This window comes from Pseudanabaena sp. lw0831 (assembly GCF_016584665.1).
Lineage (GTDB): Bacteria > Cyanobacteriota > Cyanobacteriia > Pseudanabaenales > Pseudanabaenaceae > Pseudanabaena.
In genome coordinates this window covers 1-57,671 of the sequence record NZ_BBJB01000085.1, presented here as the reverse complement: position 1 = coordinate 57,671, position 57,671 = coordinate 1, and the positions used below count along the sequence as shown (strand labels likewise).

The 57,671-nt window shown below is 41.6% G+C and carries 55 protein-coding genes, 1 tRNA gene and 1 pseudogene (1 of these 57 running past the window's edge); 30 read left to right on the top strand and 27 right to left on the bottom strand.

From position 1 onward, the window contains the following. From APA_RS18250 to hisC, 10 genes are all read left to right on the top strand, one after another. On the top strand, nt 1-2,174 hold the 3' portion of the coding sequence (locus tag APA_RS18250) for a hybrid sensor histidine kinase/response regulator (RefSeq protein WP_201323681.1). 1,420 nt of this gene lie to the left of the window's left edge; 2,174 of the gene's 3,594 nt are visible here — the last part of the coding sequence; the start codon falls outside the window, past its left edge; its stop codon occupies nt 2,172-2,174. A 57-nt stretch (nt 2,175-2,231) separates the two neighbouring features. Then, entirely contained in the window at nt 2,232-2,687 is a 456-nt protein-coding gene (locus APA_RS18245) for a chemotaxis protein CheW (RefSeq protein WP_268962060.1), read from the top strand. A gap of 85 nt (nt 2,688-2,772) precedes the next feature. Continuing rightward, nucleotides 2,773-2,898 (top strand): YpsA SLOG family protein, encoded by a 126-nt coding sequence (locus APA_RS25845; protein ID WP_374101373.1) that lies wholly within the window; start codon nt 2,773-2,775, stop codon nt 2,896-2,898. Beyond that, nucleotides 2,867-3,667: a YpsA SLOG family protein gene (locus APA_RS18240; protein ID WP_374101372.1), complete on the top strand. Its 801-nt coding sequence runs from the start codon at nt 2,867-2,869 to the stop codon at nt 3,665-3,667. Before APA_RS25845 ends, APA_RS18240 begins: the two co-directional genes overlap by 32 nt. Before the next feature lie 2 nt (nt 3,668-3,669). Next, nucleotides 3,670-3,825, top strand: coding sequence for a hypothetical protein (locus APA_RS18235; RefSeq protein ID WP_201323678.1), 156 nt, complete (start codon nt 3,670-3,672; stop codon nt 3,823-3,825). A gap of 539 nt (nt 3,826-4,364) precedes the next feature. Then, nucleotides 4,365-5,645: a histidinol dehydrogenase gene (gene hisD / locus APA_RS18230; RefSeq protein WP_236579829.1), complete on the top strand. Its 1,281-nt coding sequence runs from the start codon at nt 4,365-4,367 to the stop codon at nt 5,643-5,645. Nucleotides 5,646-5,664: 19 nt separating this feature from the next. Continuing rightward, nucleotides 5,665-6,153 (top strand): hypothetical protein, encoded by a 489-nt coding sequence (locus APA_RS18225; RefSeq protein ID WP_201323676.1) that lies wholly within the window; start codon nt 5,665-5,667, stop codon nt 6,151-6,153. Between the two features lie 62 nt (nt 6,154-6,215). After that, a complete protein-coding gene (locus APA_RS18220; RefSeq protein ID WP_201323675.1) occupies nt 6,216-7,460 on the top strand; it encodes a hypothetical protein in 1,245 nt (414 codons plus the stop codon). A gap of 5 nt (nt 7,461-7,465) precedes the next feature. Then, nucleotides 7,466-8,596 (top strand): HAD family hydrolase, encoded by a 1,131-nt coding sequence (locus APA_RS18215; protein ID WP_201323674.1) that lies wholly within the window; start codon nt 7,466-7,468, stop codon nt 8,594-8,596. Nucleotides 8,597-8,600: 4 nt separating this feature from the next. Then, complete coding sequence (gene hisC, locus APA_RS18210) at nt 8,601-9,689, top strand: histidinol-phosphate transaminase (RefSeq protein WP_201323673.1); 1,089 nt, start codon at nt 8,601-8,603, stop codon at nt 9,687-9,689. An 18-nt stretch (nt 9,690-9,707) separates the two neighbouring features. On the opposite strand, the gene APA_RS18205 is transcribed toward hisC, so the two are convergent. The 3 genes from APA_RS18205 to APA_RS18195 all read right to left on the bottom strand — a co-directional run bounded on the left by APA_RS18205 (nt 9,708) and on the right by APA_RS18195 (nt 14,207). Next, the gene (locus APA_RS18205; protein ID WP_201323672.1) at nt 9,708-12,800 is read right to left on the bottom strand and encodes a tetratricopeptide repeat protein; all 3,093 of its coding nucleotides are present in this window, start codon (nt 12,798-12,800) and stop codon (nt 9,708-9,710) included. Between the two features lie 50 nt (nt 12,801-12,850). After that, complete coding sequence (locus tag APA_RS18200; protein ID WP_236579827.1) at nt 12,851-13,324, bottom strand: CU044_2847 family protein; 474 nt, start codon at nt 13,322-13,324, stop codon at nt 12,851-12,853. A gap of 241 nt (nt 13,325-13,565) precedes the next feature. Beyond that, nucleotides 13,566-14,207, bottom strand: a complete 642-nt coding sequence (locus tag APA_RS18195; protein WP_201323671.1) for a restriction endonuclease subunit R — start codon at nt 14,205-14,207, stop codon at nt 13,566-13,568. A 128-nt stretch (nt 14,208-14,335) separates the two neighbouring features. On the opposite strand from APA_RS18195, the gene APA_RS18190 reads away from it, so the two are divergent. Next, the gene (locus APA_RS18190; protein ID WP_201323670.1) at nt 14,336-14,566 is read left to right on the top strand and encodes a DUF433 domain-containing protein; all 231 of its coding nucleotides are present in this window, start codon (nt 14,336-14,338) and stop codon (nt 14,564-14,566) included. Continuing rightward, nucleotides 14,563-14,649: pseudogene (locus APA_RS18185) on the top strand (DUF5615 family PIN-like protein); the annotation flags it as partial. The gene APA_RS18190 and the pseudogene APA_RS18185, both read left to right, overlap by 4 nt. Before the next feature lie 8 nt (nt 14,650-14,657). Here APA_RS18185 and APA_RS18180 read toward each other — a convergent pair. Further along, nucleotides 14,658-15,758 (bottom strand): hypothetical protein, encoded by a 1,101-nt coding sequence (locus APA_RS18180; protein ID WP_201323669.1) that lies wholly within the window; start codon nt 15,756-15,758, stop codon nt 14,658-14,660. Nucleotides 15,759-15,847: 89 nt separating this feature from the next. Between APA_RS18180 and APA_RS18175 the strand changes: the two genes are divergently transcribed. From APA_RS18175 to APA_RS18160, 4 genes are all read left to right on the top strand, one after another. Further along, a complete protein-coding gene (locus APA_RS18175; protein WP_201323668.1) occupies nt 15,848-16,513 on the top strand; it encodes a DUF4178 domain-containing protein in 666 nt (221 codons plus the stop codon). 3 nt (nt 16,514-16,516) lie between these two features. Beyond that, nucleotides 16,517-18,043, top strand: a complete 1,527-nt coding sequence (locus tag APA_RS18170; RefSeq protein ID WP_201323667.1) for a hypothetical protein — start codon at nt 16,517-16,519, stop codon at nt 18,041-18,043. 3 nt (nt 18,044-18,046) lie between these two features. Next, on the top strand, nt 18,047-19,090 hold the full coding sequence (locus tag APA_RS18165; protein ID WP_201323666.1) for a peptidoglycan bridge formation glycyltransferase FemA/FemB family protein: 1,044 nt from the start codon (nt 18,047-18,049) through the stop codon (nt 19,088-19,090). A gap of 146 nt (nt 19,091-19,236) precedes the next feature. After that, nucleotides 19,237-20,100, top strand: coding sequence for a DUF350 domain-containing protein (locus tag APA_RS18160; RefSeq protein ID WP_201323665.1), 864 nt, complete (start codon nt 19,237-19,239; stop codon nt 20,098-20,100). A 192-nt stretch (nt 20,101-20,292) separates the two neighbouring features. Here APA_RS18160 and APA_RS18155 read toward each other — a convergent pair whose 3' ends face one another. From APA_RS18155 to APA_RS18090, 14 genes are all read right to left on the bottom strand, one after another. Then, nucleotides 20,293-20,652, bottom strand: coding sequence for a DUF1622 domain-containing protein (locus APA_RS18155; protein WP_201323664.1), 360 nt, complete (start codon nt 20,650-20,652; stop codon nt 20,293-20,295). A 50-nt stretch (nt 20,653-20,702) separates the two neighbouring features. Then, the gene (locus tag APA_RS18150; protein ID WP_201323663.1) at nt 20,703-22,280 is read right to left on the bottom strand and encodes an IS5 family transposase; all 1,578 of its coding nucleotides are present in this window, start codon (nt 22,278-22,280) and stop codon (nt 20,703-20,705) included. A 222-nt stretch (nt 22,281-22,502) separates the two neighbouring features. Next, nucleotides 22,503-25,154 (bottom strand): glucosidase, encoded by a 2,652-nt coding sequence (locus tag APA_RS18145; protein WP_201323756.1) that lies wholly within the window; start codon nt 25,152-25,154, stop codon nt 22,503-22,505. Between the two features lie 242 nt (nt 25,155-25,396). Then, the gene (locus APA_RS18140; protein WP_201323662.1) at nt 25,397-25,750 is read right to left on the bottom strand and encodes a hypothetical protein; all 354 of its coding nucleotides are present in this window, start codon (nt 25,748-25,750) and stop codon (nt 25,397-25,399) included. 330 nt (nt 25,751-26,080) lie between these two features. Further along, a complete protein-coding gene (locus APA_RS18135; protein ID WP_201323661.1) occupies nt 26,081-27,625 on the bottom strand; it encodes a GMC oxidoreductase in 1,545 nt (514 codons plus the stop codon). Nucleotides 27,626-27,655: 30 nt separating this feature from the next. Continuing rightward, nucleotides 27,656-28,645: an adenylate/guanylate cyclase domain-containing protein gene (locus APA_RS18130; RefSeq protein ID WP_201323660.1), complete on the bottom strand. Its 990-nt coding sequence runs from the start codon at nt 28,643-28,645 to the stop codon at nt 27,656-27,658. Nucleotides 28,646-28,664: 19 nt separating this feature from the next. Further along, a complete protein-coding gene (locus tag APA_RS18125; protein ID WP_201323659.1) occupies nt 28,665-29,495 on the bottom strand; it encodes a hypothetical protein in 831 nt (276 codons plus the stop codon). A 49-nt stretch (nt 29,496-29,544) separates the two neighbouring features. Further along, the gene (locus tag APA_RS18120; RefSeq protein ID WP_201323658.1) at nt 29,545-30,615 is read right to left on the bottom strand and encodes a VOC family protein; all 1,071 of its coding nucleotides are present in this window, start codon (nt 30,613-30,615) and stop codon (nt 29,545-29,547) included. Nucleotide 30,616: 1 nt separating this feature from the next. Beyond that, the gene (locus APA_RS18115) at nt 30,617-32,212 is read right to left on the bottom strand and encodes a GMC family oxidoreductase (RefSeq protein WP_201323657.1); all 1,596 of its coding nucleotides are present in this window, start codon (nt 32,210-32,212) and stop codon (nt 30,617-30,619) included. Nucleotides 32,213-32,222: 10 nt separating this feature from the next. Next, complete coding sequence (locus APA_RS18110) at nt 32,223-33,029, bottom strand: glucose 1-dehydrogenase (RefSeq protein WP_201323656.1); 807 nt, start codon at nt 33,027-33,029, stop codon at nt 32,223-32,225. A 254-nt stretch (nt 33,030-33,283) separates the two neighbouring features. Then, the gene (locus APA_RS18105; protein WP_201323655.1) at nt 33,284-33,655 is read right to left on the bottom strand and encodes a clan AA aspartic protease; all 372 of its coding nucleotides are present in this window, start codon (nt 33,653-33,655) and stop codon (nt 33,284-33,286) included. Further along, a complete protein-coding gene (locus tag APA_RS18100; RefSeq protein ID WP_201323654.1) occupies nt 33,652-33,927 on the bottom strand; it encodes a hypothetical protein in 276 nt (91 codons plus the stop codon). The genes APA_RS18105 and APA_RS18100 overlap by 4 nt, the downstream gene beginning before the upstream one ends. A 138-nt stretch (nt 33,928-34,065) precedes the next feature. After that, complete coding sequence (locus APA_RS18095) at nt 34,066-34,458, bottom strand: hypothetical protein (protein ID WP_201323653.1); 393 nt, start codon at nt 34,456-34,458, stop codon at nt 34,066-34,068. A gap of 29 nt (nt 34,459-34,487) precedes the next feature. Beyond that, the gene (locus APA_RS18090) at nt 34,488-34,952 is read right to left on the bottom strand and encodes a ribonuclease III domain-containing protein (protein ID WP_201323652.1); all 465 of its coding nucleotides are present in this window, start codon (nt 34,950-34,952) and stop codon (nt 34,488-34,490) included. Nucleotides 34,953-35,292: 340 nt separating this feature from the next. On the opposite strand from APA_RS18090, the gene APA_RS18085 reads away from it, so the two are divergent. Further along, on the top strand, nt 35,293-35,508 hold the full coding sequence (locus tag APA_RS18085) for a hypothetical protein (RefSeq protein ID WP_201323651.1): 216 nt from the start codon (nt 35,293-35,295) through the stop codon (nt 35,506-35,508). Here the strand turns inward: APA_RS18085 and APA_RS18080 are convergent. From APA_RS18080 to APA_RS18055, 6 genes are all read right to left on the bottom strand, one after another. Next, nucleotides 35,490-36,275, bottom strand: coding sequence for an MIP/aquaporin family protein (locus APA_RS18080; protein ID WP_201323650.1), 786 nt, complete (start codon nt 36,273-36,275; stop codon nt 35,490-35,492). The genes APA_RS18085 and APA_RS18080 overlap by 19 nt on opposite strands. A gap of 100 nt (nt 36,276-36,375) precedes the next feature. Further along, the gene (locus APA_RS18075; RefSeq protein WP_201323649.1) at nt 36,376-37,719 is read right to left on the bottom strand and encodes a 2Fe-2S iron-sulfur cluster-binding protein; all 1,344 of its coding nucleotides are present in this window, start codon (nt 37,717-37,719) and stop codon (nt 36,376-36,378) included. 127 nt (nt 37,720-37,846) lie between these two features. Beyond that, nucleotides 37,847-38,554 (bottom strand): DUF4079 domain-containing protein, encoded by a 708-nt coding sequence (locus tag APA_RS18070; protein WP_201323648.1) that lies wholly within the window; start codon nt 38,552-38,554, stop codon nt 37,847-37,849. A 109-nt stretch (nt 38,555-38,663) separates the two neighbouring features. After that, entirely contained in the window at nt 38,664-39,077 is a 414-nt protein-coding gene (locus tag APA_RS18065) for a hypothetical protein (protein ID WP_201323647.1), read from the bottom strand. Between the two features lie 386 nt (nt 39,078-39,463). Further along, entirely contained in the window at nt 39,464-40,144 is a 681-nt protein-coding gene (locus tag APA_RS18060) for a response regulator transcription factor (protein WP_201323646.1), read from the bottom strand. 56 nt (nt 40,145-40,200) lie between these two features. Further along, on the bottom strand, nt 40,201-40,953 hold the full coding sequence (locus tag APA_RS18055; RefSeq protein ID WP_201323645.1) for a cell wall metabolism sensor histidine kinase WalK: 753 nt from the start codon (nt 40,951-40,953) through the stop codon (nt 40,201-40,203). 332 nt (nt 40,954-41,285) lie between these two features. Here APA_RS18055 and APA_RS18050 point away from each other — a divergent pair, with 332 nt between their 5' ends. From APA_RS18050 to APA_RS18025, 6 genes are all read left to right on the top strand, one after another. Then, nucleotides 41,286-42,995 carry an ATP-binding protein gene (locus tag APA_RS18050; RefSeq protein ID WP_201323644.1) on the top strand — a complete coding sequence of 570 codons (1,710 nt, stop codon included), beginning with the start codon at nt 41,286-41,288 and terminating at the stop codon, nt 42,993-42,995. 109 nt (nt 42,996-43,104) lie between these two features. Further along, a complete protein-coding gene (gene msrA, locus APA_RS18045; protein ID WP_201323643.1) occupies nt 43,105-43,809 on the top strand; it encodes a peptide-methionine (S)-S-oxide reductase MsrA in 705 nt (234 codons plus the stop codon). Between the two features lie 257 nt (nt 43,810-44,066). Further along, nucleotides 44,067-45,425 (top strand): 8-oxoguanine deaminase, encoded by a 1,359-nt coding sequence (locus APA_RS18040; RefSeq protein ID WP_201323642.1) that lies wholly within the window; start codon nt 44,067-44,069, stop codon nt 45,423-45,425. Nucleotides 45,426-45,583: 158 nt separating this feature from the next. Further along, nucleotides 45,584-45,656: transfer RNA gene (locus APA_RS18035), tRNA-Val, on the top strand. Between the two features lie 209 nt (nt 45,657-45,865). Beyond that, the gene (locus APA_RS18030) at nt 45,866-46,093 is read left to right on the top strand and encodes a hypothetical protein (protein WP_201323641.1); all 228 of its coding nucleotides are present in this window, start codon (nt 45,866-45,868) and stop codon (nt 46,091-46,093) included. A gap of 488 nt (nt 46,094-46,581) precedes the next feature. Continuing rightward, on the top strand, nt 46,582-49,188 hold the full coding sequence (locus APA_RS18025; protein ID WP_201323640.1) for an EAL domain-containing protein: 2,607 nt from the start codon (nt 46,582-46,584) through the stop codon (nt 49,186-49,188). 58 nt (nt 49,189-49,246) lie between these two features. On the opposite strand, the gene APA_RS18020 is transcribed toward APA_RS18025, so the two are convergent. Beyond that, nucleotides 49,247-50,203 carry an ABC transporter ATP-binding protein gene (locus APA_RS18020; RefSeq protein WP_201323639.1) on the bottom strand — a complete coding sequence of 319 codons (957 nt, stop codon included), beginning with the start codon at nt 50,201-50,203 and terminating at the stop codon, nt 49,247-49,249. A gap of 77 nt (nt 50,204-50,280) precedes the next feature. On the opposite strand from APA_RS18020, the gene APA_RS18015 reads away from it, so the two are divergent. From APA_RS18015 to APA_RS17985, 7 genes are all read left to right on the top strand, one after another. Then, the gene (locus tag APA_RS18015; protein ID WP_201323638.1) at nt 50,281-51,114 is read left to right on the top strand and encodes a pentapeptide repeat-containing protein; all 834 of its coding nucleotides are present in this window, start codon (nt 50,281-50,283) and stop codon (nt 51,112-51,114) included. Between the two features lie 312 nt (nt 51,115-51,426). Beyond that, a complete protein-coding gene (locus APA_RS18010) occupies nt 51,427-51,921 on the top strand; it encodes a hypothetical protein (RefSeq protein WP_201323637.1) in 495 nt (164 codons plus the stop codon). A gap of 110 nt (nt 51,922-52,031) precedes the next feature. Further along, nucleotides 52,032-52,427 (top strand): low molecular weight phosphatase family protein, encoded by a 396-nt coding sequence (locus APA_RS18005; protein ID WP_201323636.1) that lies wholly within the window; start codon nt 52,032-52,034, stop codon nt 52,425-52,427. A gap of 170 nt (nt 52,428-52,597) precedes the next feature. After that, complete coding sequence (gene aspS / locus APA_RS18000) at nt 52,598-54,391, top strand: aspartate--tRNA ligase (protein ID WP_201323755.1); 1,794 nt, start codon at nt 52,598-52,600, stop codon at nt 54,389-54,391. Between the two features lie 115 nt (nt 54,392-54,506). Then, entirely contained in the window at nt 54,507-54,731 is a 225-nt protein-coding gene (locus APA_RS17995; RefSeq protein ID WP_201323635.1) for an AbrB/MazE/SpoVT family DNA-binding domain-containing protein, read from the top strand. After that, nucleotides 54,728-54,883, top strand: a complete 156-nt coding sequence (locus tag APA_RS17990) for a hypothetical protein (protein WP_201323634.1) — start codon at nt 54,728-54,730, stop codon at nt 54,881-54,883. Before APA_RS17995 ends, APA_RS17990 begins: the two co-directional genes overlap by 4 nt. An 11-nt stretch (nt 54,884-54,894) precedes the next feature. Next, the gene (locus tag APA_RS17985) at nt 54,895-55,119 is read left to right on the top strand and encodes a type II toxin-antitoxin system death-on-curing family toxin (protein ID WP_236579822.1); all 225 of its coding nucleotides are present in this window, start codon (nt 54,895-54,897) and stop codon (nt 55,117-55,119) included. Between the two features lie 241 nt (nt 55,120-55,360). Here the strand turns inward: APA_RS17985 and APA_RS17980 are convergent, their stop codons facing one another. Continuing rightward, entirely contained in the window at nt 55,361-57,076 is a 1,716-nt protein-coding gene (locus APA_RS17980; RefSeq protein ID WP_201323633.1) for an ATP-dependent endonuclease, read from the bottom strand. 44 nt (nt 57,077-57,120) lie between these two features. Continuing rightward, nucleotides 57,121-57,671, bottom strand: a 551-nt coding sequence (locus tag APA_RS17975; RefSeq protein ID WP_201320743.1) for an IS630 family transposase, incomplete at its 5' end; no start/stop codon positions are given.

Genomic DNA, 57,671 nt, shown 5'->3' with positions numbered 1-57,671 from the left:
ACAATGAGCATACGGAAACAGATGCTTTTAATGGTTTTGATGAAGTATCAGATATATCTGAACTCTCTAATTTCTTTGAACCTCAAGAATCCTCATTAACTAATAAATCTTCTTCCCAATTAGCTGAAACTGTACCACAGACCCCCAAGAAAATATCAGCTAATTATGTTACCCAAGAAATTGTCAGTACCCCTAAAAATGTTATTCCTTCCATTGCCGAAACTATTCGAGTCGCTGTACCCAGATTAGAGCGATTAAATAATTATTCTAGTGAATTAGTGACACAAGAGAATGCCTCAATTCTTCAAAATCAGCAGCTTCAAGCCAAAATTGAACGCATTCAAAAGCAATTTAAAGGGTTTGATCAACTCTCTAAAAATCTGCAAACATGGCTCGATAAAGCCCAGCGATCGCAAGTTAGAACTCAAGAACTAACTGTAGATTCTTCTCCTCTCGATGCCAACAAGGCAAATGATATTTCCAGCAGCTTTTCTACTTCTACGAATCTACTAGCAGATTTCGACCCATTGTTAATGGATTCTTACAGCCATCTGCATAGTTTTATCCAAGAAGCACTCGAAGATATTGCGCAAATGGATGAAGGGATGCGCGATATGACGGTTTTAATGCAACAGACGCAGCAAACTCAACGGCGCAAGCAGCAAATTCTCAAACAAGTACGTTATGACTTACTGTGGTCGAGGATGTTGCCACTAGGAGATATTCTCAGCAGTTTGCCGCGCATGGTGCGGGAGATGTCAAACAAATATAACAAACAGGTCAATCTAAAATTATTTGGCACAGGGACATTAGTTGATAAATCTATATTGGAAAAGCTTTACGATCCCTTTGTGCATTTAGTCCGTAATGCTTTCGATCATGGTACTGAGTCGGCTCAAAAGCGTCTCGATCGCGGGAAGCCTTTGATCGCAAGCATTGAGATTCGTGCTTATTATCGCGGCAATCAAACCTATATCGAAATCAAAGATGATGGTCAAGGGATTAACCCTGATAATGTTAAAGCAAAGGCGATCGCATCTGGTTTATTATCGCCTGAACAAGCCAATCAGATTACCGATGATGAAGTTTATCAGTTTTTATTTGAACCTAATTTTTCGACTGCGGATGTAGTATCCGATCTCTCTGGGCGGGGAATGGGACTATCGACTGTCCAAGAGCAAGTCCGTAGTCTTAAAGGTGCAATTGAAGTTAAGTCAGAACTAGGACAGGGTACGACTTTTACGATTAAATTACCTCTAACACTGAGCATTGCCAAGCTGATGATTTTCAGCATTCAAGAACGCTTATTAGCGATCGCGATCGATAGCTTGCTAGGAATTATCACCGTTGATAGCGATGAAATTCAAATTATCCAAGGTAATGAGTTCTATCGTTTTGAAGATCGGCTGGTTCCTCTATATCCGATATCTTTATTCGCTGATGGATATCCATTGCCCAAGCAATCTCTAGATATGTTTAACACGGAGTCATTTAACGAAGAAAATCAGACCACTTTGCTGCTGTTTTCTGATGGCGATCAAGTTGTGGCGCTCCCCATTGATCGCGTACTTAATGAGCAGGAGTTAGCGATTAAACCTTTTGGTAAAGCAATCACGCCGCCCCCCTATCTATACGGTTGTACTGTGTTGGGTAATGGAACACTTGTTCCTGTAATTGATAGTTCAGTTTTGCTTTCTATCAAACAGTCTACTAAATCCTTGCTATCAGCATCGCCATCGGCAGATACATCTTCAGGTACAGTCGCCACTCCACCGTTATTAGCCGCATCTAAGCCCAATCCACCGCAGCGGAAAACGATCCTAATTGTGGATGATTCACTCACTGCTCGCCAAGCACTTTATTTGACCTTAGAGAAATTTGGCTACCAAGTTATCCAAGCTAGCGATGGACGCGAAGCGATCGAGCAACTTGCTAGATCTTCTGAAATCCAAGCAGTATTGTGTGATGTGGAAATGCCGAATATGAATGGATTTGAATTTTTAGCCGCCTGTCATAAAGATAGCCGCTATCAAGATATTCCCGTTGTTATGCTCACTTCTCGTAGCGGTGCTAAGCATCGCGGAGTTGCTCAGATGCTTGGCGCTTCAGGATATCTCACCAAACCCTATTTAGAACAAGAATTAATCAAAACTATCCAACTACTACTCGTATAGATGGAGCGAATCTTCACCTATATCAGATTTCATTATCCGAACTTATAATTAACTACTATGCTCAGCAGCAAAAAAAAAGAAGAAACGCTTAAATTCCTAATCTTCACCATGGCAGATCTCAATTTAGCGATCGGCATTGAGAGTGTGGTGCGGATTATCCCTTTACCAAAAATTCATCGCAGTGGCGATAAATTATTGGGCATAGCTAACTATGAAGAGCAAGAGGTCTTAGTCATCGATTTGTATAAGCGAATCTATGGTCAAGAGCTAAATCTAGCTAAAGGCTTTTTGGTGATTTTTGCGGGGCAAAACAGTTTGTATGGTCTTACGATCGCGGCTTTACCAAATGTAGAAGATGTACCTGTGAATAGTTTGCAGCTTGTACCTCCTGCTTATCGCGATCGCGACACATTAGGAATTGCTAGTCACATGATGCAAGTCTCGATCAAAAAATCCGAACCACAAACTGTCTTTTTATTAGATTCAGAACTATTGCTAAAAATGGCATCCTAAGGATTGTCCATCACATTCTCCCTTCCCAGTGAATAATTAGAGGTGCGCGGCGAAGCCGCACACCTCTGTGGAGTAGTATCTATTTATGAACAAGCCCGTAACGTTAATCATTTCAGGTGGACAAACTGGTGCAGATTGGGGTGGTTTGCTGGCGGCAGCGGACTTGGGCATTGCTACGGGTGGGCTTTGCTCCGAAAGGCTACCGTACTGAGTCAGGTGAAAATTTAGAGCTTGCCAAGTTTGGCTTACAGGAATCCGATCGCGTAGATTATGAAGTTCGCACTGTCCAAAATGTCCAAGCTGCTGATGCGACGGTTATTTTTGCCGATCGCCTTCATAGCGATGGTACAAAGCTAACCATTGAGTCTTGCATCAAATATCAAAAGCCTTATCTCATCAATCCCGATGCTCTCACCTTGCATGATTGGCTAATTGAGCAGCAAGTCAAGGTGCTAAATGTGGCGGGTAATCGGGAGTCAGTTGCTGAGGGGATCGGCGATCGCACAAGGCAAGTTGTGAGGGATGCTCTGAGTTTATGTGTTGTAGACGGCAAACTGATTCAAGGGCATCGGGTTGCTTCGGGGCTTTCAGAGGACAGTCCCTATGCTGAAGGTTCAATCTCGATGCAAATTCCCTTCTTCCAAAATCTAGGGTTAGACCTATCGCCCTATTTTCGAGGCACTTTAAATATTGATATCTCACCTTACACTTACACGATCCAGAAGCCCCATTACACTTTTCGACAAGTAGATTGGACAACTAAGCATCCACCTGAAGATTTTTCCTTTGTTTCCTGCCAAGTTCTTTATAAGGGCAATCGCTATGATGGTTGGGTGTATTACCCACATCCTGAAACGAAGCTGCGCCATTTCCAAAATCCATCGGTGCTAGAGGTGATCGCTATGCCTATTGCCGATATTGTTTATGGAGAGTCTTTGCAGTTGCTCATTAATTCACAGGAAATTAGTCTGCATCTGTAAAATTGCTTTCTCTAACCTCTCTACAAAAGCCGAATTGCGATCGCTTTACTCAGATTTCAAACATTTCGCTACTGCATTTAACTCTGCGATCGCTCGAACTCAGCGATCGCGCAAAGCATCGTCAAGTTTGGGATTTTGCAAAGCTACATCTTGGATAGCGGCTAAACACTTAGCGATCGCTTAGAATTTGAGACTCACAGTAATTGCGATCGCCTTTTGGAGATAGATTGTTGATGCGATCGCATTTGACTTAAAGTAGAATCTGCGGTAATTTTTCTTTAAATATCGAAACTAAACCGCAGTTGCGTTATAAACTCTAGTTATGCCGCCTCAAGCTGTATGTGTAGATATTGATGGAGATGCCCTGAGTTTGTCTTGGCTACGTGGAAATCAGCGTCGAGATATTTTTTACTTTGTGGCAAGTCCTTATCGCTGAATAACGGAGATACAGCGGAACTTACATTAGTATTTGTCCCGGTTATTTCTGGTGATAAGTTTTTATCTTTGAAAACCTAGAATGCCTATCTGACAAGACTTTTAGCAACCACCACCTCATTTATCGAGCGGAGTCATGCACATTGAGCTTTAGTCGTGATATACTAGATAGAATGAGACAAAGCTTGTCAGCACAATTCTCAAACGTTTAATCAGGGAAACTTAAGGTGTAATGGAAACTAGAATTCTACGGCTAGCAGAAATGAGTTCGGAAGAGATGTCCTTACTCAAAAGACGGGCAGAGTTGAATATTGAGGGTGCGCTCTCCCTAGCAAGAGAAGTTATTGATCAAATTAAGCTCCGTGGGGATTCGGCTCTTATCGAGTATGTCAGGAAGTTTGATTACTCAGATGCAGAAATTGGAAGCTTGAAAGTTAGTGACCAAGAATTTGAAGAGGCAAGTATCTCAATTGAACCTGAGCTCAGGGATGCAATCCACCATGCATTTGTAAATATTCGAGAAGTTCATCAACGACAGATGCCTAATGAAATCCATCTCGCAGAGATTGAGAGTGGGGTATTTGCAGGTGAAAAGGTTTCTCCTATAGCAAGTGCGGGACTCTATGTTCCAAGAGGCAAGGGATCTTTCCCGTCGGTGATGCTGATGCTCACAATCCCAGCTAAGGTGGCTGGAGTTAGTAAAGTGATTGTGTGTACTCCTCCTGGTAAGGACGGCAAGGTTGAACCTGCATCTCTAGTGGCTGCGCAAATGGCAGGTATAAAAGACATCTATAAACTAGGTGGTATTCAAGCTATTGCAGCAATGGCTTTGGGCACAGAATCTATCCAAAAGATTGATAAGATTACTGGTCCTTGTAATGTTTATGGATCCGCAGCTAAAAGAGTTTTGTTTGGAACGGTTGATGTAGGATTACCAGCTGGACCTAGTGAGTCTATCATTCTTGCTGATGAACATACTGATCCTGAACTGGCGGCTCTTGACTTGCTAGTTGAAGCTGAACATGGCCCTGAGTCCGCCGCATTGCTTGTAACTCATGATGAGTCGGTCGCTTTGAAAGCGGCGGATTTTGTGTCTAAATACGTTCAGAAACTCCCAGAGTGGAGGCGAGAATTTTGCGAAAAGAGTTTATCGTCCTACGGGGGAATCCTGTTGACTTCGAGCTTGGAAGAATCTATCAATTTCGTTAATGAATATGCTCCAGAGCATTTAGAGATCCTAGTCAATGATCCTTTTAGTATTTTAGGAAAGATAAAAAACGCTGGCGAGATTTTATTGGGTGCTTACACACCAATTCCCGTAAGTAATTATTGTTTAGGAGTAAATGCAATTCTACCAACAGGTGGATTTGCTCGTTCTTATTCAGCCGTATCCGTTTTCGATTTCCTTAAGCGTTCAGGAATTGGATATCTTACCAAGGAGGGCTTTGAGAAACTAAAGAAAACAACTCAAATCCTAGCAAACTATGAAGGATTCCCTGCTCATGCGATGTCAATCATAGAACGAGATACTTTGTTGAAGTAACCGATATATTTTCTTTATGATGGAATTAACTGTTGAAATGACCGAATTAACCGCTGAAATTTTACTAAGAAAAGCCGACGAATTACTAGCTGACCAGGGAAATGCTGGAGATGTTATTCATCTATGTCAAGCAGCCGCTGTACTTTACCAAAGTGTTGGCCGGCTAAATCTTACTATTGCTGCCTTAATGAAAATTGGTGTAGGATTACAAGACAACGTTGATTTTTATCAGGAAGTAGTGGAAGCTTACAAAGGAGCCGCTAGCATTTATGAGCACGAAGGAAATAAGGAGGCATATAGTGCTGCTTTGATCAGCGCTGCCATTGTTGCCCAAAAAGCACAGTCCATATCCCTAGCAACCGATCTTTTTCTTAAGGCAGAAGAGGGGTATAAAAACGTGGCTGATGCATATTGGAATCAGAAGAAGTACGAACTGGCTTGGGACAACATGCAGTTAGCCTATAGATGCTTAAAAAGCATACTAATTAATACAGGCACTTTGGAGTGAGTTGCTCATATAAAAAATGCTAGAATTCTGTTAATTATCCCTTTAGTAACTTCAGTGAAAAGATGTCTGATAAAGAGTTGCAGAAAATTCAAGAGCTTCAGTTCACTAATATTCAGATTGCTAATGATCTGCTAAAAAAGTTTTTGAATGCTAACTTACCCTTTAAGGTGACTGGAATACAAATTCGTCCACTTGCTGTTTCCTTAAATTCACTTAACGGCTTTTTAAACACGGAGAGTGGGCAGCGCCTTTTCTTTAAAACACATGTTGAACCTAAAAGTATCATCAGCGAATACTATAATTCTGGGATCTTAGCCGAGTCCGGTTATCCAGTCATCCAACCCATATACAGTTCGACGGAGTGGGGAAAGCAGTTATTGATCTATGAATATATCGATGATCCTTCGTTGTTTGATATTGTTCGTAAGATGGAGCTAGGTGAGACAAATGATATCAATTCTTTAATTTCAATTCAAAAAAAGGCAGATGATGAACTTTTAAATATTTACCTAAAAACATTACGCTATTCTCCTGCAAGTGAAGACAAAGATGCACCTATTCACCAACTTTTTTCTCATCGGCTGACGGCAGGAAGATTTACTAACTTCTATACAGACAAAGAAATTTATCTGCCTGGACATAAAATTAAATTTGAGCAGTTATGCAAATTGAAGTGGGTTATTAATGGAGTGAAGTTTGATGACTCCATTAGTGACTTGGTGCAACAGGCGATCACGGTCTTAGAGCCAGGTAAGATAGATATCCCAACAATCATTGGACATGGTGATGCCCACAACGGAAATATATTTATCGATCAGGTGAATCAGTCACTCATTTACTTTGATCCAGCGTTTGCAGGTCGCCATTCACCTTTTCTAGACTTGGCCAAACCTCTTTTTCATAATGTTTTTGCTGCTTGGATGTATTACCCACAAGAGATCGTAAGTACTTTATTAATCAAGCTAGATATTCAAGAAGACAAGGTTATTTTAGATCATAATTTTACTCCTTCAGCAGTCAGAGTAGAATTTTTGCGCTCTAAACTCCAAAGAGTTCTTACTCCCTTGTTGGGTGAATTGGATGTTCGAGGTTTGTCGTTGAGTAATTGGAGAAAATATTTAAAGCTTGCATTATTTTGTTGTCCTTTCTTAACAAGAAATTTGATAGACCCAGAAATTTTTCCACCTGAAATTACGCTTTTAGGTTTAGCGATGTCTATAGAAATGGGAAGTACCAGTCCGGAAAATAATAAAAGCTTTATTGATTCTGAATTAAATTTAGCTGCTTACACTAAACAATATCTGTAATTTATATGTATGAGAATATCACAACACTAATCTTTGATATGGATGGTGTAATAACAAGTGAAAACAAGTATTGGAATACTGCCCGATTAACTGTTTGGGAAATACTGTCTAGTGACAGTTATATCGGATTGAACAACTATTTTGATGAAGGCGATAGCTTTTTAGATCAGTTAGCTCTACTGGGAAAAAACGTAATTTCTAGTGATTTTATCTATGAGTTGAAAAAGCGTGCGGTGAATTCTAATTGGGATCTTACTTTTTTTGTTTTATCCTTACACTTGATTAGTATTTTGCACAGCCTGAAGGAGAATCAACCAGAATTTTGGAGCACGTTTCTCAACACCAATTCTCTTTCCATTGAGCAACAATTGATACAGTTGAAAGGGCTTTTAAGCAACCAAGCCTATAACTTTAAGGATAGTGATGTTTTGATAGGGCGGTTTTGGCAAGAAACAGAATCTTTGACTGGGACTGCGGTAGTTGAATATCTCCACCCATTTTCCAAAGCGATTTTAAACACAGACATGCATTACCTGAAGCCTAAAGGAGAATTGTGGAAGCTATGCTATCACAACTTTCAAGAATGGTATGAAGGAAAACGGGATTATTCCTTACCTGATGACGACACTGTGGTTACCCTGTCAGGGCTTAAGCAAATGTTTAGTAAATTGTGTGAGTCGAGAAAGTATAGCTTGGGTATTGCAACTGGTAGACCTCGCTCAGAAGTGATTAATCCTATGTTAGCGTTAGGACTGTTGGACTACTTCGAGAAGTCGCGGATTGCGACATATGACGAAGTTCTGCAAGCTGAGGAATTAGCTTCACAGTTGAGCAAACATGTTCTTTTAGCCAAGCCTCATCCATTTGTATTGCTTAAAGCAATTCACCCTGATGAAGATGTCCGAGTCTTATATACCGAGGAATTTCAAAGTCTTGATCGTAGCTATGTTGCCTATATTGGAGATGCTGCAAGTGATGTGGTTGCGGCTAAACGCTCTAATTGTATATCAATAGGGGTACTGACAGGTTGTGTAGATGGAAGGGTGATCGCTAGTCAACAAAAGATGTTAGTAGATAGCGGTTGTAATGTTATTTTGAGCAGTGTGCTTGATTTACCAAATTTGTTGGGGGTTTAAGTACTTGAGTAATCCAATCGATCACCTAATCAATGAGTACATTAGAACCCTTAGTCCCAAAGAGCTTGGAGCAATTAAGGGAAATAACTCAATTCGTTTAGATAAAGGTGAACTGCCATATCCCCCTTCTGCTCATGTGACTAAGGCGATCGCTGATGCTATCAGTACTATTAACCGATATCCAGATGTGCTTGGCGGGACTCTAAGAGAATCATTGGCTCATTATACGGGAGTCAGAAAAGAGCAAATTGTTATTGGAAATGGATCTGATGATTTGATTGAGCTAATTATCAAGATTTTTGTTAAGCCTGGGGAAGAAGTTTTATTACCTGTCCCAACCTTTTTTGTTTATTGGCACGCTACTCAGATGATGGGTGGTAATCCAGTTTTTATTAGTAGAACTGCCGATTTTGGTTTAGATGTTCAAGCTTTACTACAAAAAGTTACGGTGAATACTAAAGTTTTATTTATTGCTAATCCTAATAATCCAACCGCTAATCTAATTCCACGAGATGTAATTTTGTCAGCTCTTAATCATTTAAATTGTATTGTGGTTATTGACGAGTGTTACTATGAATTTTGCAAAGAAACAGCAATAGATCTTATTGAGAAATATCCTAATCTCATTATTCTGAGAAGCCTTTCCAAGAGCTTTGGATTGGCAGGGCTTAGAGTAGGATACGCAATTACAAATGAGGAGATTTCAGACTATTTGTACAGATGTGCTCAGTTGTTTCCAGTAAACAAGTTAGCATTAGCAGGAGCGATCGCGGCGTTAGAAGATAAGTCATATGCCTACTCAAATATTGTAAAAATTTGTCAAGAGCGTACAAGTTTAGCTCATGAACTAACAACTCTTGGATTTAGTGTTTATCCATCTGCTACAAACTTCTTATTTTTGAGTACTAAACCCTTAGGAATTACCTCAGAAAGTTTAGTTTCTGCTCTTAGAAAGAGAAATATTTTTGTACAAGACTTTGGAATGAAACCTGGATTAGATGAATTCTGTCTCAGGGTATCCGTTGGTACACCTGAAGAGAATCACGAATTTATAAGAGTCCTGAGAGAAGAAATACTTGCAATTTCTATCTAAAGACAAAATTCATACTGCTCATGGGAAATTTAGAATATGTAACTCACTGCTGTCTTTTTGGTTTTTTATTCTATTGATTAGATCTTTTTCTTCAGTGTAATTATTATTGATGCAAATTTTTTCAGCTTGCTCCAAATCAAGCTGAGCTTGTTCCCAATTTAATTGGATGAGGTGGTATAGACCTCTCTCTATTAGAGCATCAACGATACAGTAGTTCATATTGCGGTTTTGATCTTGGTAAATATTAATTGCTTTCTCACATGCTTCATTGATTTCCATGCCTGAATCACTTATTATTCCCTGCAAGCTCAATAACCGCTTAGTAGCAGCAATTCCCAAGAGTGCATGGGCTTCCTCTACACATTCTTGATAACTAACTAGAGAGAATACATGTTGGTACTTTGACAGTGCATCATGGTATTTAGAAATCGCTTTTTCTGAAGCAGAAACTTCATATTTACCCTCCATCCTAGAAACTTCTGCCAATCCAAGTACAGCCCATGCCTCGCTTCGTCTGTCACCTATTTGCTGGCAAATTTCTAAGGATAGCTCGTAGTCTTTTTTGGCAGTTTCAAGATACTTTAATGCAGTCTCAAGATTTCTCTTTTCTGCTTCAATTCCTCCTAGTAGTCTATTTGTATCTCCAGTTCCCCATGCAGCATACGCCTCTCCTTCCCTATGTCCTAACTCCTTGAATTGCTGTAGTGCAGCTGAGTACATCTCATAAGATTGTTGGAGAATCCATCGCATTCGTTGTACTTCTCCTAGCCCAAACGTCGCCCAAGCTTCTTCAACAGGTAGATCAAGTTTTTCAAAGGCTACTCTGGCTTCTTCATAGCGTAAGGCAGCTTTCTCTAATTCTCCCCGCAATCGGTAGATTCGAGCAACACCATACGCCGCTCTTGCTACTCCTTTGTCAAATTTAATAACTTCAGCTAGCCCTCTTGATTCCTCATAACTGCGTATAGAATCCTCATGCTTCCCTTGCAAGCGATAGACGTGACCTTGCCCACGTAAAGCACGCACAACCATCGTTTTTTCTTGACCATCTTGTAGTATTTTAATACTCTGCTGATATTTTTCCAAAGCAAAACTATATTCTCCTTTAACTCGTAAAGCCTTGCCTTGAAACAGCCATAAAGCGGCGATTACCTCCTTAAGAGTTGAGTCAGTATTTGTGATCTTATCTGTATTAAACCGTTTTCTAATAATAGATAAGCCTTGCTCACACCATTTTTCTACAAGGGTGTAAAAGCCCTGACCATTATAGAACCTTGCTAAGCCAACGAAAAGCCAATATAATGTATCGTCGAACTGAGTATAATCTATTGACTCAGTAATTTCAGTTAGGTGAGGAATTGTTATGGTTATTGATTGAGTAATCTGACGACTGGGTGTATCGGGAATATGCCTTGCTAAGGTTGCCATTGAATTAGCAATAGATTGCTTAAAGTTGCTAGCCTGAGTAAGGTCTTCTAACTTTTCTCGAAAGAAATCCCGAATTAATTCATGTAGTTTGTAAGTTTCCTCGCCAACATGCTGCAATAGATTCCAAAGCACCAGAGTGTCTCTACTCTCTTCCGTGAGATCATCTGGATCAATTTCCCAATCAGATATTTTTACAACATCCTCCACTAGTGACCAAGGGATAGGGGCTAGGGCAAACAAGCTCAATAGACAGCCTAATTGCTGTGCCTGTTCGTCCAAGTCTTCCCAAGTCAAATCAAAAGCGACTGTCACGCCCAATTTGGCTGTCATCTGGGCTGTCATCTTTTTTGAGCTATCGAAAGCTGGGTGTTTGAGCCGCTTTTTCTCTAGGCGAGACAAAATTTTCGCTAAAGATAAAGCTGAATTTCTTAGCAAATAGCGCCCTACTAGCTCCAACCCCAAAGGTAAGTAGCCTAGCCACCTACAAAGCCTTTTGGCATCATCTAGTTGTTCTTGAATCCGTGTCTCCCCTACTAGAGAAATCAATAAATCTAGAGATGCTTCCTCTGATAGAAGTTCCAAGGCTAATAGAGCAATAGGTGGTTGCAATTGTTTTCTTGTAGTGATTAGAACTTTGAACCGCTTGTGTGAAGGTAAAAAAGGCTGAATTTGCTGATAGTCAACGACATCATCTAAAACAACCAATACTTCTCCATCTAGCCACTCTTGCCAACAGAACCGCACTTGATTAATTAGATCTATATCTTCACGAGGATTGAGCTTCAATAGCCCTTTGGCAAAGTTTACTATTTGAATCCCCACATCCTCTTCATTACGTGCCTGTAACCAGCAAACCCCACCCTGATAGGTTTGTAAATGACACCGAGCATACTGGATCGCAAGCTCAGTTTTACCTACGCCACCCATGCCTGTAATAGCAGCTTTAATTGCTACCTGATTGTGTTCCTCTAGAAGTTGATGCAGATCAAAAAGGGCTTTTTCGCGTCCAACAAACTCTACAACACCACTTTCGGGAATATTCTCAGGAATGCCTTGGTATTTCAATTCTAATAAAAAGTTTTTCCAGCGTGTATCTTTTTGGTGGAACTCTTGCTGTAATTCTACGAGATGAGTCCATTGGGCAATGGCAGCAGATATTGGTACTCCTCTCCCGCCCAGATCGGTGTTGCGATCACGGGTCTTTTTAACAACTCCACACACCATACCAGTGCGCTGATTCAGCAAAGGAGAACCACTTAGCCCAGGACGAACTTGACCTTCTTTAAATTTAAGTAGGGGAGGTTGATCTCCTGTGTTGCCCTCAAATTCAAAGGTGGCTGGATCTCCATTAGGATAATCGTCCGTGTAGCCATAGCTGTACAATGCGTCATTAAGATAAATAACTTCATCAAGATAAACGCAGGGATGGTTGAAAACCTCGGTAGTCAGTCTTAAAAGAGCTAGATCAAGTAGTTTGGTATCTTCTGGCAACCCCTCAACCGCTGTAGCTGTATAATTCTGCCCTTGCCAATAGATGCTAATTGGTTCATCTCTTCTTGTCTCAACTACATGAGCACAAGTAAGAATAGTCCCAGGTGCCACGAAGAATCCAGTTCCATCTTCTTGTGGAGTACTCAAACGAACGGTGCATTGATGTAGCAATTCCAACAACTGTTGATTCATTATACTCAGATCCTGTCAAACTCAAGAATTATATGAGCACCCATTAGTACTTAGGCTGGTGGAATTTGCTTAGGAGTTGGCATATCTCGCTTCTGCCACTCCAAGGTGACTTCCAAATTGGCTTTCCCCGATCCCTTTACGATTAGTGTTGTCAGCTGTCCGGATTCTACTGCTACTTCTAAGCCTAGTTTGACAGTGGCTTTCGTGGGCTGAACTTTTTGCAGTGAATCGGCTATTGCTAGGGCAACTCCATCAAGCACATCAGTCATATCATCAAGCAATAGTATCTTTTTAGCTGAAACATTCTCCTCACCACCAAGAAACCTAGCTTCAATTTTCACTTCCTTGCCGTTAGGGAGCTTAACTCGAACAATCTCTGTACGTTCAAACTTAGACTCCATAAATGCTGATACCAAACGACTATAAAAGCGAGTATTACACAGCCCTAAGCCATGATCGGGAATGAAATAATTCTTTACATTCCAAGGTAGGTTTGCTAAAAATAGTGAGTGCGACGGCGGCATAACAACACGTTGGAGCGGACGAACAGGAGATCTCGGTGGGGATGCAGAGGATACTAGTCGCCGCTCAACTTAGCCGTTAGACTAATTGTTTAATTCCATGGATCGTCGCTTCACTTAAAAATCAAACGAAGTTGATGCGATCGCCTAGAAGTCACAACTTATAGTAATAGCGATCGCCTTTAAGAGATAGATATATTGATGCGATCGCCTAGAAATAACAACTTACAGTAATAGCGATCGCCTAAACACTCAAATCACTAATATAAGCCCCAATTTGTTTAAGTCCCTGCAAAACTTGAACACGTTCCGTTGTGTTTTCGAGTAATCGATAAGTATGAGATCGCGTATATTGAGGGACACTTTGGTGGCGATCGCATTTCAAAAACAATACTTCTCTTCCATTCGTAACCATTCCATAGCAACTTGATTGTAAATTAGGAGCGCTCAACAAATAAGTAAGTGCTTGGGGGATTCCCGCCGTAACGTCTAGCCTTGCGGGCTTTGATTCGATTACCAAAATCCAAAAACTATCTTGGATGACCAAAATATCAATTCGACCTTGAACCGTCATAGCATTAGCTTCGTCCGCAACTTCGATATTGGTACTTACTTCTGCTTTTACCAAAAAAGGAAACTGATAGAAACCAGCCAAATCCAGCAATGGCGATACCACGACAAGCTTAACGATTTCTTCGAGGGGTGGTTCTTCTTGACTGAGATAGGTATAGTTGCGAGTGAGGCGATCTAGCCCTTGTAGTTCCGCTTCGGTTAGAGTCGGTGCATCATTTAACCATTCATCAAAAAAGCGATCGCTAGAGTTGAGTCTCAAGCCAAAGGTTTGACGGAGATTGCCAAGGGTAATGCTACTAGCATTTGTAATCACGGTTAAATCCTTTAAGTAATTACATGAAGTTTAGAAGTCATAGGCGTTGGATCTAGGCGCTAATACCTAATATACGATAAAATCAAGATCGCTGTCTCTACAATAACCAAGTATGGCTGAGATAATTTATGAACTACCGAAATTACATCACGGTTGAACCAAATAAGCGTAGTGGTAAGCCTTGTGTGCGTGGCTTGCGAATTACGGTTTATGAAGTGCTTGAATACCTAGCTTCTGACATGACAGAAGCAGAAATACTCGAAGATTTCCCCGATTTAACACGGGAAGATTTTAAAGCCTGTATCGCATATGCAGCAGACCGCGAGCGCCGTTTTATGACTGCACCAATATCAGCATGAAATTACTTTTTGACGAAAATCTGTCTCCCAAGTTATCGCTCCGCTTGAATGACATTTCCCCAAATTCGCTACATGTTCGAGATAAAGAAACCTAGAAAAACTTTACTTCTGCTGGTTTTATGCCATTAAATGAGGTATTCCAAGAAACCGAGTAACAATTGATATTTTTAAAAACAACGATATCACCTTCTTGATAGGGACTGTCCTTAACATTGGGAAGAGGAACTAGGAACTCGCCTAAGCGATCGCCTTCATTACAAGTAGCACCATAAATGCTTACGGGGACTTGGGTTGCTGAGGTAGAATCTGGGACAATCAGTTGAGGCTGTGACCACCGCAGATGACAGCTTTTGGAAAGGTCGAGAGTCACCATCCAACCACGGCGATCGCATTGTAGCGACTTCACCTTTCCATAGGCAAAACCAATATCCTCAAACAACAATTTCCCAGCCTCAAATATCAAAACAGTAGGCGATCGCACCAAGCGACGAAGTTCTATAAGTAGAGCTTCCAATTGTGAAAACCCAATCTCAGCTAATCCTCCACCTAGATCGATACTCGGAAGTGGAAGTTGAAACCGATCGGCTAAAGCGATCGCTTGACGGGCAAAAGTCAAGATCGTATCTGGGGAATTTTCGTGGATACCGTGATGAATGTGAAAACCGACAAAACGATCTGGTGCTGACAGAGCAAACTTGACTAATTCCGTCAGATCGGATATACCGAAACGACTATAGCTAGAAGATAGGCGATCGCTATCTTCTGTAGTCAAGAGTGAAGAAGAATTGAGCCTAATCCCAAAATCCACCTGTTGAGATTGCAGCTTTTGAGCTTGAGAAATAGTCTCAATATAAATTCTAAAGTTATTTTGTTTAGTAAGAAATAATTGCAGGTCGTAACCATCAAAGGCAGGATCGGTCAAGCTCACCAGTTTATTGGTTAAAGGAGTTAGCAACCCAGCATATTCATTGTAGTTAGAGATATCAAATCCCCATAGTACTTCGCCAGCGATCTGATAAATGAGAGGATGTCTAAAGGCTTTGACAGGCATTAAGAACTTGCCATTATAGCGATCGCCTAACTCTCGTAATTGCTGAAGACGTTCTTTGAGAATTGTCAGATCGAATAGAAGTGCGGGGCCGTCATAGGCATGATCGAGGTGGTGAATAAACTGAGACAGCCGATCTGACATAAAAAATATAAATTGCTAAATTTCTGAATTAGTAGCGCGATCGCCTATATTATTCTTAGTAGTTTAGCAAACCCACAGAGTTTCATTCTATGCCCAGTGTGTTTACTCAAGCCCAATTACAGCATCTTCGGGCAGGCGATCTCGTTACCTATGGAGGCGTACAGTGGGAAGTTGCGGACTACAGTTCCTACGATGACGACAACGGCTATGCTACCGAAGAATGGCTGCTGAAAACCACAAGGGCAAGATCGTACTACCTGTTGCGAGAAGTCGATCCAGAGAATCCCACAACCTTGGTTAACTGGTATTTGTCTGAAGAAATTAGTGGCTCAAGTGTCTCTGGCGAGAGCTTCAGCGATAACTTGCAATTTACAATGTGGCGAGTGATGCGTGAGGGCGAACAACCCTATCCGCATTTACGGGCTTTGGGCAAGGAGTTCTACTTTGAGTCACAAACTGATGGTAAATATAGGAGCGACAAAGGAAAGGCTTCGCGTACTACTTGGGATTATTGGGATCAAGACCATTTATGGAATTTAGCGATCGAGGCTTGGGAAGATCGCGAGATCCATTTCTATTCCACTAAAAAAGTCAACCCCGAAGATTTTTCGGAAGTAAAGACCGATACAAAAAAGGCAAGTTTCACAAGTTCTCGTAAGGGTTTAAGTAAATCAGAGCAGAAAAAAATTCAGATTGTAATGGCTTGGGCTTTAACTATCGGCGGTATTCTTCTGATGATTTTTGGGGGCTGGTAAGTGATGTCTGCTTCATTATTTATTGAACATTGTCCGAACGGTTTAGCTTTCTATATCAATGGCGAATTGCAGTTCCATACGGAAGATGAACAGATTTACCATGAATATTTAGTCGTTCCAGCGATCGCGCTGGCGGTAAAACGATTTTTAGATTTATCCGTTTCTCAAGGTAATGCACCCAATGAGGGGCTGCGGGTCTTAATTTGCGGTGGTGGTGATGGGCTTGCGGCTAGGGATGTATTGCGATTTGCAGAAGTGAGTTCTATTGACTTGGTAGACTTCAATCCTGAAGTAGTAGAACTTGGCAAAACAGTTTTTGCACCCTTTAACCACCATAGTTTGAGCGATCGCAAGGTTAATATTCACATTCAAGATGCCTTTTTGTTTTTGAGCGATCGCATTCAAAATATAGCCAACTCTGGCGATCGCTATCATGTGGTGATCTGCGATTTTACCTATCCCACATCTCCTGAAGAAACCCGCGTACATAGTCAAGAATGGTTTCAACTTGTACGCCAAGTCCTCCATCCGCAAGGGCTGATCGCCGAGAATGCCGTCTCTCCCGATCTCAATACTTCGGGCTTCTGGTGCATGTATCAGACGATTTGGAGTGCAGGGGCGATCGCCAAACCGATGCAGGTTTGCATTCCCTCGTTCCATCAGCATGGTTATGGCAATTGGGGCTTTTTGCTAGCTGCAAACGATCGGGCGATTACCAAAGCCGAACTTACCAACATCCATTTACCCGATGGGTTGCGATCGCTTGATCTCAATTCTCTACTAGCCGCTTTTAGCTTTTCTGATGCGATCGCCGAGCAGCGTTTTGCCGTCAACATCCATAGCCTGAAAGTGCCACAATTGCTTTATTATCTGCTCAATCCCCATCCAAACATGATCGAATCTGCGGATCGGAATATAGACTTTCTCGATCTCGATGACGCGCAGGAAATCAACCGCCTCAGCCAGTCTTGGATGCGATCGCTAGCGATCGATCCCCTAAGGTTAGAGTCTGTAGCCAAGCTGTGGTTAGAGCAAATGCAAAAGTCGCATCCTGACCTTCAGAAACTTTTGCCAGTTCAAAATCCTTACCATACGCCCAGAATGACTGCTTCTTGGTTAGGCTCCGTGCCGCAACTCTTAGAGCAGATTAATTTGCCACGTTTGATTGATCGCATAATTACACGGGGCAAAGATCTGCCACCTCAGGCGATCGCTGATCTCAAGCAGTTATTAACGAAGCTTCAGTCTAGAAGCCAAGAGGAACGCATTGATGAGAGTAGTGATGTAGTTCCTAACCGTATTGGTTCCGAAACATTTCAATTTTCGACTTCAACCAAGTTGTTAATTTCGCTCACAGTCACAATGTTAGTAGCAAATCTGATTGCTCCTGATTCGGTATTTGCCAAAGGCTCCTCTGGCTACGCAAGCGGTGGTGATTCTGAGCTTGGTTGGGGATTTGCGGGGCTGATCATGACGACCATCGGGTTTGTGTGGTTATCTAATTTGTATGCAGATTCGGATTCCAAATAATTTATGAATCTCCATTTAGAATTATTATCCGATCGGGATCGCTATGCTTGGGATAGCATGGTCAAAACCAATCCATATAGCTGTTTCATGCAGTCATGGACTTGGGCAGATTTCAAAGAATTACAAGGCTACAAGACTTGGCGGTATGGATTGTTGTGTGGTCAGGACTCAAATCTAGAACGTACTTCTGAAAACTTAGTTGGGGGTTGTATCTTCTATTTTTATCCACAATTGGGAGGAGCAAACATTTTATTGGCAGCAGGAGGGGCAATGCTCTCACCAGAATGTGCCGCAATGGGAATGCCATTGTTGTTAGAAACTGCCGAACAGTTGGCTTACGAGTATAGTGCTTACTTTAGTACCAGCATTATCGCCTTACGCATTGAGCCGTTATGGGAAAGCAAACCGCACTGGTTACCCGCAGATTTTGTGCGATCGCCTGCCGATCTCATGCCTACGGAAACCCTGTTGATCGATCTGCAACTGACAACCGATCAACTCCTTGCCCAGATGAAACCCAAGGGACGCTATAATCTGCGCCTCAGTTGGCGCTATGGCGTAACTACCGAATTTCGCCAAGACGATGCTGCGATCGCCTTGTTTTACGATCTGTTCTGGGAAACCTCTCAACGGCAAAACTTTTTTGGTGAACCCTTCGGCTTTTTTATTAACCTTTGCCAAACCTTATTTCGGGCAAATATGGCAGAAATTTGCCTAGCCAGATGGCAAGGTGAAGCATTAGTTGCCATTCTCGTAATTTATTGGGGTGATCGCTGTACTTATCTGTATGGCGGACGTAGTGTTAAGCATCCCCATGTGATGGCGAGTTACGCGATGCACTGGGCTGCCATGCAACAAGCCAAAGCCAGAGATTGCAAAGTATATGATTTTTATGGATTCACTAACGAGCCGAACCATGCCTATTTTCAATTTTCGCGGTTTAAGCAACAGTTTGGCGGTGCGATCGCCAAAACCATCGGCGCACATGACTATTTTTTCTACGATCGCTTAGCAGATACAATCATAGGACTACTAGAGAAACTTTAATCTGCCGACACATACGTAGGGTGAGTTAGCGATAGCGTAACGCACCAGATAACCTCAATGGTAAGTTACGCCTCGCTAACTCACCCTACAAGGGATACAATGGCAGCCTTCGGCAGACACAATAGATAAACTGGAGAAGATTGAGTATGGAAAGAATTTGGCAAGAGATAAATCGCATTCCTCTAATAGTAATGGAACTGCTCTTAGGATTTGCGCTATTTTGGCTCGGACAGCTCGCTTACCAAAAGCTATTTCGGCGCATGAATCTCAATCTCCAGCTTTTTGTGCGCGATAATCCTGCTGTGGCGATCGCCCTAGTTGGTTATTACATGGGAATTGCGATCGCGTTGGGTGGAGTGCTTATCCAAACTCGCTCTTCTTGGCAAGATACATTGCTTAACTTAACCAGTTATGGCGCATTCTCCATTTTACTAATGCTTGCTGGAGCTTGGATCTGCGACTTTACGATTTTGCGTCGGTGTGACTGTGCTAGAGAAGTCCGTGAAGAGCATAATGTTGGTGCAGGAAGCGTAGAAGCAGGTTGTCATATTGCCAATGGACTGATACTGAGTAGCGCCCTTGGTGGGGAGGGAGGCAATTTATTTGTGGGTTTAGTTTGTTGGCTATTGGGTTTAGGTGTTTTGGTGTTAGTGAGTATCGTCTATCCTCGGATCGCCGCTTACGATGTCTATGGCGAAATCGCTAAACGCAACAATCCTGCGGCTGGAGTAGCATTTGCAGGTGCGATCATTGGTGTGGCAAATGTTATTCGCAATGCCCTTGTTCCAGAATTTGAGAACTGGACAGTGAGCTTTTCTCTCTACGCGATCGCTTTAGGCGGCGGATTAATCTTATTAGCAGTGATTCGGTGGCTTGCCGATTTGATCCTCGTACCAGGTGTCAAAATATCTGATGAAATTGCTAAGCAAGAAACGCCAAACTTAGGTGTGGGCTTTATCGAAGCATTTACCTATATCGTTAGCTCTTTCTTGGTAGCATGGGCATTTTAGGTTTATTTTGCCTTCCGCTTAAGATATAGCAATGTAAGTTTTGATTTGTCCTATCTATCTCTTGGATTGCTATATTCCTATAAAACAAAATCCTTGTAGAGGCAGGTTTAGCAAATTGTCCATCTGCTTACGAAAACCTATGAAAAGAAAATTAAGGTTTCATTTATGCCCATGTACCTTAACTGATTAACGCTATCTATTTCGTAGGAGATGAATTGATTCGGGCGATTGTTCGGCGAACTCTCGATTAAGAAAGTAGTTTAAAAAGGTGCGAATCAACGCGACGATCGCTAATTTGTAAAGCGCTTCAAATGTGGGAGCGACAGTTGTTGCCAAGATGTCTGCTCCTAGCTGCAACTCTAAGGCTAATTGCAACCACATCCCGAAATATAAGCGCAAATGATTAAATGAGAAAGCATTTTTAGAGATCGCCATGCGTCCTGTTTGCAGTATCCCTAAAATCACGCAGAAAATTGAAATTGCCTCTATACCGAGCTTAGCTAGTTTAGCAATGCTGCTCAGTCCAAGTTCTAAGTGTTCGATCCATTCCATCATCTATTCTCTATTTTAGAGCGGTTAAGTAGGGCTTGCTGAAAAAGCAATTAGGTGGCAGGTACAAGGTAAGGAGAAAACGCAGACTTCCTAGCAGTCAAGATAGGAAATTGCCAAGATTGGCAAGAGATAGCAGAAAAGATAAAAGCCACCTTGTTAAATGGAAGAAAAAGGCATTGTCTGCCCAACATAAACCAAGAAAAAAATAAAAAAGCAAGCTGCTTGAGCAGCGACTCTAGATTCATTACCAAAAAGGTGATAGCGATCGCCGTTTCCGAAGTATTTGCCAACTTGGTCATAACGCGATTTAAGCTGAACCGTCGTTTAGCCTGTCCAAACTTACCTTCAATTTGATTACGAACCTTAGCATCTTCGAGAGTTTGCTTGCGAATAGCCGCCACATCATCGGTTACAGGTCTGCCCAAAGGCGGAGCCGTAATCCGAATACCCAGATTTCGACAATAGGCGCGATTGCTGCGAGTGCGGTAAATCTGGTCAAAGTAAACCGCTTCAGGGTAATGTCCAAAGCGAGATTTAAACAATTCTACTTGATGCTGTAAATCCCCCGATTCATTGAAGTTATCCCAACTGAGATGGTCGAGAAACGCATGACCATCCACACAACTAACTGAGAGTTTAGCGCCAAACTCCACAGGTGTGCCTGACTTACCTCTGACGATTGGACGCACATGAGGTTGAGTAATACTGACGATGCGGTCGTCTATGCGATGACAACCTTGCTCGTACATCAATTGTTGTTGCCGATATACTTCACTGACGACCAGTAAGTTCCGATAGAGATTCTTCTTCAATTCTGATAGCTTTGCTCCTGCGCCAATTAGGGTGTCAATATGGGCAAGATTGCGACGGACATATCCCAACTGTTGGCGTAATGCTTTGCGAATCTTTTTAGAATTGGGTTTGCGTTGTTTGGCAATTTGTAGATAAGCTGTCCTTGCTTCACGGCGATAGGTGCGTGGTTTCTTCGGTAATTGTTCTTTCACTTGTTTGTAAAGAGCATCAATCACAATTTCCGTTTGTTCTCTTGCTTCGTTCAACAGCTTGATGTCAGTGGGATAACGGATGTCAGCTGGCGCGACTGTTGCATCTAGCAGCAATTTTCCTTGGTTTGCTGGTTCTGTTTCTTTCTGTTCCTTTTCTACTTTCTTCTCTTCTTTTTCTGCCTTTTTGTCCTGCTTTTCTTCTTTCTCTTTTTGTCCCGATTCTTTGGGAGGCTTCACAATCCGTTCGTTGATTCTCCCCACGATCTCTAGGTTCAATCGTTTGCGGAAGTGTACCATCATACTTGCTTCAAATGGTGCTTTGTCGCTGTACTCTGATATGCCTAGGAAGTATTGTAAATATGGGTTCTCGCGGATCTGTTCCACTGTCTCTTCGTCGCTTGTTCCTAATTTTTCTTTGATTATCAGCGCCCCAAGTGCCATCCGAAATGACTTTGCTGGCGCTCCTTGTTCTTTGCTAAATTGTTCGGCATATTCACTCTCAAATTGTTCCCATGGTACTAGTTCCGCTAATCTTACCCATCGATTTTCTCCTGACAGTTTCCCGCCAAATGGTAAGTAGAAATTCTCGAATGATAGCTGTCCCGTGGGAGATTGTCGGCACATGAAATTTTATTTGTGCAAGGGTTTTCCTTGCTTTTCCTGCTTTTTCTTGCATTTTATCAGTTTTCGATCTCCTTGGAAACCTTTGCTTGTATGCTTTTCTTGCTTTTTCAGTAAGCCATAAGTAGCTATGCATAAGCAACCTTAAAACCTAAAAGCGCAGGTCACCTGCTACGCGGGCAACCTGCGCTTTGTTTTTTTTTGGTTTTCACTATACTAAGCTACTTAATCTGGCTGTTTGTCAGAATATTCGCTCGATTGTTGGATCAGTTTTGCCACCAGTCCTGTCCATCCTGTTTGATGACTAGCGCCAATTCCTGAACCATTATCGCCATGAAAATATTCATAGAATAATACTAAATCTTTCCAGTTAGCATCAGTATCGAATTTTGATTTTTTACCATTTTGCGAATCATTTACAGGGCGATCGCCACGATCATCCTCAACAAAGATATTGATAAGACGCTGAGATAGCTCTACCGAGACATCCCATAGCGTCATCAAGTTTCCCGAACCAGTAGGATACTCAATTTTGAAGCTATCACCATAGAAATGATGGAACTTCTGTAAGGATTCGATAATGAGGAAATTTACTGGCATCCAAATTGGACCACGCCAGTTAGAATTCCCTCCAAACAAACCGCTCGAAGATTCGGCTGGTTCATAATCAACTCTATATTCACTACCTTTAGCTCTCCAAATATAGGGATGATCCTTATGGAATTTAGAGAGTGCGCGAATGCCAAATTCTCCCAAAAACTCTTTCTCGTCTAGCATTTTGGTTAAAATGCGTTGGAGCTTATCGCGATAGCAGATAGCAAGTAACCGTCTAGCGTCCATCCCGCAGGTTTCCATGCAAGCAACATTTTGAGTTAGCTCAGGATGATGGTTGATAAACCATTGCATTCTATTTTTGAATTCTGGCAATTGATCGAGTACTTCGGGATCTAATGTCTGTACGGCAAAGAGTGGAATCAGTCCAACGAGCGATCGCACTTTTAGTTTTAGTTGATTACCAGAGGGGAGATTGAGAACATCGTAGTAAAAGCCATCTTCTTCATCCCAAAGCTCTGTATGCTTCTCACCGACTTTATTCATAGCATCGGCGATATAGAGAAAATGTTCAAAGAATTTAGTGGCAATATCCTCATAAACATGATTTTCTTTGGCAAGTTCTAAAGCGATCGTTAGCATGTTTAAGCAATACATGCCCATCCAACTAGTACCATCGGCTTGCTCAATATACCCACCCGTAGGAAGTTCCGCACTGCGATCGAACACTCCAATATTATCCAATCCCAAAAAGCCGCCTTCAAAAACATTCTTGCCATCGCGATCTTTGCGATTTACCCACCAAGTGAAGTTTAACAAAAGCTTCTGAAAAACCCGCTCTAAGAATTTGCGATCGCCTTTACCGTGCATCTTCTGCTCGATTTTATAAACTCGATAGGTCGCCCATGCATGAACGGGGGGATTCACATCGCCAAAAGCCCACTCGTAGGCTGGAATTTGCCCATTTGGATGCATAAACCACTCGCGGGTAATTACATCAAGCTGCCGCTTGGCAAAATCTGGGTCAATCATCGCGATCGGAATCGTATGGAAAGCTAAATCCCAAGCAGCAAACCAAGGATATTCCCATTTGTCGGGCATCGAAAGAATATCCTCAGATTCCAAATGGAACCATTGAGCATTTCTCCCCTTGAGGCGATCGCTTGGTGGTGTGGGCGTATTTGGATCGCCTTCTAACCAAGGTTTTATAGAATAGTTGTAATACTGCTTGCTCCATAGCATTCCTGCAAAAGCCTGTCTCTGGACATTTCGCATATCATCCGTCATTTCAAATGGGGAAATTTGCTGATAAAACTCATTGGCTTCGCGCAGTCTCGTTGCCACAATTTCGGCTTCTACTCCCAAAACGAGGACATCAGGGGCAATATCGCTCAATCGCAATCTGACAACTTTAGTCTCACCCGCCGCGATCGCTAGTTCATAATGAGCAGCAGCCTTTGTGCCTTGTTGCTGAGGATTTAGCGATGCTTTACCATTGACAATATAATCATTGATGCCATCCTTTACATACTGAGAGATATTTGCAGTTCCAAATAGCCGCTGATAGTTGGTTTCATTTTCTGTAAATAGTAATTCTTTACTCTCTGGACAATAGAGCCACATTTGCCCTAATTGCTCATGACTTGCCGCAATCATGTCTGAAGAATGAGCCTTAAGTGAGGGTTTCTTGCTATTGTCCCAAACCCAATTATTCCGAAACCACAGAGACGGCAGCAGATGAATCGTCTGTGAGTCAGGCGCATGATTGGTGATACTAATTTGGATTGTAATATCCTGAGGCGAGTTTTTAGCATATTCAACAACCACATCAAAGTAGCGATCGCTATCAAACACCCCTGTATCTAGTAGTTCAAGTTCTCGCTCATTTCGACTGCGATGTTTATTCCCATTTACAAGCTGTTCGTACGGGAAGGCAACTTGAGGATACTTGTATAGATATTTCATGTAGGAATGCGTGGGCGTATTATCTACATAAAAGTAATACTCCTTAACATCTTCGCCATGATTACCTTCGCTGCCAGTTAACCCAAACAATCTTTCTTTAATAATCGGATCGGCTCCATTCCAGAGCGCGATCGCAAAGCAGAGAAACTGATGATCGTCAGAAATGCCAGCAATCCCATCTTCTCCCCATCGATAGGCTCGCGATCGAGATTGATCGTGAGAGAAATAATCCCAAGCGGTTCCCGCAGAGCTATAGTCTTCACGAACAGTTCCCCATTGCCGCTCGCTAAGATAAGATCCCCATTGCTTCCAAGGTTTTCCGTTTCTGGTTTCTACTAATCTAGCTTGCTCTGGATTCATCATATTTCTCTACAGGATTATTTCTGCTTTTGCTAATCAATAGGACTTGCATAAAATCGCGTAAACTTCCAATCATATAAGTAGCTCAGCATAATTAAAACCTAAAACCAGAGGTGGTTCCGTCCGCTACGCGGGCGGAACCACCTCTTTGGTTTTTAGTTTACTTATGTCTAGCTACTTAGTAGAGACAATTCATGAACTGCCTCTACATCTAGTATTCTATTCGTAAATCCTAATTTGGCTTAACGAGCTGAGAGAGTAAGAGTGTATAATTGGTTCTTCACTGCGGCGATATAGGAATCATTCGTCAAGAACGCAGCAGGTAATCGTTTGTCGGCAACTGCGGCTTTTACAAGTTGAGCTGCGGTGATCGTACCATCGTTAAAGCCTTTCATCAGACCTTCAGAGTCAGGAATACCTTGGCTTGTAAAATACCCCTGATGTGCCAGATAAGCGAGGTTAAAGGGTGTCAAGGTTATCTTCATTTTTACTTCTATAGAAGGCATTTGCATAGCATCTTGAGCCTTGGCAGCAGGAACTATAGCAGTTGCAGAGAGCAAGAGTGCAGGCAAGAAAGCTAGAAGTAATTTTTTCATGATTTTATCTCTCGATATAGAATTTATTCTTTTGGGGAACTAATTAATGAATTAGTTCTTTTTGTATTAATCTAAGTATTTACCTTTTGCCTGAAGTCACCCTGATGTGAAAATGAGAGAATGATTAATTATGCCTGAGAAGTTATAGCTGTTTTCAAAGCCCAAAAGAGAGTTGCACCGTAAAGCGGTGCAACTCTCTTTTGAGCTTTAAAGGCTATTGAGGCTTCATGGGATACAAGAAATTTTTTAAAAGGCTTGCTTCGCAAGCCTTTTAAAAAATTTCTTGTTTTTTGAGACACCGCAGAGCGTTGCAATCTTTCTTTTGTCTAGCTAGTTAATTCGCTTGAGCAGATGATCGCCGACACGTAAAGCATTCGCAATAATTGTTAATGTAGGATTGACGGCGGCACTGGAGGGAAAAAAGGAACCATCAACAACATAGAGATTATCGACATCATGAGTACGACAATTAATATCTAAAACCGAATCTTTGGGGTCTTCACCAAAGCGGCAAGTACCATTTTGATGCGCTACTGCCGCGATCGCTAATTTTTTCCGAAAATAGAGGGAGAGAGGCAAAATACGATCGCCACAATTTATCTTTTTTAATACTTGCGTCCAGCGATCCATGAGGCGATCGAAGGCGACAGTATTGTTTTCGGTATAACTGAGATGCACTGTGCCATTTTTGACGGTGACACGATTGTTGCGATCGGGTAAGTCTTCGGCTGTGATAAACCAATCAACGGAGTGCTGAGCAACTTGATCTAGTGCCATCCCTGGGGCAAAAACAGGAGCATCAAGGGCGATCATGTCTTTATTCACCTTGCCCAATAATTGGATCAGTCCCATCGGGTAGTTAAAGCCTTCTTCACCCCAGTAATAATCAAGCACAGCGAGAGTCTTTTGGAATTCGCTATGATTTGGCTTGGGAGTGATGCCAACGATCGCACCATGTTGATGTTTCATGAAGTTTCGCCCAACTTGGTCAGAGCTATTCGCTAAACCGTTAGGATGTTGATCATTAGCAGATCGCAACAACAAGACAGCAGAATTAATCGCGCCACAGGCAACCACCACAATATCGCCAGAGAAGTTAAGAATTTGATCGTCTAATTTCACTTCAACGCTGGTGACTTCCCTTCCCGATGGGCTTGTATGCAGTCGCAGTACCTCTGCCTCGATGAGCAAAGTGATGTTGTCTTTTGCGATCGCTGGACGCACGCAATTTATATCTGAGTCACCCTTGCCATTCACTAAACAGGGGAACCCATCACAGGTATTGCAGCGAATGCAAGCTCCCAAACGCCGATTGACTTCATTTAGCTTGATTGCCAAAGGAAGGTTAATTGGATTTAAGCCTTGCTTTACCAAGTCATCATGGATTTCTTGGATGCGCGGCTCATGGGAGACTGGTGGGAATGGATAGGGCGAGTTAGTTGGTGGCTCAGTAGGATCTTGACCACGCTCACCATGTACTTCATAGAGTTTTTCTGCTTCTGTATAGTAGGGTTCAAAGTCTTGATACTTCAGTATCCATTCAGGAGAAATACCTCCCTGATGTTCTACGAGATCGAAGTCCCGTTCTCTAAGACGCAGCAATGCGCCTCCATAGACTTTAGTGTTTCCGCCGACCCAGTAGCCAGTTCCTGGATGAATCGTACTGCCATCTTTATCATCAATCCAAGTTTCAGAAGTGTGATAGCGGTCTTTTTTATAGACTTCAACTGTATCCCAATTCTGTTTCTCTTGAGGTAAAAATGCACCTCTTTCTAGGATCAAGATCTTCTTTCCACTAGAAGCAAGGCGATAGGCTAAGGTTCCGCCACCTGCACCAGTTCCGATAATAATCACATCGTAATGTTCAGTAGACATTGATTTTCCTATTGATTTGAGAACGAAGATTTATTTAGACAAGAACTTCTGGAGAAAAGACATGAATCTCTTAGGTGCGGGAGCAGTAGATTCTTGCACTTTCGCTACCTTAGGAGGATTCCCCTGCATACCAGTGACTTCATAGACTTTAAATTCATTTTTACCTAGGCTGAAATTACCGTTACGATTGATAATCGCTTTGTCTTTGACTTGGTTGTAGACTGATTCTGAAATTAACAAATCACTTCCAACTTCTTGATTGGCAGCTTCAATTCGACCGACCGAATTTACAATATCACCCAAAGGCGTAAGAACATTGAGCTTGCTAGGATCTATCGGAATTAAAACGGCTGCGCCATAGTGAATGCCGATACTCATATTTAGTGGGTTGTAAGATAACTTCTTTAAGAAAACATTCAATTCCGCTATGGTTTTAAGCAGTTCCAAGCCCGCCCATACGGCTCTTTCTGCTGCCTGACTACTATTTTTCTCAAATCCAAATACTGCCATGACTCTAACACCCATGACGTTAGGAATAATCCCACCATATTGACCCACGACTTTCTGGACGCGATGGAAATAGCGACTCATGATATAGACAATATCGTAGTGAAAGTTTACCTCGTCAAAATTAGTCGATCCGCGAATTGTGGCAACTAGCAAAGCTACATTGCGATCGCTATTCACAGCACCTGTAGCTAGCTGCCCTTCGAGAATGTCTATATCCTCATTGTCAATTACCATGCGGCGAATCGAAACATCTCCTGTCACCTTGGTTTGGCAAGCAAGCCGCACATGGACGGGAAAATCCAGTTTTTTGGCTAAAGCTCTTTCAGCGCTAGTTGGAGGACTACAATTTTGCACTCCATCTAAAATCATGATGCGACAAGTGGAACAATAGGCATTCCCACCGCAGACGTGGGTATGCTCGATTCCATTTAACAATAAAGCTTCTAAAACCGTGTCAGATTTGTTAATCTCGACAGAACGTTTATCAGGTAGACAATTAATTTTTGACATAATTTCAACCTCATTCAATCTAATTTAATAGTTTTTTGCAAGCAACGATCGCAGACTTTAAGAAGGTGTTAACTTGATCGATACTTGCCCTAGGCTCGCCAAATTGTGAAGCAGTAAGAATTGCCCCAACCCAACCTTCTGTGTGCCAAATTCCATCACCATCTAGAATCGGTAAATTACTACGATCCTCGGGATAAGGATAGGGAGTCACATACCAGTATGGCTCGTTATAGCTGCTATCCCCTGGGGATAGACCGATGCCTACTGACTTTTCTTGTCCATTTATTTCATCTGGGATAGAAATCAAAGTCGCCATATCGAAATGATGTGGCCAAATGCGAACATCCGATGCCATAGGTTCTTGTTGGACTATATTTTGGAGAATACGATCTGCACTGGCGTAGTATTCAGCTAAATCTGAAGTTAGGTTCAGGAGTTGGAAAGTTGCGCCACGGGCAAGATCGCTGTCTGGGAAGTCGTTGGGTGGATAGGAAATCGGAGTAATTAAATCAGCAGCACCGCCCAATCCACCAACGATCGCCTTCATCCAGTCAAATGCTTCAGTCAATGTACGATCGCTTAATGCAAAAGCAGAAATAACTTGATCGCGATCGGTTACAAAATTTAGAGTTAATGCGATCGGATCGAGAGCAAGTCGATATGACTCGATCAATGTAATTGCGCGGGTTGTGAATCCTAGTTGATCGTCCCAGAATAATCCTTTATTACTCGAATCTGCTAGAGCGTTGGAGATGGCTGCTAATGGCTGGATTGCATAATGAAGTTGAATTCTCGCTTCAGCAAGTTGCTGATGATCGAGTGTAAATGATGGTTGATCGGGAATATTCATAATGTTATAGCTAAATTTTTTCGATTAATTTTTTTGATTAGGCGATCGCTTATTTTTCGATAATCCTCAGGGCATGACCATCGGGATCTCGGACTAAAAATCCGCGCTTAAACCCTAAAGAAAGAGAAGGAATTTCGATCGCATCGGGCGAGATAAAAATTGTGCGTGAATTTCGCAACTTTTGCGCGATCGCTTTAGCATCATTGACAACTAAAGTAGTCTGCCAATGCAGCAAGTCATTGGTGCGTGCGTCAGAGGGGTAAGGCTTGCCATCGCTCGGAGACAAGTAATCGAGAAACTCAATCCCTAAACCTGATGGCGCTTTTAATCCACTAATGCGTAACTTGGCTCCAAACACATTATTGAGATGCTCCTGTTCCGTGCCGAAGTTTTCACTTTCACCCGCCAGTTTGAGTCCTAGAACATCGCGATAAAACTTCAAGCTAGCATCAGTATTACTAACTACGATCGCCGTATGGTCAATTCCTAAAAAGACTTGCGCCTGATTCTCTTGCCATTTCGGATCGCCTTTACCTTTAGGAAAATAAATAATTTCTAAATTATGTCCGTCAGGATCTTTAAAGTAGAAGGCACGAATTCCTGCGGCGGCTTTATTAGTATCAGGAATCCTTTGCGGAGCAGTAGAAGCATGTTGCACCTTAAATTTACGAAGAATTTCATAGGCTTTATCCATGTCGCTGACTGCGATCGCAATATGTTGAAACCAGCGATCGTTACTGCGCGAATCGACAGGAATCGGTCTACCCTTCGGCGTGATAAATTCCGTTAATTCGAGAATCTCTCCGCCTAGTCGCATTTTTACCACTCTCAAACGCACTCCAAACAAGCCTTGGAGTCGTTCGTATTCAGAGCCTAAAACCTCAACATCAGATATTTTTTGGAAGGACAAAACCTCAGAGTAAAATTGAATAGCTTTATCCATATCTGAAACTGTAATGCCCACAGAGTCAACCGCAGTTACATTAGCTGGCTGGGCTTGGGCGATCGCATAGGGCGATCGGGTTGATAGCGGATTTAAGATTGCCGCCTCTTGGGCAAAGACTCCTAACACTAAAGAGAAGGCAATCAGAAAGACTCTTTTTTGGAATTTAATAGCCATACTATGCCTCAAGTCTTTTGATGAGATGTTCGGCAACCCGCAAAGCATTAGCAATGATAGTCAAAGTCGGATTGACGGCTCCACTCGAACAGAAAAAACTGCCATCAACAACATAGAGATTATCAATATCGTGGGTTTGACAATTAAGGTTCAGTACAGAGGTTTGGGGATCTTCACCAAAGCGGCAAGTCCCAACTTGATGTCCGACTCCTTGCAAAGGGAGTTTCCCAGTGAAATAGTTAGTGGAACCTTTGACAAAATAACTGTCATGAGACAGAATGCTCTCGCCACAGTCAATAGATTTAAGAATCTCGATCCACTTCTGCTCCAATCGGGCATAGGGTTCGGAATTATTTTCGGTATAGTCCAAAATAATGCGATCGCCATCAACACGAACGCGGTTGTTATGGTCTGGCAAGTCCTCTACAGTCAACCACCAATCGACAGAGTGACTTGCCACTTCTTCAGGTGTGCGGGGAGCGTAGGCAGCGGCATTGCCTTCGATCATTTCCTTATTGACTTTACCAAGGGTTTGGATTTGCCCCATCGGATAGTCGTAGCCATCTTCACCCCAATAGAAATCGTTGATCGATAGAGTTTTTTGGAACTTGGTGGGATTTGGCTCTTTCGTTACTCCAATAACGGAACCGAGCACATGTTTCATAAAATTGCGCCCTACCAAATCAGAGCTATTTGCCAAACCATTCGGGTGTTGGTCATTATGCGATCGCAGCATGATCGTCGATGAGTTAACTGCTCCACAAGAAAGAACGACTATTCCACCCGAAAAGTACTTAATCTCATTATTGATGCTTACTTCAACCGTAGTAATCTCCTTGCCAGAATCACTGGTATGGAGTTTCAACACCTTAGCCTCTGTCAATAGCGTCAAATTAGGATGCTGTATTGCTGGCAAAATCCCAGTCACCTCAGCATCAGATTTAGCATGAACTAGGCAGGGAAATCCATCACAAGTATTACAGCGAATACATTCACTCAGATGTTGCTGGACTTCATTTAGCCTGATACCCAGAGGCGTATGATATGGATGTAGCCCCTTCTGTTGGAGTGAGTTGCTAACGGATTCCATTCGCGGCTCGTGGCTGACCGCAGGATAAAAATAATCGTGGCTACGTGGTGGTTCGGTAGGATCTAGACCCTGATTGCCATGAACTTGATATAGCTTTTCAGCTTCAGTGTAGTAGGGTTCAAAGTCTCGATATTTTAGGGGCCAAGCTGGAGAGATACCATCCTTATGCTGATAGGATTCAAAATCTCGCTCGCGCAGACGAAATAAAGCGGCTCCATAAATCTTGGTATTTCCGCCAACAGAGTAGCTCATACCAGGATGTAATTCGTTGCCATCGCGATCGTACCAAACCTCATCATTATGATAGCGATTGCTCTTAAACGCGACTTTAGTATCCCAGTTTTCCTTCTCTCTAGGCATGAAACCGCCGCGCTCTAGCACCAAGATGCTTTTGCCAGTGGAGGCTAGCTTGTAAGCGAGTGTTCCTCCTGCTGCACCAGTACCGATAATAATGATGTCATAATGTTCGGCAGCCAAATGTTCCGTAGACAAGTTATCTGTTGACATTGCTTTTTTCCTACTGCTCTTGATAGTTCCAAAGCAAACCACCATCTACAACAATGGTGGAACCTGTAATGTATCGAGCCTCGTCAGAAGCTAAAAAAGTCACCACAGAAGCGACATCTTCAGGTTGTCCCAAACGACCGAGAGGAATATTTTTTAGCAAAGGCTCCAATTTAGAGGGATCGTTGAGAAGCGCTTTGTTAATTGGAGTTTCGATCGCACCAGGAGCGACGTTATTGATAGTGATACCAAGCGCACCAAGTTCTACAGAAAGGTTCCGCATCATCATCTTCAAAGCGCCTTTGCTGGCACAGTAGGCGGTAAAGTGGGGAAATGGTAATTCTTCATGAACAGAGCTAATGTTAATGATGCGTCCATTGCGCTTACCCTCGCTCATTTGATGTTTAACGAAGGATTGAGTCGCAAAGAAAACGCCTTTAAAATTGATATTCATTACCGCTTCAAAATCTTTTTCGGTAACATCCCAAAAATCTGCGTGTTTCTCAATCCCTGCATTGTTGACTAGAATGTCTAGAGTTCCAAAATGCTTGATGCTCTCATCAATTAATTTGCGAACGTCATCAACCATGCCCAAGTCAGCACCAATACTATAACCGCGATCGTTATCACAGAAGCCCTCAGCCATCATGCAATCTCCACCAGTTGCTTTGATCGCATTTAAAGTCTCTTCAGCACCTTGAGGATTAGAGCGATAGTTGACCACAACCTTAGCGCCTTCCTTTGCCAATCGAATCGCAATACCTTGACCAATACCACCACTGCTTCCAGTGACTAGAGCAATCTTTCCATCCAGCTTCATGATTTTTTACCGTGTTAAAATTTGCAATAGTATCGGAGCGAAATTCTCGGCAGGCTAAGACCATTGAGAGAATTTCAATCTATTTTGATTGAAAAGCTATTAGAGAGGGTTAGCGCGTTATAAAAAGTTGATTGGAATTAGCTGATGTTTCGAGAATTTTTTTTAAGCGTTCGCTCAGCAAATCCTCATTTTTGAGATTCTATTGCAATTTTTCAGCAGAGGTTTTGGAGGCAGGTAAAGAAGAGATTTTGCAGCTAATCTGATAAGTCTGTGATTATTACCAATCCGCCCTCAATTGTATATACTTGCAGTCGATATCCGCGAAGCATACTCATCCCAATAAGTGGATCTGTTTCTGCTGAATTTACTTCAATTTCTTGAGATTTGCCATCCCAAATAGCTACTGCGTCGTAAATATCAAATAAAACCTCACTTCCATCACCCAAAGTTCCGCGATCGCGATAACTCCACGGCAGACCAAGTTCAGTAATAATGTCGTTGGGAAGACTCAAGAAACCAGTAAATCCTGTATCAATAACAGCATTAATGGATTTTAGTTTGGCATTGCTACGAACGACCACAAGAATCGTAGCTTCATAATTCTTATTGCCGTATCCCTGCATCATAGCTTTTCTTTCAAGCTCCGCGCACCGAAACGATGAACGGCGCGATAGCCAATTCGGACGACCCAAGTTTGGGAATCGGGTAACCGTTCTCGAAGTTTCCGTGTGGCAGTCATCGTATCATTGGCAATTTCAAACGCACCTGTCTCAATGTCAATAGCAACTATTTTGCCATGATTACCTGCTTCGACTTGTGGGCGTATTTCCGTTTGGTAAATTAGATCACCTCGTTGAGCGAACTCTTCTTTGCTATAGCGGGGTTGACGGACTGCCATGATTGTGAATTTCCCTCGATCATTGCCTTGTCTAGCATTATAACTGACCAGAAGTTGTTCCTAACAAGTTGCATTCGTTCAAGAAAAAATAAGGTGCGTTACATTTCATTAACGCCCTCTACAAGATTTGCGATCGCACTATTTGCTGAACTGACACACAGCAGTTAATACCTTACCCATCTCACTATTTTCTTGTAAAAACATTTTTCCACCTTTCATAGTCATTTTGAGGGGTTTACTTTGACCGTTCATAACAACGGCTTGCTTGTCTTCGGCAACTAACCTAGTCTTACAACTGCCTGTAAATTGGCTAGTACCAGCTGTCATACCATTTTCAGAGACAGGTAATGTAATCATCTGATCGTAGGTGACGTTATCACCTTGCTTCTGGATTGTAGTGTTGTTGAAGTGATATTTATATCCTCTAGAATCTTGTGCGACATATACCCATTTATTACTTGCGCTGCAAGCGGATAATAGACAGAACGAGGATAGAATACCCAAAATTCCTATCAGCCAAGCTTTTTTCACGTTAAATACCTTTTTCAAAAAATATGAATCTAAGTCAACTGAGAACTGAATAATTTCGATATCAAGCTCTTGGTAGTTTCGTAACTCTTTTTATCTAGATAAACTGCTGCAATTAGAGCTTCAAAGGTTTCTCCTAACACAGAAGATTGTTGAGCAATATTCTGCTTTTGTTCACCCAAGCCAAAACGGATAAATGATGCAATACCAATCGCTCGAAACAAGTTCCCCAAACTTTCTCTTTTCTCAAGCTCTATCTTCTTGTTGGTGATACTTTCTCGACTGTTATGACCGTTCTCGATCAGTAATTCAACAAGGATTGCTTTCAGTATTGCGTCACCAAGAACGCGATAAATTTCCTGATCCTCGCAATGTCTACCCTGTTGCTTTTCTTCTTGAGCAAATGCTTTTCGTGTAAGCGCTCGAATTAGCAGTTCCTTGTTCAAAAAGGTGTAGCCTAAATTCTTTTCAACAACTACAATGTTTTCTGAGTTCATCTTTAACCTGAATGTATTCTGGATTTGAAACAATGCAAGCAAAACTATGGTGAATATAGCCAGAAGGTCGAATTTCTGCCTAACTGTATATTATCTTTCAGATCACAGGATAAATACATGTATGAAATAAATATCGCACAACTTGCCAGATAAAGCGACCAATAAGTGTAATAACAAATTTTTTGCAGCGTAACATACCTGAATGGAGTTTTATCGATCGCTGTGCAGCATAACATTCCTAAACCAGTGCTAAAAAATCATACACTTATACCAGCCTTCAACTAGAAAGCTGCGCGATCGCATTTAATTTTATTGCTCCATCACAAAATATAGTCAAGCAATGTCTCAAGAATTTTCTGAAATCCCTAATTCTCAAAATCGGGCTATCGGTAGGTGGTTACTCGCGATCGCAACTGTGATATTTGGCGCTTCTAATGCGATCGCTAGCAAATTACACGACCTTGGTGATAAGCATTTGATTGATGGCAGAAATCCAATCTCTTTACTTGTCTTGCCAAAGTCGAAGTCCAATATCAGCTACAGCTTGCACATCTGACAGCAGACGAGACTAATACATCGAGTAGAACTATTTGGACAAAGTTTGCAGCATAACTCGGCTCTGCTTTTCTTTTTGCCGATCATTCGCAGATAGAGTTCTGAGGCTACGATCATTCCCAGTGGAGGGGCGATACAATAAATCCAGAACCCGGACCATGCTTGTGCAGGTATAGCAGAACCCAGAGATCTAGCAGGATTCATACTCATCCCAGAAATCGGCGCGGCGATCGTAATGTAAATGACCAATAACATCCCAGCAAACACTCCCGTTAATTGAGAAAGCTTTGGATGATTAGACACATTGAGAATTAAGGTCATCAGTCCTAATGAAAGGATAAATTCAACCAAGAAAGCAATTAACTCACCTGCCGAACTTGGAACTGTAGCAATATAGTTTACGGCTGGATCGGCGATCGCCATACCAAGTAGAATTCCCGCAAACCAGACGCCTAAGATTGCACCAAGAACTTGTGCCAAGATGTAAAAGCAAGCATCTATTGTGCGAATTTTTTTAAGTCGCCAAAAGGTCAAAGTTACAGAAGGATTGAGATGTGCGCCCGATCGCTTACCTAAAGGCGAATAAATAATCAAAATCGCGGTTAGTCCAATTGTTACGCCAATTAAAAAACGTCGTAACAATGGATCGGCGATCGCTTGATGAATAGGAGAACTAGGAAGCTGAAAAATGGCTGTAACTATGGTTGCTACAACCATAAACATACCCAAACAAAGAGCCTCGATCGCATATTCGATTATATTCATCATCCAAATTTATGACTATGGTCTAATGGAATAACTAAGTAGTTTAAAAAACTAGAGATTGTGTCGCCCGTGTAGCGGGCGACACAATCTCTAGTTTTGGGTTTTAAATATCGAGAACAACCCTTGCAGTCTTAGGTTTAGAGATACAGATGAGGACTGAACCACGGTCAACAGAAGCTGTTGGTGTTTCTTCATAATCAACATCTCCTTCAGGAATTTTGCACATACAAGTACCGCAAACGCCGACTCGACAACTATGATCGGGATAGATATCATTTGCTTCCGCAAACTCTAAAATCGTTCCATCTTTAGGATTCCAGCTAAGCGTTTTACCAGACTTACTAAATACCACTTCGATAGAAACATGTTCTTGGGTTAAACCTTGGGCTTGTTCTACCTTCTTGGGCTTAGTCTTGGCAAAAGATTCAAATAGAACCTTATTATCAGCTACACCCCACTCCCTCAATCCATCTCGAAGCGAATCCATAAATGATGGAGAGCCACAGAGGAAATATTCTGCATCGGTCGAACCGTAAAAATTCTGCATCTCAGGTGCAACTACATTCTTGATCAAATCAACATCCACATAGCCTTTATGTTGATAATTGCCTTCATCAGTTAAGCTAGGGCGGCTATAGCAATAAACGATATGTAAATTAGGATTACTAACTGCGATCGCATTAACTTCATCGCGAAAGGCATGGAGACTTCCATCTCTCGCTCCATGCAAAAACCAGATATGTCTTTGTGGATTCAGCAAACCAGCAGCTTTTGCCATGCTAATCATCGGCGTAATGCCGACACCATTGCTGATTAAGACCGCAGGTTGCGAACTATTCACGTCTAGCACAAACTTTCCAGCAGGAGGTTTTGCCAAAATTACCGAGCTTTCATGAACGTGATCATGCATAAAATTAGAAGCGATCCCAGCAGGTGCGATCGTATCAGGGGGAGCAGGTTCGCGCTTAATCGAGAGTCGATAATGAGAGGTAGACTCGATATAATCAGAAAGTGAGTAGGTACGGATTACAGGTTTCGACTGTTCGGGAATATCTAGCTGAATCGTGAGAAATTGCCCAGGGGTAAAATTGGGAATCATTCCACCATCCACTGGTTTTAGGTAAAAAGATGTAATGCTTTCACTCTCTTTGACTTTGCGATCGACAACAAATTTGCGCCAATCTTTCCAATCGATACCGCCACCAGCTTCAACTAATGGGCTTTTTGATGTCTCAGATTTGCTTTTCCCAGCCGCAAGACCACCCATTGCCCCAACTGTAGCACTAGCGATTGAGGCATAAAAAATGAATTTATAGGCAGATTCATTCTTGAGGTTTACCAAAAAAATTGCAGCAGTAGCAGGGATGGTCACCAAAGTACTTAAAAAAAATCCAGAAGTTATTGCTCTAACAAAGGGATTTGAGATTTGTCTAATATCTTCTAACATTGGCGGATTCCGTTATTAATCTGATTTTTTAATAAAGAAATAATTTGTTGTGTCACGTCGAAGCCTCGCCACAACAAATTACTTCTTTATTCCCTAATAGTGAAATCGCTCCCACTTTTGAACCAATCTACTTGTTGATTTGCGGGCAAGTTTTATTTGTAAAGTCACATTTAGAAATGTAGGAAGCTTGCCAGCTATAGGGAATGGACAACAAATCTCTAGCGCCAGTCATACTCTGCCCTAAAAACAGGATAGTCGCAAAAATATTCAGTAAAATATGCACAGTGCGCCAGCGATTTTTGCGGTCTTGGTAAATATCCTGCACGATCGCTATTGAAAAAATCATCAACAAAGCTGCGGCTATCCCATAGTAGTAGTGAGAGAAAAACCATTCTTTATCGCGACGAAAGACTTCTGGTTGAGCACCTAAGATAATTAATCCTATTCCAGTTAGGGTCGCAAAAATACCGCGCCATAACTTGCTTGTAGCCCGATAGAGAAATACCATCGAAGCTATAGAAGCAATAAACATGATCGCCACAAAGGCAACCCGTGATGGCTCTTTGGTTAAAATGTCGCGTTCGATCATCTTGGAGAAAATCGGGAAAGCCATACCCAAAAGTGCTACTCCCACAACCGAGCCACTCAGCCAATAACCGATCGCTAAATGCTCGGAACCTACACTTGGAGGAATCTTACTTTTCTCTCCATTTGCGGCTTGCAGACGACGTTGACGAGTCAGCCAAGAACGATTGATGACGATACCAATCAATGGGAATACAAATGCGATCGCGATCGCGGGATGTAGTAAAGCTAGAGTGTCTTTTAGATCCATATGATTGGTAGGTGCAAATAACTTTAGTAAAAAATAATCAATTTGCCCCCTCTCAATGTCAGAGCGGGGGCTGAGAGTGAGTGTAAATATTCGCTCTACGAAACATCAATTATTTGACTTCTTTAGCAGGGAATGTAACCACCCGACCTTTTTTCACAGCGACTACTACATCATAAGTAGCACAATAGGAAAATGTGACATCATGAGTCTTGCTGTATAGACTTACTACCATACCTGCTCCACCTGGTTGCACTCCTAAAGGCATGAGATCGCCAAAGAACCAGCGACGCAACTGATCGCCACCACCAATCTGACCCTTGTTTTTGGTAATGATTTCAATATGCTTTGCTGCCTCTGTCTTTTCAGAAGGCATTTCTGTTTGGGCTTTTTTAGAAGGCATTGCCTCAGCGATCGCTACTGATTGAAATTGAGGAGTAAATGAGCGGACAGCTACATCACCAACTCCGATAAAACCTGCTAAAGCAACACTTGTAAGTAGAGGATTGAGGGACTTGATATTCATCTTAATATGCTCCTGAATTTGCTAGCTCAAACTACGATAACCAGAGACATTCGCTAAATCAGCTAATCTCTACTTCTCAATAATCGCCGATCGCAATGATACGAAGCTGAAATCAGGTTATGAGTTGTATAAGTTTAAAATTAAAAATAATTAGGTTGAAATTCATCGTTTACTCAGTTAGAGAGCAAAGTGCTCAAATCCGAACCAATAAAACTTTTGAGAGTGCTGCAAAGCAGCACTCTCAAAAGTTTTATTGGTTCGGTTGCTCGAAAATTGCTGTAATTATACCAATCCACAAAAGTGTCGTCACACTTTTGTGGATTAAAAACCAAACCCAGTAAGTAATACCAAAACACAAAATGGCGTAGCCATTTTGTGTTTTGGTATTACTTACTAAGACGCAGAACATAGCCGATGCCGCGAACAGTTTGAATTAGTCGGCAAGTATTATCAATTTCTAACTTTTGCCGCAAAGTACGAACATAAACCTCAATCACATTAGAATCACCGCCAAAATCATAACCCCAAACATTTTCTAAGATCTGATCGCGAGTCATGACCTGCTGGGGATGAGTCATTAGATATTCCAACAACTCAAACTCTCGCACCGTCAACTCGATCGCCTTTCCAGCACGCAATATTTCGCGTGTACGGAGATTTAGACTTAGGTCTTCAAATTGGAGCGTGTCACTATCTTCTGCCTTAGTACGACGTAAATTAGAACGGATTCTGGCAAGCATCTCTTCAATACTAAAAGGCTTGATTACATAATCATCAGCACCAGCATCTAACCCCGCCACGCGATCGCTAATATCATCCTTTGCTGTAACCAAAATGATCGGAACTTTACTCCCAGTCGCTCGCAACCTTCGACAAATCTCTACCCCCGATAATCCTGGCATCATCCAATCCAAAACTACTAAATCAGGTTGTTCCTGTCTAGCTTGAGTTAGTCCATCTAACCCATTGTGAGACATGCTCACTTGATAGCCCTCGCAAGTTAACTCCATTTCAATAAACTGCGCTAGCCTGATATCATCTTCTATTAAGAGAATTTTAGTTGACATAAATTTATAGATATATTAAACATCATGAATAATGCTCGGTGTGAGTAGCATAGACATCAAGCACTACTCACAAGAGATTTGAGAATAATCTTAAAGATACTGCCTTCGCCTAGTTGAGAATACACATTTAGAGTTCCGCCCATACCTTCAACCAAAACCTTGGCGATCGCCAAACCCAAGCCTGCTCCACCCGTGTCACGATTACGGGAGCGATCAACACGATAAAAAGGGTTAAAAATATTTAGTTGATCTTGCAGGTCAATACCACAACCGCGATCGCAGATACTGATCGCCACATAATCTCCTGACTTTTCTAATCTAATCGTAATCGCAGTATCCGAATACTTCACAGCATTATCAATCAACCTTAATAAAACTTGTTGGAGGCGAGCAGCATCAGCTAGCACTAAAATATTTGACTCCTCAGATTCAACGGTAATTTCACGAGATTTGACTTGCGGAGAAAATGCGATCGCTTCAGATATTAACCCATGCAATGGCACTGATTCGCGGCGCAAACAAATGGCGTGACAATCTAATCTTGCTAGATCAAGAGATTCTTGCAATAATTGAATGGTATGCTTCATTTCAAACATAGCAATCTCTAGGGCATTCTTTTGGAGATCCGTAAGGTTTTCATTACGGCGGTGTATGCTTTGCATATAGCCATATACCAAACTTAATGGAGTTCGCATCTCATGAGAGAAGTTTCCTATTAGTTGCAATTGTTGGGCTTGAGCCTCGTCAAGACTTACCATCAGCTTTTTTGCAGATGTCTCACTCGAAGGAGTTAAAGTAAAGTCACTCATATCAACCACGTTATTGTAAAAAAAAATTAGCGATCGCCACACTAAAATTGCGATGCTGACCAAAATTCATTTACAGCGCTTTGCGCTCAAACCCGAACCAATAATTTTTTTGAAAGTATTACTAAGCAACACTTTCAAAAAAATTATTGTAGTTCGTTTGATCGGAAATTGCTGTAAGGAAAAATCTTAGATTGTGCTTGGTAGCGTAAACAGCTAACATCAAAAAAGTTGAGAATTTATATAAATAATTATTACTCTTCTCTATCTCTGCAATATGATTTACCTTTAAATAATTAATTAGTAAAAGCTGAGTTTCAGCTGAGCATCTTTTCATGAAATACCTGAACCGTCTTTATCGCTATATGTTGAAGTTAGTTAAAGTATTTCTAAAAGGCATTAAATTTACCATTTCAGCTTTGCTGCTGCCTAGTCGAAACCGCATTAAAAAGCAACAACGAACCTTAGAAGTCCTATCCTCTCTCAGTTATCGTACAGGTGAGTTGAAAGGCTATCTCCAACTAGTAGCAAATAGCGTTAGTGAATTACTGGACTTAGATTGGGCAGTAGTAACTCTATGTCGTGAAGGATTTGAAAGAGTTTTAGCTAGCTCAATTGATATGGGTATCGAGGAAGACTATCAAATTAGTTTGCATGGTACTCTCACTGAAACTGTAATTCGTAATGGTAGATGCCTATATGTAGAAGACACATCTATAGATAAAAGTTACGGCGAACCACCAGATGGCTATTTAGCTTATTTAGGAGCACCTTTGAGACTTCCAACTGGGGAAATTATTGGCACGATCTGTTCTTTTCATCGGCAACCACGTAAATTTACTCATGAAGAAATGATATTGGTGGAAATTTTTGCTGAACGCGCTGCTACAGCCATTGACAACTATAATCTCTATCAAAAGCAACAAGAAATAAATCTAGCATTACATTCTGAGATCAAAGAACGGCAGGAAGTAGAACAAGCCTTACAAAAGAGTGAAGAACAGTTACGCTTGATTGCGGAAAATTTGGAGCCGTTGGTATGGATGTATTCCCATGATAGGAAGCCAATATACATGAGTCCAATGTTTGAGAAAGTATGGGGTATTCCCATCGAACAATGGTATGAGGATGGCGCAGTTTGCTTAAATGCTGTTATTCCTGAAGATCGAGAGAGGATATCAATAGCATTTAAGAAGGTATTTTTAGATGGAGGTAATTACGATCTTGAATATCGGATTGTCCGACCAGATGGCAGTCTCAGAATCATTCGAGATCAAGCTTTTCCGATTATTGATAAAAATGGGCAAATTTATCGAGTTGCTGGAATTGCTGAAGATATTACCGAGCGGCAACAAGAGCAACAGCGCACGATTAAAACAATGGAAAGGCTTTCAGAAATTGGAGAACTGGCTGCCACAATTGTTCATGAAGTTCGCAACCCTCTAACCACAGTAATGATGGGCTTAGACTTCTTTCATCGAATGGAACTGTCTGAGAATGCGAGGAAGCGATTAACCCTAGCTTTAGATGAAGCAGAACGTCTTAAGCGACTTTTAAATGAGATTCTACTCTATGCAAAACATGAGGTTATTCAAGTCATTCCTATTGATATGAACGAACTAACTTTGGAGCTAATTAAAAATATTTCTAGTACGCAAGTTGCAATTGGCAAGCAAATAGGTTTTGAAGCAATGCCTGAACCACTGATAATCTTCGGAGATAAAGATAAATTAACTCAGGTCTTGATCAACCTATTACAAAATGCCTGTGAAGCAGTACCAGAAGGTGAAAAAATTTCTGTAAGTTTTTCTTCTTTGATCAGTTCTCGCCAAATTTGTATGCAAGTACAAAATAGAGGCACACCTATTCCCTCTGAGCTTTTACCGAATTTAACAAAGCCATTTATTACCACTAAACCTTCGGGGAATGGCTTAGGTTTGGCGATCGTCAAAAAGATTGTAGAAGCGCATGGTGGCATATTAGAAATTGAATCTTCACCGATCGCAGGCACGATCGTTAGTGTTTTATTGCCGATAGCCACATAAGAGACTCACCCTGCGGGTGAGTCTCTTACAATTTTCTATGTAAATTCATCCAATAGCGATCGCACTTCGTACTACTTATACAATCCATAAAGTTAAAGCTCTTAAGAATATGTTTCAGCGAAGTTTATATGTTTGTGGCGGCATTATTGGTAGTCTCGCGATCGCATCTTTATTTCTGAACTCTCTTGTTTCGGGTAAGGCGATTAATACTGAGCCTCGTAACACTGAGTCTAGCGCAACTCAAACTTCTACTGCTATCCCTACTGTCAATCAGAAAGGAATGAAGACAGCCGTATTCGCAGGAGGGTGCTTTTGGGGAACAGAAGCAGTGTTTGAGCATCTTAAAGGAGTTTCTAATGTTGTTTCTGGCTATTCTGGCGGAAGTGCTGCAACTGCTAATTATGAAGCTGTCGGTTCTGGACGAACAGGACATGCTGAATCCATCAGAATCACCTACGATCCTTCCCAAATATCCTACGAGAAGCTTCTTGAAATATACTTTTATGTAGCGCATGACCCAACCCAACTAAATCGACAAGGGCCTGATCGCGGCACTCAATATCGTTCGGCTATATTTTTCGCGAATAGTGAGCAGCAGCAGATCGCAGCAGCTTATATTGAACGTCTCAACCAGACCAAAAGTTTTTCTAAACCTGTGGTGACTCAGTTAGCTCCTTTAGAGAGTTTTTATGCAGCAGAGGATTACCATCAAGATTTTATTGTTCACAATCCCGACTATCCTTATGTAGTCGCTCATGACCTTCCGAAACTTGCCCATTTAAGAAAGCAGTTTCCTGAAATATATAAATATTGAACTCGGTTTAATAAAAACATACCTTTTTGCAAATGTAACCTACTGAATGTATAGCTAGGACATAAAACCCAAAAGAGTAATGGCGGCGCTTCGCGCCGCCATTACTCTTTTGGGTTTTGATTTGTCCTAACTAACTCAAGCATTGCTATAGGTTACAACGATGACAATTAATTACTAGACTCTAGTGTAAAAATCAAAACTTACTTTCCAGCACTCCGCTCTGGCAAAAAATCACATTCTAAATCTTAGCCAAATCCATGTCCACACTGCTAGTCAAAAATATCCATACCTTAGTCACCATGGATCGCGATCGCCGCGAACTCCATGATGCAGCTATATTTGTCAGAGATAACGAGATTGAGCAGGTGGGGCTGACCACTGAATTACCTCAAACTGCCGATGAGGTGCTGGACTTACAGGGTAAACATATTGTTCTCCCAGGGCTAGTTAATACCCATCACCATTTTTATCAAGTTCTCACCAAAGTTATTCCCGCCGCCCAAAATTGCACTCTGTTTAATTGGTTGCAAACTCTCTATCCCATTTGGGGAAAGCTCACATCTGAGAGTATCTATATCAGCGCTCAGATGGCGGCGGCTGAACTAATTCTGTCTGGTTGTACAACAGCGAGCGATCATCTTTATATCTATCCCAATGATTGCAAACTGGATGATGAAATAGCAGGAATCCAAGAGATTGGAATGCGATTTCATGCAAGTCGTGGCAGTATGAGCGTCGGTGAAAGTCAAGGTGGACTTCCACCTGATGCTTTAGTTGAGAAGGAAGTTGATATTCTCAAGGACTCGCAAAGACTGATCGAGCAATATCATGATTCTTCTCGCTTTGCCATGTTACGGATGACTTTAGCGCCCTGTTCTCCATTCTCTGTCTCCCCAGACTTAATGGTCGAGTCGGCAAAAATGGCGCGATCGTATACCAGTGTGAGATTGCATACACATCTAGCCGAGAACAAATCGGATGTAGACTACAGCCTAGCCAAATTCGGTAAACCCCCTGGAGACTATGCTGAGTCTGTTGGCTGGCTAGGTGATGATGTCTGGCATGCCCATTGTGTAAAGCTGAGTGATGACTCGATCGCACAATTTGCACGCACGGGGACAGGTGTAGCACATTGTCCTTGCAGTAATACTCGCCTTGGTAGTGGCATTGCTCCAATCAGGAAAATGCTGAATCATGGAGTGCCTGTGGGCTTGGGTGTAGATGGCTCTGCTTCAAACGACACAGGCAATCTTTTGCAAGAAGCTCGCACTGCTTTTTTATTGGCGCGGGTGAATGAGTGCGACCCCACATCCATGAGTGCTAGGGAGATTTTGGAAATTGCTACATTGGGTGGCGCTAGGGTTTTGGGTCGTGATGACATTGGCTCGATCGCCCCAAATATGGCGGCGGATTTTATAGCGATCGATATTGAGCGATCGCAATTTGCGGGCGCACATCACGATCTGGTTGCAGCTTTAATATTTTGCCCAGTGCCATCAGTGGACTACAGCTTTATCAATGGTCGCAAAGTAGTCGATCGCGGTCAATTAACCACGCTAGATTTACCAACGCTGATCGAACGTATTAATAAGATTGCACGTAAGCTAGTTGAGTAGACAAAAAGGTGGGGCGCAATGCGCCCCACCTTTTTGTCTGCGAGATATTTTTAGCGCCGTAGGCGCTAAAAATATCAAAATTGGTTGTGACTAAATAGTTGACTAAATGCGATCGCTATCTGCTATATTAATTGAGGTCAAAAAAACAGACCAAGAAAGGGCGCTTAGCTCAGTTGGTAGAGCGTCTCGTTTACACCGAGAATGTCGGCGGTTCGAGCCCGTCAGCGCCCATCAAAAAAAAAAAAGGACTTAGCATTCAGTGCTAGTTTTTTTTGTTACTGAGAATTGTTAAGGATTATTAAGGATTATTTAGATATATTTCTGAAAGAGTTCAGTCAAAAGAATTTGGAGCAAAAAAAGTTATCAAAAAGTTATATAAAGTAATCTTTTCTACATAAATCGGGTAAAATCTGGTATGTAGCTTAAGAGCCAGAATCTATATGTTGTTGAAGTCATACAAAAATATTCTGCCAGCTTCGGTTGCCTTCATCGGGGGGATGATTTTTGCAGTCGGTCAACCAGAACTAGCTTTGGCAAATGATCAAGCGGGATTTACCCCAACTGATCGTCCTAAACCACAACGTACTCAAGGTGGAGGCTCTCGCTTACACTTAAATGTTGTGTTTACACCATCTCAATCACTACTTTTGCAAAATCCTATTTTGTAAACTCTGTTTTCGATCTAGCGCGATTAAGTCTTTTAGCTCTCTTAGCAACAGTTATAGAGTTATCTACAATTTAGTTAATAGTAAGCCTTGCATTCTAGCTCTAATATAGTTAATAGATTAGTTCATCTATAAAATATAAAGAAACAGCCATAATGCTTAATTTCAAACAAAAGAAGGACATGCTCAGCATGTCCTTCTTTTTTAATTTTATCTAATAAGTGTTGTAAGTGTTGCGCGGCAGTGCTTCGCACCGCCGCACACCCTCTGGAAAAGTGAATATGGCTATATAAATTAGCCCCAACTCATAGCCCCAACTCACGTTAGCTTACGACAAAGAGCTTGCATACATCAAAGCATTAATTTGGTAGGATTAAATCGCTTTGATATCAGCATTAAAACTTAGCAATCCTTACCATAGCTTGTAGCCTATTTAGGAATTACGACTACAAGTTAGGCTTAACGAAGCAAGTTCAACTAAACTTCTTTTAATGATCGCTATTAAAACTTTAAAGTCAAGTTGGGGAAAATTACCACTTAGATTCCAGCAGTGGGGAGGTTTTTTCCTGTCTAGTGGCAGCATCTACTTGCTAATATTCGGGCTGCGCTGGTTAGGATGGTTGCAGCCTAGTGAATGGGCAGCCTTTGATCTATTTATCCAACTGCGACCTGCGGAGCCAGTGGATGAAAGAATTATTATTGTCGGGGTGCAAGAGTCTGATATTCGTTATTTGGGTAAATGGCCCGCATCCGATCATGTACTCGCCCAAATCTTGCGTAAAATCCGCGATCAAAAGCCCAAAGTTATTGGCTTAGATCTATATCGAGATATTCCTGTAGGCGATGGCTACGCAGAATTAGAGCAGGTATTCAAAACCACTCCCAACTTGATTGGCATCGAAAAAAGTATTGGCGATCGCTTTAGCCCTGTCATTAATCCACCACCCACTTTAAAAGCATTAGGTCAAGTATCGGCGAATGACATAATTATCGATCCTGACGGAAGATTGCGCCGTGCTTTACTGTATCCAGTGCCTGAAGGTGATGAAGGATTACCAAGTCTAGGTTTAGCGATCGCGCTTAGATATTTAAAAGATCAAGGAATAGAACCACCACCGTCAGAATCCAGATATTTACAACTTGGCAAAACGATTTTCAGACCTTTAGAAAGCACTGATGGTGGATATATTCATGTTGATGCTGGTGGGTATCAAGTTCTAATGAACTACCATGGCTCCTATCAAAAATTTCGCCATATTTCCCTTGAAGATATTTTAGAAAATCGCATTGATCCGCAACTAATGCGCGATCGCATTGTCCTGATAGGGCCACAGGCATCTAGTCTTAATGATGTTTTTTATACTCCCTACAGCAGTAATTTTATAACCTCACCTGCTCAAATTTCGGGGGTAGAATTCCAAGCAAATATTGTCAAATTGGTTCTGGGAGCAGTACTTGATAATCGCCCTCTATTTAGAGTCTGGTCAGATATTTGGGAAGAACTATGGATTGCAGCTTGGGCAATTGCTGGGGCAGCAATTGTTTGGATATTCTCGACTAAACGCTTGATTTTTCTAACTGGTACAGTGATCTCCTGTACAGGCTTTCTTATTGGTGGGAGCTATTTACTATTTCTATCAGGTTGGTGGATACCAGTAGCACCTGCTTTGTTTACTTATATTGGCTCCATGCTTGTGATGCAGAGCTATATGTATATTTCACGCCTACGAGAACTGAATTCTGCACTTTCTGATTCAATCGAATTACTCGCCCATGATGCCTCCCATGATGCCTTAACAGGCTTACCCAATCGCAATCTATTTATGGATCGTGTAGAACATGCGATCAAATATAGTAAACGGCATTCTAATTATCTGTTTGCAATCTTTTTTATTGACTTAGATCGATTCAAAATGATTAACGATAGTCTTGGACATAGTGTAGGCGATCTATTTTTACAAGCGATCGCTGAGCTTTTACAAGATTGCTTACGCTCTATCGATACAGTTGCTAGGCTTGGCGGTGATGAATTTACAATTCTCGTTGATGACATTCAAGATGTGGGAGAAGCATTAGTAGTTGCCGATCGCATTCTCAATAAGTTTCTATCTCCCGTAATCATCAAAGGTGAGGCAATTTTCCCCAGCGCTAGTATTGGTATTGTGATTAGCACGCCCGATTATGATAATTGTGCTGATTTGCTGAGGGATGCTGATATTGCCATGTATCGGGCAAAATCTCTGGGCAAAGGACGTTATACACTCTTTGATCAGGAGATGTATGAACAGACTCTCAGGTTAACTCAGTTAGAGAGTGAACTGCATTACGCCCTTGAGCATAAAGAGTTTGAGCTTTACTATCAGCCAATTGTTTCTCTAATCACTGACGAATTATCAGGATTTGAAGCGCTCATCCGTTGGAAGAATCCCAAACGTGGTTTCATTTCTCCCATAGAGTTTATTCCGCTTGCTGAAGATACGGGATTAATTATTGCTGTCGGTGATTGGGTTTTAAAAGAAGCCTGTCAACAACTAAAAACTTGGCTACATAAATTTCCTGAAGCTGCTAATTTGAAGATGAGCATTAATTTAGCTAGCCATCAAATTCGCGAACCTGATTTGTTAGATAAGCTCGATGTTATTCTTGCGGAAACTGGTATTGATGGTGGTTCTATCCGTTTAGAAATCACGGAAAGTACGTTGATGGATCAAGGTGAGCAGACGATCAATAAACTGGCTCAATTGAGGGCGCGAAATATTCAACTGAGTATTGACGATTTTGGGCAGGGATACTCTTCCCTGAGCTATTTACATCGCTTTCCAATTAATATCCTCAAAATCGATCGTGCTTTTGTGAATCAAATGACTGATGGCGGTGAGAATATCGAAATTGTCCGCACAATTACGATGTTGGCGCATACCCTGAACATGAGTGTCGTGGCTGAAGGGGTAGAGACAGAGCAGCAGGTGGAAATTCTAAAGAAATTAGGCTGCGAGTATGGGCAAGGATATTTATTCTCACGTCCTCTGCCTGCACCTGCCGCAGAGCAGGTGATCGTCAAAAGCTCGAAAGCGATCGCGCTTTCTCAAACAGACTAAGAAACCATTTTTTTGTAGAGCGGCTTCGCCGCTCTACAAAAAAATAATTGCAGAAGTCTTAGCTGGTTTGCTTATAGCCTAGTTTCAAGAAAATATTTTCTAGAGTTTCTTGCGTACGATGGAAATTGGAAATAGGAATACCTACTTCAATCAAAGACTTTAGCAACGCAGCGCAGTCTTCAATACTGCCGATAAACTGAACACGCACACTCGGAACATCTGATAGAGATTCTATCTCCTGTACTCGCTCCGATTTCCTTAAAGCAGTTTGCAAATCCTCAAGATTGCCTAAGGTAGAGATTAGTAATTGTTGCTGATCTTGATTACTGCGATCGTAAAGTGCTTGCAGTCTTGAGCTTTCAACTAAACGCCCTAGCTCCATAATCCCAATCGAAGTGCAGATTTCAGCAAGATCGCTCAAGATATGCGATGAAATCAGAATCGTCATCCCTTGCTGTTGCAGAGATTTGATGATATTGCGAACCTGAACCCTCGCAAGAGGGTCAAGTCCTGAGACTGGTTCGTCAAGTAATAACAAAGTGGGATTGTGAATAATGCTGCGTGCAAGGCTAAGGCGTTGTCTCATGCCTCGCGAGAGCGTCGCAATTAGTTCATTCTTTTTTTGTTCTAGCTCCACTAGCTCGATCACTTCGTACAATCTTTGCGATCGCTGCGGATCTCGCAAGAAGTATAAACGCGCAAAATAATCGAGATAATCCCAAACCGTCAGATCGTCGTAAAGTGGAAAATCATCAGGTAAATAGCCTAATTGCCGCTTTAGTTCGGGGTTGTTTTGACCACGCAAAAACCGCGCTCCATTGATATAAATTTCGCCTGCGGTTGGCTCCTCAGCAGCAGCGAGCATCCGAATCAAGGTCGTTTTACCTGCACCATTTGGTCCAATTAGCCCATAGACTTCACCGCGATCTATCTGTAAATCAAGATGATTTACCGCCACATGATTATCAAACTGTTTTGTCAATCGGTGAGTGCGAACCGTAGGTACTGCTGTCATGAGATTGCCACAAAAATTATAGTCATCTTAGCCTTCCTGTTGATAAATTGTGAAGATATCATCTACTCAATTTTGAAATGAATAGCCTGAATTACACTAACCAAAATTTACAGGATCAATCTTTTGTCGGGCTAGATCTTACTGGAGCCGATTTTGGTGGGGCTGACTTGCGGGGATGTGATTTTACAAGAGCAACTTTGATTGGGGCAAACTTTGAGCGTGTAATTACAGGAAAAACTTCCCGACAAGTTAATATGGCAATTCTCTCGGTGATTATGGGCGCGATCGCAATGATTTTATTCGGTTTCGCGATCGTGATGATTGATAGTCTTTTGTTTAGCTGGCTAGGTGATATTTACAGGAAAATAAGTAGAGCTTTGGTCAGCATTATTCCATTTGTTTTAATCTTGTTTCAGAATCCTATTTTGGGGAAATTCCCCCAAATCACCAGTTTTTTTGGTGAGGTGAGTCTTGGCTTGATTTTTGCTGTCATGATTTTGCTCACATTGGGATTGACCATCATCAGCTTTACATCATCGTTGCTTTTTTTGATTCCCGCGATTGTTTCTGCGATCGTGACCTTTTATCTAGGCAGATGGCTGATCGAATCAATGCAGAGCAGAGATGGAACTTCATTTCAAAAAGCAAACTTAACCGATGCTAATTTTAGTCATGCGCTGATTGAGAATACAGATTTTTCCTTTGCTTTATTAACGGGAATCTGCGTTGATGGATGGATGCTGGATTCGCATACTTTATTTACAAACTCTCAATGTGACTACTTATATTGGAATCCACAGCGAGAGCGATTTCCGCATGATAATAATTTCCAAGCGGATGAGTTGAAAAAGTTTTTGAGCAAATTTATAAAAGCTGAAAAGTCTCGCTTCACGAGACTTTTCAGCTTTTAGCCAGCACTCAAGTGCCGAACAAAAACAACCCATTGAAACAGATTGTTTTTGTTCAGTCAGCTTTAGATGACTTTAGCTTTTAGCCAAGAACTTGAGTTCTTAGCTACTTATGTGCACATGTTAAGAGAGATTACTAAAGAGGTAAGGATAGGCAGCGCTTCGCGCCACCTATCCTTACCATATAAATCTTTTCCTGTTTAGGACTAACGAGAGCGGAGATTTAAATATTCAAAAAATAAAGAAACTATTAAATGCTAGCTTTTTATAGCAAGATAGCTTATACTAGCATTTGATAGCACAGAGGTGTTGTGAATGGCTAAAAAGAGACAGTTGAATGTAAGGCTTCCCGATGCCTTGCTTAGTAAGTTAGAAGCGCGTGTCCAAGAAACAAAAATGGGCATGGCAGCGATGGTTGAAGTTCTATTGGTACAAGCATTGCAACAGTTAGAAATGGCTGATTGCAAACCTATTGAAAGCAATCTTTTTGATGGCTTGGTAAAACGTGTTGAAGCTCTAGAAACTAAATTGGCAGACAAGCCTAGTGATTCACAACAGGTGCCCCCCCCTGTATCTGATGAGTCTTTGTCAATTGCCTCTTCTTCACTTAATACAAGTGAGCGAGTTTTTGCAGCTTTGAGTGATGAAGAGTTATCTAGTCACTTAGCTGTTGCAGTTCGCACATTAAATCAAAAGAAAGATAAAAGCACTTTCGCTGAATGGACTAAAAAACATGATCCAGAAGGCATGGCATGGTGTTATGTTGCCTCCGAGAATCACTTCTATCCAATTGTCCCAATTGTCGATTAGTCTTCTCTCAGGATTTTGTAGGGATGAGTGATGAAAATCGCCACATATTCTAGCTGTAAAATCCTGAAATCTTTATCACTATTAATTAAATTAGGAGAAAGCCTGAATCAATGAAAAATATAATGTTTGTCTGCAAAGACAATACCTACTCTCAAATAGCTGAAGCTTGGATGCGTGATTTCACACAAGACACGATATCAGTGGCGAGTTCGGGACTTAGTATCGGTGAACCCAGCCCTAATTTTATTCGCGTTATGAATGAAGTTGGGATTGACCTCAGTGACCATAAGACAAAACTTCTGAGCGATTCCCATCCAGAACATTTCGACGCTGTAATTTCACTATGCAATTTCAGTATGAGACTACCAGACAAATGGATGCTACGTCGGTTTTTTGATGAATGGATTTTACCTCAACCAGAAGGAGATCTGGTCGAATCGTTTCGATATATTAGGGACGAGATCAGGGATAAAGTTGACGTTCTTTTGATGCGCTATCCAACTTAGGAGCCAGAGAGTACACAGTGTTCAGGAATTTATCGCAAACAAGATGATTTGCAAAAAAATTGCGATCGCAAAGACAAATCACGAATAAGGCAAGTCACTAACGCATTAGCAGTTATCATAGACAATGTTCAAAATCACGATTTTATAATCAAGTCTTCCCGAAAAACATGATGCGTAGTCACTATTGCGGTCACCTCAATGCCAAACAGATCGGACAAACAGTAAGCTTGTGCGGTTGGATCGATCGCAGACGGGATCATGGTGGCGTGATCTTTTTAGATTTGCGCGATCGCACAGGAATCTTGCAAATAGTCAGCGATCCCCAGCGTACTCCCGTCTCCTATGAACTTGCAGGGGAAATGCGCAATGAATATGTAGTCAGAATTATCGGCAAAGTTTCTAAGCGCCCAGACGAGTCACTCAATCCGAAGCTTGCCACAGGTGAGGTCGAAATTTATGCTGAATCGATTGAATTACTCAACGCTGTCAGCAAACCGTTACCATTCCTGATTTCTGAAGCAGACACGATTAAAGAAGAATTGCGTCTTAAATATCGCTACCTCGATATGCGTGGCGATCGCCTAGCCAATAATCTCAAACTACGCTTTGAAGTAGTCAAATCGATTCGTCGTTTCCTCGAAGATGAACATCACTTTATGGAAGTAGAAACACCGATTCTTTGTCGTTCTACACCTGAAGGTGCAAGAGATTACCTCGTCCCCAGCCGCGTGAATGCAGGCCAATGGTACGCACTGCCGCAGTCACCACAGTTGTTTAAGCAACTGTTGATGGTGGGTGGTTGCGATCGCTATTATCAAATTGCCCGATGTTTCCGCGATGAAGACCTTCGCGCCGATCGCCAACCCGAATTTACACAACTGGACATGGAAATGAGTTTCATGTCCCAAGAAGAAATCATCGAGTTAAATGAGAACCTGATTCGTTATATTTTCAAAACCGTTAAAGGTCAGGAACTTGGCGATTTTCCTCGTCTCACCTATGCCGAGTCAATGGATCGATATGGCTGCGATCGCCCTGATACTCGCTTTGGCATGGAATTGGTGAATGTCACTGATTTATTTGCTAATTCAGGGTTCAAAGTGTTTGCCAACACGGTCGCTAATGGCGGCATGATTAAAGTCCTGCCTGTAATTGGTGGCGATGCGGCGATTTCTAATACACGCATCAAACCAGGCGGTGACCTTGCCAATCTGGTCGCTCAATACGGGGCAAAGGGACTAGCCTTTATCCGCGTCCGCGAAGATGGTGCGATCGATACAATTGGCGCTCTCAAAGACAGCCTCACCGAAGAAGTTAAGCAGGAATTGCTAGAACGCACGGGCGCAACCGCAGGCACGATCTTGCTATTTGGTGCTGGGGAAAAGGCGATCGTTAATGAATCTCTCTATCGCTTGCGTTTAGCTCTTGGTCATGAGTTGGGACTAATTGATCACGACAAGTTAAACTTTGTCTGGATCACTGACTTCCCGATGTTTGAGTGGAACGCTGACGAGAAAAGATTGGAAGCTTTGCACCATCCTTTCACATCGCCTCGTCCTGAAGATATTGCAGATGGTCAACCCATTAATGTCAATACGATCGCCCTCGCCTATGACCTTGTACTAAATGGTACAGAAATCGGTGGTGGTAGTATTCGTATCCATAAGCGTGAAGTCCAAGAAAAGGTGTTTGCTGCGATCGGGCTTACCGATGAGCAGGCAAAAGAGAAGTTTGGCTTCCTGATGGAAGCCTTTGAATATGGCACTCCTCCTCATGGCGGTTTAGCCTTTGGACTTGATCGCCTAGTGATGTTGATTGCTGGAGCAGACTCGATCCGCGATGTGATTGCTTTCCCGAAAACACAGCAAGCACGCGACTTGTTGACTGATGCGCCATCAAGCGTCGATGACTCGCAGTTGAAAGAGCTGCATGTCAAGTTGTCACTACCGCTTGCTAAAAACTAACAGAAAAGGTGGGCATTGCTCACCTTTTCTGTTTATGCGATCGCTATCTTGAGATGTTAGCGATCGCTAGTGAAAATATTGATACACTTGTAGTGGGACTGTTTTGTAAATACCTATGGATATCCTCAAAATTCACAAGATGGGCAATTCGGTGGGAGCTAACTTCTCAGATGAAATAGTGAGAAAATTTAATTTGGCTGAAGGAGACACTCTAATAGTGACTGAAACTCAAGATGGGGTTTGCTTGACTCCTTATACTCCAGAGTTGGATTCTGCTATGTCAGCTTTTGAAATTACGCGCAAGAAATATCGAAATGCTTTGAAAAAGTTAGCAAAATGAATGAACCTAGATGGATACCAGAAGCGGAAATCCGACTAATTCATGAAGCTTTGATTGAGGAACATGGAGGTTCCTATGGCATCCTTGATGAAGGTCTATTAGCTTCTACATTACAAAACCACAAAATTTATTTCACTATGGATCAGATATAAATCTGTTTGATTTGGCTGCTGCCTATGGTTATGGATTTGCGAAAAATCATTGTTTCTTTGACGTTAACAAACAAGTTTCTCTCGCTGCTGTAGATGTTTTTCTCCAATTGAATGGATTTGAACTTGTGGCAGATGAAGATGAAGCAGCGGCATTTTTTCTAGGTTTAGCTGAGCAATCAGGTTTTGCAGAAGTGGAACAATCTAGGTTATCTGAATGGATTGCATCTAATGCGTGATCGCTAGGTTAGGAAAATTAAATATTCAGATACTCCCTTCCCACCAAAGAAATACACATATAAAACCAAAAAATAGCGGTGCGAAGCCCCGCACCGCTATTTCTTGACTGGGAAGGGAGTATTATCTAAAAATATTTTCATAATGACTTATCAATACCACTTCAATATAGCGATCTCTACTTAGACTTTGGTATCTGAATAGGAATTTTTAGAATAATGATAATGGTTTAGAAATTAGGTGCTAAATAGAATTTTCTATTTTTAGGCATTTAACTATAGAATCATACAATTCCTTAAATGATTGCTTCAAGTTTTTTTGAACAAGAAACTCCTGTCGCTCGCCATTAGCAAAGTCCAGAAGACAATATGCAATATTTTTCTTGTCTGGCGACTTAATTTTTTTATCTTTACACCATTCCTCCACTGCCTTTGGACGATTGATGTCAGGTAATTCTTCCAAAAGCATGGTACATACATTTTGATTCCAGTCCTGAAGTAGTTTATTAACTGCTTCTAGATATAGTTCCTTAGAAATACAATCTTCGAGAACTGAACCTTCATCGCAAGGTAGTTGAAAAATTTGAGAATCGTCAATTTCAGCCTCTCTGAGATCTTTAATGAGTTTTTCCGCGCCTTTATCTTTGTCAACAAGAAACGATACCATCGGAGCTTCGTTTTTTAATAGCCTCAAAAATGAATTTTTAGTTTCTGAGAGTCCAGGGGCGATCTGAAATCCTAAGTATGACTTATCACTTACTTGGCGAAACATCGTTGGCAAAAGAAGCATGTCTGTTGCTCCTTCTACGAAAACAGCTTTGCGAATTGGAATAAAAGCTAAACTACTTGCTCCCATACTGAATAGAAGTGGAGAAAACCCAGCACGTTTATCTTGTTTATCTATTGCCCAAAAATTGTTCTCAATCTTACTTTCTTCTTTGCCTTTTATCGGTAGAACACATCTTACGCCATTGCCAAGATCTTCAGGTAAACAGCCAGCAGAATGAGTTGTATATATAACTTTTACAGCTAGTGACTGCTTAGCAAACATGTTCATTAAATCTGCCTGAGCATCGTAATGTAAATGGGTTTCTGCTTCATCAATCAATAAAATAGGTCTTTGATCAGTATGCTCAGATTCAAGAAAGTTTATTAATGCTACAAATTGGCGTAACCCATCACTCCGATCCTCAAGGTTAGTACAATCCATCTGTTCATTTTCAATATGGACGTGTAATGTTAAGCCATTAGTACTTAAACGGACTTTTACTCTTGATTGCGACCATTTATCTTTAACAACATTAATTATTTGAACGTTTGCCTTATTCAAAAATGTTTGAACTTTAGCTTGATCACCTGCTGAAAGAGCAGCATGAAGATTGACAAGATCTAATTTTGCTAAACTTGCCAAATTACGGAGTGCTGGAGGCGGAGATGTAGCCAGATTAGATAATTCATATGTAGATTTTAAGTCCCGTTGTGCTTCATCAAAAAATAGTATTCTAGGAATTCTCTGAGTCAATATTTCTTCCATTTCTTTACATGGATCAGTTAATTCTTTTGAAAGGTCACTCAGGTTTTTTGCATCACCATTATATTGTTTTGCCATTCGATTTGGCTTAGGCGTAATTTCCCATTTTCTTGTTCCATTGAGTAATTTTGTAAGCTTAAACTGTCTGACTTTATCACCTTGGAATAAGTGTGAAATTGCTTCACGATCATTATCATCAAGTAAAAATCCAGCTTCGATTACTACATCTTCTTCATTTCGTGACTCATTACCACGATTTAATTCCTGAGGTCTGAATCGCATGTTATGGCTAAGATGCTGAAGTGCTTGTAAAATTGAGCTTTTTCCTGCCTCATTTGAACCAACAATCGCTACAACTTTTCCCGATGTATGAAGAGTTGCTGATATTAAGCGCTTATATCCTTGTAGTTTTACCCAATTTAAATCCATATTAGAAAACACCTTTGCAACTTGCTAATCGAACCATTAAGTAGTTAAGCAAAATTAATTACATATTTTGAACCAAACTCTCGAAGAACTTTTTCAACATATGAGACTAAACTTTCCCAAGATTCATATGCATTTAGTTCAATCCACTCATATTTCATAAACCGCCATAAAATTTCAATCAAGTTTAACTGGGGACTATAAGGAGGCAACAGAAAAATCTCGACTTGCTGACTTTTCCACTCCTCCAGTTTTTCATTAATCATTTGACTGGTGTGAATAGAGGCTTTATCCATAACAATCACAGTAGGCTTGGTAGATTGGCGAGCAAAGTCATCAATACAAGCGAGAATGACTGCACTGGTGATACTACGTTCAAAAACATAAGCAGATAAGTCATTGTTTCGATTCATCAACCCCACGACATTTAACCGCTTACTACGTTGACTGGGTAGGCTTAAACCCAGTCCTTTCTCTTGCCAAGCATAGGGAATCGGTGGAGTCAAAGAAAAGCCACTTTCATCAAGATATCGCAAATCGATTTTGCCCTGCATTTCCTGTTCAAGCAATTCGGTGAGTTGTTGCTGTTTCTCTCTAT

Bases quoted from the DNA above. Each gene is read 5' to 3' on its own strand.
- APA_RS18245 (WP_268962060.1), top strand. From the start codon at position 2,232: ATGCTCAGCAGCAAAAAAAAAGAAGAAACGCTTAAATTCCTAATCTTC.
- APA_RS25845 (WP_374101373.1), top strand. From the start codon at position 2,773: ATGAACAAGCCCGTAACGTTAATCATTTCAGGTGGACAAACTGGTGCA.
- hisD (WP_236579829.1), top strand. From the start codon at position 4,365: ATGAGTTCGGAAGAGATGTCCTTACTCAAAAGACGGGCAGAGTTGAAT.
- APA_RS18225 (WP_201323676.1), top strand. From the start codon at position 5,665: ATGGAATTAACTGTTGAAATGACCGAATTAACCGCTGAAATTTTACTA.
- APA_RS18220 (WP_201323675.1), top strand. From the start codon at position 6,216: ATGTCTGATAAAGAGTTGCAGAAAATTCAAGAGCTTCAGTTCACTAAT.
- APA_RS18215 (WP_201323674.1), top strand. From the start codon at position 7,466: ATGTATGAGAATATCACAACACTAATCTTTGATATGGATGGTGTAATA.
- APA_RS18205 (WP_201323672.1), bottom strand. From the start codon at position 12,800: ATGAATCAACAGTTGTTGGAATTGCTACATCAATGCACCGTTCGTTTG.
- APA_RS18200 (WP_236579827.1), bottom strand. From the start codon at position 13,324: ATGCCGCCGTCGCACTCACTATTTTTAGCAAACCTACCTTGGAATGTA.
- APA_RS18190 (WP_201323670.1), top strand. From the start codon at position 14,336: ATGAACTACCGAAATTACATCACGGTTGAACCAAATAAGCGTAGTGGT.
- APA_RS18180 (WP_201323669.1), bottom strand. From the start codon at position 15,758: ATGTCAGATCGGCTGTCTCAGTTTATTCACCACCTCGATCATGCCTAT.
- APA_RS18175 (WP_201323668.1), top strand. From the start codon at position 15,848: ATGCCCAGTGTGTTTACTCAAGCCCAATTACAGCATCTTCGGGCAGGC.
- APA_RS18170 (WP_201323667.1), top strand. From the start codon at position 16,517: ATGTCTGCTTCATTATTTATTGAACATTGTCCGAACGGTTTAGCTTTC.
- APA_RS18165 (WP_201323666.1), top strand. From the start codon at position 18,047: ATGAATCTCCATTTAGAATTATTATCCGATCGGGATCGCTATGCTTGG.
- APA_RS18160 (WP_201323665.1), top strand. From the start codon at position 19,237: ATGGAAAGAATTTGGCAAGAGATAAATCGCATTCCTCTAATAGTAATG.
- APA_RS18155 (WP_201323664.1), bottom strand. From the start codon at position 20,652: ATGGAATGGATCGAACACTTAGAACTTGGACTGAGCAGCATTGCTAAA.
- APA_RS18150 (WP_201323663.1), bottom strand. From the start codon at position 22,280: ATGTGCCGACAATCTCCCACGGGACAGCTATCATTCGAGAATTTCTAC.
- APA_RS18145 (WP_201323756.1), bottom strand. From the start codon at position 25,154: ATGAATCCAGAGCAAGCTAGATTAGTAGAAACCAGAAACGGAAAACCT.
- APA_RS18140 (WP_201323662.1), bottom strand. From the start codon at position 25,750: ATGAAAAAATTACTTCTAGCTTTCTTGCCTGCACTCTTGCTCTCTGCA.
- APA_RS18135 (WP_201323661.1), bottom strand. From the start codon at position 27,625: ATGTCTACTGAACATTACGATGTGATTATTATCGGAACTGGTGCAGGT.
- APA_RS18130 (WP_201323660.1), bottom strand. From the start codon at position 28,645: ATGTCAAAAATTAATTGTCTACCTGATAAACGTTCTGTCGAGATTAAC.
- APA_RS18125 (WP_201323659.1), bottom strand. From the start codon at position 29,495: ATGAATATTCCCGATCAACCATCATTTACACTCGATCATCAGCAACTT.
- APA_RS18120 (WP_201323658.1), bottom strand. From the start codon at position 30,615: ATGGCTATTAAATTCCAAAAAAGAGTCTTTCTGATTGCCTTCTCTTTA.
- APA_RS18115 (WP_201323657.1), bottom strand. From the start codon at position 32,212: ATGTCAACAGATAACTTGTCTACGGAACATTTGGCTGCCGAACATTAT.
- APA_RS18110 (WP_201323656.1), bottom strand. From the start codon at position 33,029: ATGAAGCTGGATGGAAAGATTGCTCTAGTCACTGGAAGCAGTGGTGGT.
- APA_RS18105 (WP_201323655.1), bottom strand. From the start codon at position 33,655: ATGATGCAGGGATACGGCAATAAGAATTATGAAGCTACGATTCTTGTG.
- APA_RS18100 (WP_201323654.1), bottom strand. From the start codon at position 33,927: ATGGCAGTCCGTCAACCCCGCTATAGCAAAGAAGAGTTCGCTCAACGA.
- APA_RS18090 (WP_201323652.1), bottom strand. From the start codon at position 34,952: ATGAACTCAGAAAACATTGTAGTTGTTGAAAAGAATTTAGGCTACACC.
- APA_RS18085 (WP_201323651.1), top strand. From the start codon at position 35,293: ATGTCTCAAGAATTTTCTGAAATCCCTAATTCTCAAAATCGGGCTATC.
- APA_RS18080 (WP_201323650.1), bottom strand. From the start codon at position 36,275: ATGATGAATATAATCGAATATGCGATCGAGGCTCTTTGTTTGGGTATG.
- APA_RS18075 (WP_201323649.1), bottom strand. From the start codon at position 37,719: ATGTTAGAAGATATTAGACAAATCTCAAATCCCTTTGTTAGAGCAATA.
- APA_RS18070 (WP_201323648.1), bottom strand. From the start codon at position 38,554: ATGGATCTAAAAGACACTCTAGCTTTACTACATCCCGCGATCGCGATC.
- APA_RS18065 (WP_201323647.1), bottom strand. From the start codon at position 39,077: ATGAATATCAAGTCCCTCAATCCTCTACTTACAAGTGTTGCTTTAGCA.
- APA_RS18060 (WP_201323646.1), bottom strand. From the start codon at position 40,144: ATGTCAACTAAAATTCTCTTAATAGAAGATGATATCAGGCTAGCGCAG.
- APA_RS18055 (WP_201323645.1), bottom strand. From the start codon at position 40,953: ATGAGTGACTTTACTTTAACTCCTTCGAGTGAGACATCTGCAAAAAAG.
- APA_RS18050 (WP_201323644.1), top strand. From the start codon at position 41,286: ATGAAATACCTGAACCGTCTTTATCGCTATATGTTGAAGTTAGTTAAA.
- msrA (WP_201323643.1), top strand. From the start codon at position 43,105: ATGTTTCAGCGAAGTTTATATGTTTGTGGCGGCATTATTGGTAGTCTC.
- APA_RS18040 (WP_201323642.1), top strand. From the start codon at position 44,067: ATGTCCACACTGCTAGTCAAAAATATCCATACCTTAGTCACCATGGAT.
- APA_RS18030 (WP_201323641.1), top strand. From the start codon at position 45,866: ATGTTGTTGAAGTCATACAAAAATATTCTGCCAGCTTCGGTTGCCTTC.
- APA_RS18025 (WP_201323640.1), top strand. From the start codon at position 46,582: ATGATCGCTATTAAAACTTTAAAGTCAAGTTGGGGAAAATTACCACTT.
- APA_RS18020 (WP_201323639.1), bottom strand. From the start codon at position 50,203: ATGACAGCAGTACCTACGGTTCGCACTCACCGATTGACAAAACAGTTT.
- APA_RS18015 (WP_201323638.1), top strand. From the start codon at position 50,281: ATGAATAGCCTGAATTACACTAACCAAAATTTACAGGATCAATCTTTT.
- APA_RS18010 (WP_201323637.1), top strand. From the start codon at position 51,427: ATGGCTAAAAAGAGACAGTTGAATGTAAGGCTTCCCGATGCCTTGCTT.
- APA_RS18005 (WP_201323636.1), top strand. From the start codon at position 52,032: ATGAAAAATATAATGTTTGTCTGCAAAGACAATACCTACTCTCAAATA.
- aspS (WP_201323755.1), top strand. From the start codon at position 52,598: ATGCGTAGTCACTATTGCGGTCACCTCAATGCCAAACAGATCGGACAA.
- APA_RS17995 (WP_201323635.1), top strand. From the start codon at position 54,507: ATGGATATCCTCAAAATTCACAAGATGGGCAATTCGGTGGGAGCTAAC.
- APA_RS17990 (WP_201323634.1), top strand. From the start codon at position 54,728: ATGAATGAACCTAGATGGATACCAGAAGCGGAAATCCGACTAATTCAT.
- APA_RS17980 (WP_201323633.1), bottom strand. From the start codon at position 57,076: ATGGATTTAAATTGGGTAAAACTACAAGGATATAAGCGCTTAATATCA.